This is a genomic window from Sphingobium sp. SJ10-10, assembly GCF_036038995.2.
In the GTDB taxonomy this organism is placed as follows: Bacteria; Pseudomonadota; Alphaproteobacteria; order Sphingomonadales; family Sphingomonadaceae; genus Sphingobium.
In genome coordinates, this window is record NZ_CP158133.1 from 287,501 (window position 1) to 345,171 (window position 57,671).

50 protein-coding genes and 1 pseudogene (2 of these 51 running past the window's edge) are annotated in these 57,671 nt (G+C 61.1%); 18 read left to right on the top strand and 33 right to left on the bottom strand.

Annotated features, from left to right (window positions below):
* Window positions 1-1,145, top strand: the 3' portion of a protein-coding gene (locus VVT58_RS16995; protein WP_327754926.1) for a TonB-dependent receptor domain-containing protein. The gene continues 844 nt to the left of window position 1, outside the view; only the last 1,145 of its 1,989 coding nucleotides appear in the window; its start codon lies off the left edge, out of view; it ends in the stop codon at window positions 1,143-1,145.
* A 192-nt stretch (window positions 1,146-1,337) separates the two neighbouring features.
* Here VVT58_RS16995 and VVT58_RS17000 read toward each other — a convergent pair whose 3' ends face one another.
* The 7 genes from VVT58_RS17000 to VVT58_RS17030 all read right to left on the bottom strand — a co-directional run bounded on the left by VVT58_RS17000 (window position 1,338) and on the right by VVT58_RS17030 (window position 9,953).
* Complete coding sequence (locus tag VVT58_RS17000) at window positions 1,338-3,647, bottom strand: ATP-binding protein (RefSeq protein ID WP_327754925.1); 2,310 nt, start codon at window positions 3,645-3,647, stop codon at window positions 1,338-1,340.
* Window positions 3,640-5,028: a hypothetical protein gene (locus tag VVT58_RS17005; protein WP_327754923.1), complete on the bottom strand. Its 1,389-nt coding sequence runs from the start codon at window positions 5,026-5,028 to the stop codon at window positions 3,640-3,642. Before VVT58_RS17005 ends, VVT58_RS17000 begins: the two co-directional genes overlap by 8 nt.
* A gap of 65 nt (window positions 5,029-5,093) precedes the next feature.
* Window positions 5,094-6,530, bottom strand: a complete 1,437-nt coding sequence (locus VVT58_RS17010; protein WP_327754922.1) for a glycosyltransferase — start codon at window positions 6,528-6,530, stop codon at window positions 5,094-5,096.
* On the bottom strand, window positions 6,527-7,516 hold the full coding sequence (locus VVT58_RS17015; protein WP_327754921.1) for a HEAT repeat domain-containing protein: 990 nt from the start codon (window positions 7,514-7,516) through the stop codon (window positions 6,527-6,529). Before VVT58_RS17015 ends, VVT58_RS17010 begins: the two co-directional genes overlap by 4 nt.
* Before the next feature lie 5 nt (window positions 7,517-7,521).
* On the bottom strand, window positions 7,522-8,649 hold the full coding sequence (locus VVT58_RS17020; protein ID WP_327754920.1) for a YaiO family outer membrane beta-barrel protein: 1,128 nt from the start codon (window positions 8,647-8,649) through the stop codon (window positions 7,522-7,524).
* Window positions 8,646-9,020 (bottom strand): response regulator transcription factor, encoded by a 375-nt coding sequence (locus VVT58_RS17025; RefSeq protein ID WP_066562602.1) that lies wholly within the window; start codon window positions 9,018-9,020, stop codon window positions 8,646-8,648. Before VVT58_RS17025 ends, VVT58_RS17020 begins: the two co-directional genes overlap by 4 nt.
* A 282-nt stretch (window positions 9,021-9,302) precedes the next feature.
* Window positions 9,303-9,953 (bottom strand): alpha/beta hydrolase, encoded by a 651-nt coding sequence (locus tag VVT58_RS17030; RefSeq protein ID WP_327754917.1) that lies wholly within the window; start codon window positions 9,951-9,953, stop codon window positions 9,303-9,305.
* Window positions 9,954-10,341: 388 nt separating this feature from the next.
* Between VVT58_RS17030 and VVT58_RS17035 the strand changes: the two genes are divergently transcribed.
* The gene (locus VVT58_RS17035) at window positions 10,342-10,764 is read left to right on the top strand and encodes a hypothetical protein (protein ID WP_140404547.1); all 423 of its coding nucleotides are present in this window, start codon (window positions 10,342-10,344) and stop codon (window positions 10,762-10,764) included.
* An 18-nt stretch (window positions 10,765-10,782) separates the two neighbouring features.
* On the opposite strand, the gene VVT58_RS17040 is transcribed toward VVT58_RS17035, so the two are convergent.
* The 5 genes from VVT58_RS17040 to VVT58_RS17060 all read right to left on the bottom strand — a co-directional run bounded on the left by VVT58_RS17040 (window position 10,783) and on the right by VVT58_RS17060 (window position 16,252).
* Window positions 10,783-11,661 carry a hypothetical protein gene (locus VVT58_RS17040; protein ID WP_327754916.1) on the bottom strand — a complete coding sequence of 293 codons (879 nt, stop codon included), beginning with the start codon at window positions 11,659-11,661 and terminating at the stop codon, window positions 10,783-10,785.
* A 2-nt stretch (window positions 11,662-11,663) separates the two neighbouring features.
* Window positions 11,664-14,144 (bottom strand): hypothetical protein, encoded by a 2,481-nt coding sequence (locus VVT58_RS17045; RefSeq protein WP_327754914.1) that lies wholly within the window; start codon window positions 14,142-14,144, stop codon window positions 11,664-11,666.
* A 28-nt stretch (window positions 14,145-14,172) separates the two neighbouring features.
* Complete coding sequence (locus tag VVT58_RS17050; protein WP_176598763.1) at window positions 14,173-14,964, bottom strand: molecular chaperone; 792 nt, start codon at window positions 14,962-14,964, stop codon at window positions 14,173-14,175.
* 84 nt (window positions 14,965-15,048) lie between these two features.
* A complete protein-coding gene (locus tag VVT58_RS17055; RefSeq protein ID WP_327754913.1) occupies window positions 15,049-15,621 on the bottom strand; it encodes a spore coat protein U domain-containing protein in 573 nt (190 codons plus the stop codon).
* Between the two features lie 85 nt (window positions 15,622-15,706).
* Window positions 15,707-16,252 carry a spore coat protein U domain-containing protein gene (locus tag VVT58_RS17060; RefSeq protein WP_327754912.1) on the bottom strand — a complete coding sequence of 182 codons (546 nt, stop codon included), beginning with the start codon at window positions 16,250-16,252 and terminating at the stop codon, window positions 15,707-15,709.
* A 537-nt stretch (window positions 16,253-16,789) separates the two neighbouring features.
* Here VVT58_RS17060 and VVT58_RS24430 point away from each other — a divergent pair.
* The 4 genes and pseudogenes from VVT58_RS24430 to VVT58_RS17080 all read left to right on the top strand — a co-directional run bounded on the left by VVT58_RS24430 (window position 16,790) and on the right by VVT58_RS17080 (window position 21,885).
* Window positions 16,790-17,263: a helix-turn-helix transcriptional regulator gene (locus VVT58_RS24430; protein WP_405053749.1), complete on the top strand. Its 474-nt coding sequence runs from the start codon at window positions 16,790-16,792 to the stop codon at window positions 17,261-17,263.
* Between the two features lie 5 nt (window positions 17,264-17,268).
* Window positions 17,269-17,826, top strand: a pseudogene (gene istB, locus VVT58_RS17070) (IS21-like element helper ATPase IstB); the annotation flags it as partial.
* Between the two features lie 320 nt (window positions 17,827-18,146).
* A complete protein-coding gene (locus VVT58_RS17075) occupies window positions 18,147-20,636 on the top strand; it encodes a TonB-dependent receptor (RefSeq protein ID WP_327754910.1) in 2,490 nt (829 codons plus the stop codon).
* A gap of 88 nt (window positions 20,637-20,724) precedes the next feature.
* Entirely contained in the window at window positions 20,725-21,885 is a 1,161-nt protein-coding gene (locus tag VVT58_RS17080) for a hypothetical protein (protein ID WP_327754909.1), read from the top strand.
* On the opposite strand, the gene VVT58_RS17085 is transcribed toward VVT58_RS17080, so the two are convergent.
* Window positions 21,848-22,942: an NADP-dependent oxidoreductase gene (locus VVT58_RS17085; protein ID WP_352000125.1), complete on the bottom strand. Its 1,095-nt coding sequence runs from the start codon at window positions 22,940-22,942 to the stop codon at window positions 21,848-21,850. The two genes, VVT58_RS17080 and VVT58_RS17085, sit on opposite strands and share 38 nt — an antisense overlap.
* A gap of 72 nt (window positions 22,943-23,014) precedes the next feature.
* Between VVT58_RS17085 and VVT58_RS17090 the strand changes: the two genes are divergently transcribed.
* From VVT58_RS17090 to VVT58_RS17100, 3 genes are read left to right on the top strand one after another with little or no spacing between them, the layout of a single operon-like run.
* Complete coding sequence (locus tag VVT58_RS17090; RefSeq protein ID WP_327754907.1) at window positions 23,015-23,815, top strand: SDR family oxidoreductase; 801 nt, start codon at window positions 23,015-23,017, stop codon at window positions 23,813-23,815.
* Window positions 23,816-23,829: 14 nt separating this feature from the next.
* Window positions 23,830-24,282 carry a nuclear transport factor 2 family protein gene (locus tag VVT58_RS17095; RefSeq protein WP_169576210.1) on the top strand — a complete coding sequence of 151 codons (453 nt, stop codon included), beginning with the start codon at window positions 23,830-23,832 and terminating at the stop codon, window positions 24,280-24,282.
* Between the two features lie 4 nt (window positions 24,283-24,286).
* Complete coding sequence (locus tag VVT58_RS17100) at window positions 24,287-25,252, top strand: nuclear transport factor 2 family protein (RefSeq protein WP_327754906.1); 966 nt, start codon at window positions 24,287-24,289, stop codon at window positions 25,250-25,252.
* Window positions 25,253-25,278: 26 nt separating this feature from the next.
* Here VVT58_RS17100 and VVT58_RS17105 read toward each other — a convergent pair whose 3' ends face one another.
* Both VVT58_RS17105 and VVT58_RS17110 read right to left on the bottom strand, forming a co-directional pair.
* Entirely contained in the window at window positions 25,279-26,436 is a 1,158-nt protein-coding gene (locus tag VVT58_RS17105; RefSeq protein WP_169576208.1) for an aromatic ring-hydroxylating dioxygenase subunit alpha, read from the bottom strand.
* A gap of 32 nt (window positions 26,437-26,468) precedes the next feature.
* Window positions 26,469-28,943 (bottom strand): TonB-dependent receptor domain-containing protein, encoded by a 2,475-nt coding sequence (locus VVT58_RS17110; protein ID WP_327754905.1) that lies wholly within the window; start codon window positions 28,941-28,943, stop codon window positions 26,469-26,471.
* Between the two features lie 385 nt (window positions 28,944-29,328).
* On the opposite strand from VVT58_RS17110, the gene VVT58_RS17115 reads away from it, so the two are divergent.
* The 3 genes from VVT58_RS17115 to VVT58_RS17125 all read left to right on the top strand — a co-directional run bounded on the left by VVT58_RS17115 (window position 29,329) and on the right by VVT58_RS17125 (window position 31,621).
* Window positions 29,329-29,517, top strand: a complete 189-nt coding sequence (locus VVT58_RS17115; protein ID WP_327754904.1) for a hypothetical protein — start codon at window positions 29,329-29,331, stop codon at window positions 29,515-29,517.
* Between the two features lie 116 nt (window positions 29,518-29,633).
* On the top strand, window positions 29,634-30,827 hold the full coding sequence (locus tag VVT58_RS17120) for an aromatic ring-hydroxylating dioxygenase subunit alpha (protein ID WP_327754903.1): 1,194 nt from the start codon (window positions 29,634-29,636) through the stop codon (window positions 30,825-30,827).
* On the top strand, window positions 30,824-31,621 hold the full coding sequence (locus VVT58_RS17125; RefSeq protein WP_327754902.1) for a glucose 1-dehydrogenase: 798 nt from the start codon (window positions 30,824-30,826) through the stop codon (window positions 31,619-31,621). Before VVT58_RS17120 ends, VVT58_RS17125 begins: the two co-directional genes overlap by 4 nt.
* Before the next feature lie 42 nt (window positions 31,622-31,663).
* Here VVT58_RS17125 and VVT58_RS17130 read toward each other — a convergent pair whose 3' ends face one another.
* The 5 genes from VVT58_RS17130 to VVT58_RS17150 all read right to left on the bottom strand — a co-directional run bounded on the left by VVT58_RS17130 (window position 31,664) and on the right by VVT58_RS17150 (window position 37,537).
* Window positions 31,664-32,542, bottom strand: a complete 879-nt coding sequence (locus VVT58_RS17130) for an SDR family NAD(P)-dependent oxidoreductase (protein WP_327754901.1) — start codon at window positions 32,540-32,542, stop codon at window positions 31,664-31,666.
* Window positions 32,542-33,066 carry a nuclear transport factor 2 family protein gene (locus tag VVT58_RS17135; RefSeq protein ID WP_327754900.1) on the bottom strand — a complete coding sequence of 175 codons (525 nt, stop codon included), beginning with the start codon at window positions 33,064-33,066 and terminating at the stop codon, window positions 32,542-32,544. Before VVT58_RS17135 ends, VVT58_RS17130 begins: the two co-directional genes overlap by 1 nt.
* 28 nt (window positions 33,067-33,094) lie before the next feature.
* The gene (npdG, locus tag VVT58_RS17140) at window positions 33,095-33,763 is read right to left on the bottom strand and encodes an NADPH-dependent F420 reductase (RefSeq protein ID WP_327754899.1); all 669 of its coding nucleotides are present in this window, start codon (window positions 33,761-33,763) and stop codon (window positions 33,095-33,097) included.
* On the bottom strand, window positions 33,760-36,114 hold the full coding sequence (cofH, locus tag VVT58_RS17145) for a 5-amino-6-(D-ribitylamino)uracil--L-tyrosine 4-hydroxyphenyl transferase CofH (protein ID WP_405053750.1): 2,355 nt from the start codon (window positions 36,112-36,114) through the stop codon (window positions 33,760-33,762). Before cofH ends, npdG begins: the two co-directional genes overlap by 4 nt.
* 118 nt (window positions 36,115-36,232) lie before the next feature.
* The gene (locus tag VVT58_RS17150; RefSeq protein ID WP_327754898.1) at window positions 36,233-37,537 is read right to left on the bottom strand and encodes an MFS transporter; all 1,305 of its coding nucleotides are present in this window, start codon (window positions 37,535-37,537) and stop codon (window positions 36,233-36,235) included.
* 189 nt (window positions 37,538-37,726) lie between these two features.
* Here VVT58_RS17150 and VVT58_RS17155 point away from each other — a divergent pair, with 189 nt between their 5' ends.
* Window positions 37,727-38,386 carry a TetR/AcrR family transcriptional regulator gene (locus VVT58_RS17155; RefSeq protein ID WP_087573581.1) on the top strand — a complete coding sequence of 220 codons (660 nt, stop codon included), beginning with the start codon at window positions 37,727-37,729 and terminating at the stop codon, window positions 38,384-38,386.
* A gap of 13 nt (window positions 38,387-38,399) precedes the next feature.
* Here the strand turns inward: VVT58_RS17155 and VVT58_RS17160 are convergent, their stop codons facing one another.
* Genes VVT58_RS17160 through VVT58_RS17170 form a run of 3 tightly spaced genes read right to left on the bottom strand, consistent with a single transcriptional unit; the run spans window position 38,400 to window position 41,622 of the window.
* Window positions 38,400-39,491, bottom strand: coding sequence for an acyl-CoA dehydrogenase family protein (locus VVT58_RS17160; RefSeq protein WP_327754897.1), 1,092 nt, complete (start codon window positions 39,489-39,491; stop codon window positions 38,400-38,402).
* Window positions 39,488-40,678 (bottom strand): acyl-CoA dehydrogenase family protein, encoded by a 1,191-nt coding sequence (locus tag VVT58_RS17165; protein WP_327754896.1) that lies wholly within the window; start codon window positions 40,676-40,678, stop codon window positions 39,488-39,490. The genes VVT58_RS17160 and VVT58_RS17165 overlap by 4 nt, the downstream gene beginning before the upstream one ends.
* A 53-nt stretch (window positions 40,679-40,731) precedes the next feature.
* Entirely contained in the window at window positions 40,732-41,622 is an 891-nt protein-coding gene (locus VVT58_RS17170; RefSeq protein ID WP_327754895.1) for an enoyl-CoA hydratase, read from the bottom strand.
* 317 nt (window positions 41,623-41,939) lie between these two features.
* Between VVT58_RS17170 and VVT58_RS17175 the strand changes: the two genes are divergently transcribed.
* Window positions 41,940-44,453: a TonB-dependent receptor gene (locus tag VVT58_RS17175; RefSeq protein WP_327754894.1), complete on the top strand. Its 2,514-nt coding sequence runs from the start codon at window positions 41,940-41,942 to the stop codon at window positions 44,451-44,453.
* A gap of 62 nt (window positions 44,454-44,515) precedes the next feature.
* The gene (locus VVT58_RS17180; protein WP_327754893.1) at window positions 44,516-45,544 is read left to right on the top strand and encodes an NADP-dependent oxidoreductase; all 1,029 of its coding nucleotides are present in this window, start codon (window positions 44,516-44,518) and stop codon (window positions 45,542-45,544) included.
* 7 nt (window positions 45,545-45,551) lie between these two features.
* Here the strand turns inward: VVT58_RS17180 and VVT58_RS17185 are convergent, their stop codons facing one another.
* The 10 genes from VVT58_RS17185 to VVT58_RS17230 are packed head-to-tail and all read right to left on the bottom strand — an operon-like array spanning window position 45,552 to window position 55,213.
* A complete protein-coding gene (locus tag VVT58_RS17185) occupies window positions 45,552-46,292 on the bottom strand; it encodes a hypothetical protein (RefSeq protein ID WP_327754892.1) in 741 nt (246 codons plus the stop codon).
* Window positions 46,285-47,295, bottom strand: a complete 1,011-nt coding sequence (locus VVT58_RS17190; RefSeq protein WP_327754890.1) for a Rieske 2Fe-2S domain-containing protein — start codon at window positions 47,293-47,295, stop codon at window positions 46,285-46,287. The genes VVT58_RS17185 and VVT58_RS17190 overlap by 8 nt, the downstream gene beginning before the upstream one ends.
* Before the next feature lie 17 nt (window positions 47,296-47,312).
* On the bottom strand, window positions 47,313-48,068 hold the full coding sequence (locus tag VVT58_RS17195) for an SDR family oxidoreductase (protein WP_352000137.1): 756 nt from the start codon (window positions 48,066-48,068) through the stop codon (window positions 47,313-47,315).
* Window positions 48,069-48,070: 2 nt separating this feature from the next.
* Window positions 48,071-49,378, bottom strand: a complete 1,308-nt coding sequence (locus VVT58_RS17200; RefSeq protein WP_169576197.1) for an acyl-CoA dehydrogenase family protein — start codon at window positions 49,376-49,378, stop codon at window positions 48,071-48,073.
* Window positions 49,379-49,428: 50 nt separating this feature from the next.
* The gene (locus tag VVT58_RS17205) at window positions 49,429-50,952 is read right to left on the bottom strand and encodes a class I adenylate-forming enzyme family protein (RefSeq protein ID WP_327754887.1); all 1,524 of its coding nucleotides are present in this window, start codon (window positions 50,950-50,952) and stop codon (window positions 49,429-49,431) included.
* An 11-nt stretch (window positions 50,953-50,963) separates the two neighbouring features.
* The gene (locus tag VVT58_RS17210) at window positions 50,964-51,743 is read right to left on the bottom strand and encodes an SDR family NAD(P)-dependent oxidoreductase (protein ID WP_087573591.1); all 780 of its coding nucleotides are present in this window, start codon (window positions 51,741-51,743) and stop codon (window positions 50,964-50,966) included.
* 5 nt (window positions 51,744-51,748) lie between these two features.
* Window positions 51,749-52,903: a thiolase family protein gene (locus tag VVT58_RS17215; RefSeq protein ID WP_327754886.1), complete on the bottom strand. Its 1,155-nt coding sequence runs from the start codon at window positions 52,901-52,903 to the stop codon at window positions 51,749-51,751.
* Between the two features lie 35 nt (window positions 52,904-52,938).
* Complete coding sequence (locus tag VVT58_RS17220) at window positions 52,939-53,790, bottom strand: TIGR03619 family F420-dependent LLM class oxidoreductase (protein ID WP_327754885.1); 852 nt, start codon at window positions 53,788-53,790, stop codon at window positions 52,939-52,941.
* On the bottom strand, window positions 53,787-54,203 hold the full coding sequence (locus VVT58_RS17225; protein WP_327754884.1) for a hypothetical protein: 417 nt from the start codon (window positions 54,201-54,203) through the stop codon (window positions 53,787-53,789). The genes VVT58_RS17220 and VVT58_RS17225 overlap by 4 nt, the downstream gene beginning before the upstream one ends.
* Window positions 54,200-55,213 carry a phosphotransferase family protein gene (locus VVT58_RS17230; RefSeq protein WP_327754882.1) on the bottom strand — a complete coding sequence of 338 codons (1,014 nt, stop codon included), beginning with the start codon at window positions 55,211-55,213 and terminating at the stop codon, window positions 54,200-54,202. Before VVT58_RS17230 ends, VVT58_RS17225 begins: the two co-directional genes overlap by 4 nt.
* Window positions 55,214-55,475: 262 nt before the next feature.
* On the opposite strand from VVT58_RS17230, the gene VVT58_RS17235 reads away from it, so the two are divergent.
* The 3 genes from VVT58_RS17235 to VVT58_RS17245 all read left to right on the top strand — a co-directional run.
* A complete protein-coding gene (locus tag VVT58_RS17235) occupies window positions 55,476-55,763 on the top strand; it encodes a LysR family transcriptional regulator (RefSeq protein ID WP_327754881.1) in 288 nt (95 codons plus the stop codon).
* Between the two features lie 130 nt (window positions 55,764-55,893).
* Complete coding sequence (locus tag VVT58_RS17240) at window positions 55,894-56,901, top strand: NADP-dependent oxidoreductase (RefSeq protein ID WP_217895212.1); 1,008 nt, start codon at window positions 55,894-55,896, stop codon at window positions 56,899-56,901.
* Between the two features lie 139 nt (window positions 56,902-57,040).
* A protein-coding gene (locus tag VVT58_RS17245) for an AMP-binding protein (RefSeq protein WP_327754880.1) crosses the window boundary here: on the top strand, window positions 57,041-57,671 show its 5' end (the start). 872 nt of this gene lie beyond the right edge of the window; the window shows 631 of its 1,503 coding nt (coding positions 1-631); the start codon lies at window positions 57,041-57,043; the stop codon falls past the right edge of the window.

The window sequence follows — 57,671 nt, forward strand, 5'->3', positions numbered from 1 at the left end:
ACTGGCGCGCCAATGCCTATGCGCAATATTATGACTGGTCGATGTATTCCAACCCGACCTATGCCGATCCAGACGGCAGCAGCGCGCAGATCCGGCAATATGACCGCCGTTGGATCATCGGCGCTACGGCGGAGAAGCGCTGGTCGCTTGGCTCGACGATCGATTTCGGTGTCGGAACTGAGGATCGCTACGATCATATCGGCAATGTCGGGGTGTCCCGCACCGCCGCCCGTGCATTCCTTGCTTCGCTCGGCCGCTATCATGTCGAGGAGCTGTCGCTGGCTCTCTATGGCGATGTGACTTGGCGTCCCCTGTCCGGCCTGCGTCTGACGGGCGGGCTGCGTGGCGACCATTATCGCTATGCGGTGCGGGCACTGGACGCCACCGCCGCCGCGCTGGGCGAGGGCAAGGGAACGGACAGCCTGCTCTCGCCCAAGGCCTCGCTCGCATATCGTGTCGCGCCCGCGCTGGAACTCTACGCCAATTGGGGCCGGGGTTTTCATAGCAACGATGTGCGCGGGGCGGTGAATGTCGATACGCCCGTTCCCGTGCTCGTGCGCGGCACGGGCAAGGAATTGGGTGGCCGTTTGCAGATCGGATCGGCCAGCCTGACGGCAACCTATTGGTGGCTGAATGTCGGCAGCGAGTTGCGCTTCGTCGGGGATTCCAACGCGGTCGAACCGACCGGCGCCAGCAGGCGGCATGGTTATGAGATCGTCGCCTTCTGGCGGCCGCTGTCCTGGCTGGCGCTGGACGGCAATTATACCGCCAGCCATTCGCGCTACGACAATGGAGACCGGATTCCCAATGCCTTCGAAAATGCGGCTTCGGCGGGCGCGGCGGTCGTGCTGGGACGTTGGGAGACCAGTTTGCGCGTGCGGCATCTGGGGCCTTATCCGCTGATCGAGGACAATAGCGCGCGGGATAAGGGGAGCACTGTCGTCAACGCCCGCGGCGCGTGGAAGGGCAAGCGGATCGAGCTTTATGGGGAGCTACTGAATGTCCTCGACAGCCGGGACAAGGACATCGCTTATTTTTACGAGTCCTATATTCCCGCCTTCGACACCGCCGGCCCGCAGGAAGGAAGGTTGAGCCGGGTTGTGGAGCCTCGCACTGTTCGGTTGGGGGTGAAGGTCAAGTTTTAATCGTTCCAGAGGCTGGGATTGGCCAGTTCCAGCCATTGAGAGGCACGTGTTCCTGCGAAGGCAGGAACCCAGTTCCTACGGTGCGACGATCCACGAACGGCGGGACTGGGCTCCTGCCTTCGCAGGAGCACGATGCACTGCAAGGAAGGCAGCGCGAAACAGACCATCCCCTATCCACCCCAAAGCCTCCGCTCAACCACCTCCACATAATCCGATCACGGTCCTTATCCTGCCAGCGACCGTCGCGTCCATCTGTCCCCTTTCTCTCAGCGCCTGTTCGGCCGCCTCCGCGGCGCTGCCCAGCGTCGCCTGGCCGAACATCGCCGCCGTGCCCGCAATCTTGTGCAATTCACCCTGTGCTTCTTCCAGCGCCTCGCCCGCCGGGGCCGGGTCATCCAGCAGGCGCGTGAGCAGGGCCGACCACAGCGCCGTCTTCTCACGGAAGCGCTCGCTCAGTTGCTGCGTCACCGGGTCGAAGGCTTCGGGCGCCTCCTCAATCGCCTTGGCGGGCAGCCATGTCGCGAGCGCCTGTTGCAGATCGGCCAAGCGGAGCGGCTTGACCAGATGCGCCTGCATCCCCGCGGCCAACGAGGCGTGCACATCCTCGCCAAAGGCATTGGCGGTCAGCGCCAGGATCGGCAGTTCATGGGCCGTGACGCCCTGACCGCGAATGGCCCGCGCCGCGTCCAGCCCATCCATCACCGGCATCTGCATATCCATGAGCAGGATGTCATAGGGCGCGCCCTCCTCCCTGGCGCGCAGCACGGCGGCGAGCGCCTGCGCGCCATTGGGCACGATCGTCGCGGTGCAACCGATCCGTTCCAGCATCGCCCGGACCAACTCCTGATTGACGTCATGATCCTCCGCCACCAGCACCCGCAGGTCGGCAAGATGAACCGCCTTCCCGGCGGGCGGCAAGGCGATGGAGGAAAGCGCCGCCGCATCGGCCTGTTCGAAGGGCAAATGCAGGGTGAAGCGGCTCCCCTGCCCCACTGTGCTGTCCAGCGAAAGCTCGCCATTCATCAGCGTCACGAGCTGGGCGCTGATCGACAGGCCAAGGCCGCTGCCGCCGAACCGGGCGGCGGTGCCGACATCCGCCTGCACGAATTTCTCGAAAATGGCGGCCTGCCGCTCGGGCGCGATGCCGGGTCCGCTGTCCTCGACCGCGATCACCAGCCGATCCGCTCCATCAAGATGCACGCGCAGCGCGACATGCCCCTCGGCAGTGAACTTGACCGCATTGCCCAGCAGGTTGAGCACCACCTGACGCAGCCGCAGCCCGTCGCCCAGCATCATTCGCGGCAGATCGTCGGCAATGTCGCGGATCAGTTCCACGCCCTTCTGCCCCGCGCTGGCCCGTACAAGATTGAGGCAGGCGTCCAGCGCATGGATCAGGTCGAAGGGTTCGCGGGCGATCTCCATCTGCCCAGCCTCGACCTTCGACAGGTCCAATATGTCGTTCAGCAGGCGCATCATCGCCCGGCCGGAATCTGCTATCATCTTGACCTGATGATGCTGTTCGGGCGGCAGGCCTGCGCCCAGCAGCAGATCGGCAAAGCCCAATATGCCGTTCATCGGGGTGCGGATCTCATGGCTCATATTGGCGAGGAAGCCGGTCTTGGCGGCGCTCGCCATTTCCGCCGAATGCCGGGCGGAAATATCCTCCACCACGGAGACGAAGAAATCCGGCGCGCCTACCGCATCGCGCACCAGCGAGACGGTAAGGTTGATCCACACCACCCCGCCATCCTTGCGGACATAGCGCTTTTCATAAGCGAAATCGCTGATCTCCCCCAGCAGGAGGCGGCCTGCCAGCCGGGCATCGATCTCATAATCGGCGGGATGGGTGATCTGCCGGTAGTCGAGGCCGGCCAATTCCTCCCGGCTATAGCCTGCAATCTCGCAGAAGCGGTCGTTGACCAGCAGGAAGCGCCCTTCCGGTGAGCAATGGGCGAGGCCGACGGCGGCCTGTTCGAAGGTCGCGGCGAAACGGCGGGCCGCGTCCGAATGCGCGGCATTGGCGAAGCCCGTGATGATCGGCCCCGCCATCAGGCGGACAACGTCCAGATCGGCGCGGGTGAAGGCCGCCATCCGATCGGAATAGACCTTGAGCACGCCCACGGTCTGGCCATGATAGGGCAAGGGAACCAGCATCATCGATCGGACGCCGACTTTGCGGCAGGCGTCGCGGTCAACGCGGGGATCGGTTTCGCTGTCGTGGCAGAACTGGGTTTCGCCCGTCGCGATGCAGGTGCCCGAGAGGCTGCCGCTCAGCGCCAGGCGCAGGCCGATCTGCTTGATCGATGTGCCGCTGACGGCGCGATAGACCACCTCCTCGCCATCGCGCATCTCGACAATCGCGCCCGTCGCCAGGGGAATGATGCGCAGGGCGCGCGCCACCACCTCATCGATGATCTGCTGGAAATCGGCATAGGCTTCGGTCACCGCCGACTGGAGCGCCAGCATCTCCTTCATCCAGCCGGGTGAGCTTGGGTCAGCCATGGGCCGACACCTCCCAGCCATGGACGCGAAAGCCTGCAAAACCGGGCCAGCCCGACAGCAACGGCATGAGCGCGCGTTCGGTTTCGGCGGCTCGGGACGGCGCGCCATGGAAGCTGATGCGCGTGGGGTCGGTTCTATTCTCGCGCACCAGGGCGAAAGTGGCGGCGGACGGGCCGGAGGCTTCGGACGTGGCGAGCAGTTCCGCCCCAACATCGCTGAGCTTCAATGTGCCGCTCGGCGCGCGGCGGTAGAGCCGAGTTGCTTCCTGCCCCACGGGGCCGGTTTCGAGGGCGATCCGCACGGGCGGCCCTGCTTCCCCAAGCCAGCTTTCGGCGGCATCCAGGATCAATTGAGGATCGGTGCGATAGGCCATGACGATGATTTCGTGGATCGAGGCGAGGGCGGTTTCGAGGGCGGCCGCCCCTTCGGGCGAGCGGCGCATCCACCAGGGCAGGTCGACGGCCACCGCCCCGCCCCAGGCCTGGGCGACCGCCTGCACGCTTTCCGCCCAACCTTGCCAGCCTGCCGGATCGCTCGCGAAGCCGGGCAGCGCATAGGGTTCGATGTCGAGTTCAAGCAGCGGCCGGGTCGCGAGATGATCGTCGCACCAGCGGCGCAGATGAGCGAAACGGCGGACGGCTTCCGCACGCCCTTCAGCCGTTGCCATGCCGGGATCGCCATCGAGCAGACGAAAGCCGATGCCGCGCTCCGTCAGCGCCGCCGCAAGCCGGGCCAGCGCGGAATCCGGCCTGGCGGGCGCCTGAATGGCGAGTTCGGTCCAGCCCGCCGCAGCAGCGCGGCGGGAGAAGCCGATCGGATCGGCACGCCAATCCTGTTCGCGCCAAATCCATGTCCCCCGCCCGTTCGGGCCCGCTCCGGTAGGCGTCAATGTCACCGCGTCAAGCTGGGCTGAGACGTCCCTGTCGGGACAGGTCAGGACAAGCATCTGCTCCTCCTGCCGATCCGTGAAGGGGATGATGGCGGGCCTATCTGTCCAGTGCGCAGCCGGAATGGCTGGCGCGTCCCGCCCGAGCGGCAGGGCGCTGACACCGATAGCGGCGTCGGCGCGCCCTTCCAGCCGCCAAAACCCCCGATAGGCGCGGGGCAGGCGCCGATCCGGCCAATGAAGCACGGCACCGGCAGGCGCGCGTCCAGCCTGGCAGCGGATGCGCAGGCCATTCCCGTCATGCTCCACCCTCACCCGATCCTCGGTTCCGAAAGGCCGGACATCCGCCAGCGGCAGGATATTCACGCCGATCGGCACCAGCAGCGGCAGAGGCAGCGCATCCGCGCGTTCCGGCGCCAGCGCAGCGGGACGAAACACGCCCGCCTCGATCGTGCCGGACAGGGTCAGTCGCTCCACCTCGCGCCAGTTCGTCATGGCAGGTCCTTTCCAGATCGGGGCGGGAGGGGCAGCGGCCGCCACCAGCAGGAACAGAGCCGCTTTCACTGGCGCACGAAGGCCGAACGACCGGCGGCGGCCCAACGATTGTCCTTGCGGAAGAACCGCCACATGCCATGGAGCCGGAACGCCAGATTGGCCTGACGATAGCCCAGATTCTCCACCACGGCGGCGATGCCGATCATGGCCAAATCCCGCGCTCGCGGCGTGCGGCGCAATTGCACCTCCTCCAGCGCCAGCGTGCCGAGGCTAAGGGCCGTGCCGAACAGCACCGTCAGCGAAAAAAAGGCGAACACCACCGTCCCGGATGTCACTCCCATCAGCCAGAGCAGCGGAATCAGGAGATAGCCGAACAGCTCGCAGGGTGGACCCAGCACATCCTCGATCACGATCAGCGGCATGCTGATGAGGCCGATTCGGCCATAGCGCGGATTGGCCAGCATCCGCCGATGTTCGACGATGGTTTCCAGCGCGCCCTGCTCCCACCGCGCGCGTTGGTTGCGCAGCCCCTTCCAGCTTTCCGGCGCGTCGGTCCAACAGACGATTTCCGGCACGAAATCGATGCGATAGGGCTTTTTCTCCTCCCGCATGCGGCGGTGGATGCGGGTCACGACCTCCAGATCCTCGCCCACCGTATCGTGGCGATAGCCGCCAATCTCGACCAGCGTGGCCCGGCGGAACATGCCGAAGGCGCCGGATATCAGCATCAGCATGTCCAGCCGCGCATTGGCGATGCGCGCCGTCAGGAAGGCGCGCAGATATTCCAATATCTGGTATCGGGGCAGCCATTTGCCCGGCAGGCGGATTTGGCGCACATGGCCGCCCGCGACCACCGATCCGTTGACGATGCGGATCGCCCCGCCCACCGCCATCAACGACCCGTCATCGGCCATGAAGGGTTCCGCCGCGCGCAGCAGGCCGTCCGGTTCTATGATCGAATCCGCATCGATCACGCACACCAGAGGCGCGGCGGCGAAGCCGAGGCCCGCATTGACGGCATCGGCCTTCCGCCCATTTTGCTTGTCGATCAGGATCAGGTTCGGATAGCGGGCCGAACCGTAGACGCCCAATATCTTCGTCTTCTGCAATTCGGCCAGTTGCTCCCGTTCGATAGGGCGCAGGGCGAATTCGCGGATCAGCACCTCCAGCGTGCGGTCGCTGGAACCGTCATTGACCAGGATCACCTCATGATCGGGATATTCCAGCGCCAGCAAGGCCCGGACGCTGTCGGCTATCGACAACTCCTCGTTGAAGCAGGGGGCGATCACCGAGACCGGCAGGGCAAGGTCGGCGTAGCGGGTCCAAAGGTCATAGGACCGGCTGGCCGGCTTGATCCGGGTGACGAAGACCCCCGCGGCGAGCAGCAACTGAACGGTCGACACCAGATTGCGGATGCTGACGACAAGGAAACAGAGCAGGCCGATGACGACCAGCGTGCCGACGCCGATATCGGCCGCCTTCGAGAGGATGCGCGCCATCATGCCGCCACCTGCAACATCTGCACCGCCTGTTGCGCGCGCAGGCGGACCCAGGGCGAAGGGTCGTTGCGCAGGGCCGACAGTAACGGCAGGGCGGCGGTCAGCCGCATGATCTGGCAGGCGCGAATGGCGCGGGAGCGCACCGGATGTTCGGGGTCTTCCAGCATCCTGATGATCCAACCGGCGCTGCCCGGATGGCCGAGCCGGGTCGCGGAATCGAGCGCGGCGAGGCGCACCGGAGGATGCGGGTCGCCCGCCGCCGCCGCCAACAGCGGCAGGGCGGCGAAGTCCTCCGTCCACCCCAACGCATCGATCACCAGCGCGCGGACGGCAGGCGGCAACTGGTTCGACCGGCCAAGCGCCATCAACTCGGCCGGATGGCTGACCGCGATCAGGCGGAACAGGCTGCGGTGCAAAGGCGTGATCCGCGTTTCATAGAGCGAAAGATCTTCGATTAGCCGTTCCGGCGCGGGCAGCGCATCAAGTTGCGCCAGCAAGGACGCCGCCTCCAGCCTGGTGTCGATATGCGGATCCTCATGCAGCACCGACAGCAGCGCGTCGACCGCATGTTCGCCGCCGATGCTGCCCAATATGCGCATCGCGTCAACCTGCGCCCGGCGGCGGGAACTTTGCGTCTTGCGCAGCGCATCCTTGAGCAGGCCGTGGCGGTCGACCAGCGCGATCAGCCGCTCCCGCTCCTCGCCGCGCAGAAGCTGGATCATGCGGCCGATCGCCGCCAGCTTGTCGGCGGTCCGCGCCTTGCGGAAGGCGGGGCCGGACAGCGCATCCTCGCCGTCCCCGCCCTCCATGCCACCGCCCATGATCTCACGGATCAGCGCCTTGATCATCGCCGCCGCCTGCGCATCCGCCCGCTCCGCCCGGTCGCGGCGGATCACCAGGAACAGCAGCAGCGCCGCCATGCCCAGCGCGCCGTAGAAAGAGATGAAAATGGCGATCTGCGCGACATGGTCGGGGATCGGCATCTGCATCACGGTCAGAAGCCGATCTGAAGGCCGAGCGACCCGCCCTTGCGCGTATAGGTCGCCCGGCGGCGGTCATAATCCAACCCGGCGCGCAGTGTGATCCGTTCAGCCAGCGGCACGGTGCCGCCCAGAAACAGCGAATGGACCTGCCGGGTGATGCCCGCTTCGGTATCCGGATAGGTCGCGGCCCCGGCATAAAGGGTCGCGCCATGGTTCAGCGTCGCGTCCAGCCGCCCGGACACCCCGGCGCGGTGCGTGCCCTGTTCATCCCACAGGTTGATCATCCGCACCGTGGCGCTGACGCCCAGCCGAACCGCAGTCAGGCGGACGCCCGGCAGGAAGGTCGTCACCGACACGTCCCGATATTCGGCATGGCGCAGGTCGCCAAGCAGGGTCGCATAGGATGTGACATCCGCCTCGATCCCGCCGCTGGCGCTCCATTTTTCGCGGAAATCGGCGTGGGGCGTCACGGCCAGCGCGGCATAGGCGCGGATATGCGGGCCGATGCGCTGGTCGATGCGCCCCTCGATACGGGTATCAGTGAAGCTCTGGCGATCCTCCCGCTCGGCGGCGAGCGCCAGCACCGTGCCCTGCGCCACGCGGCCATAAGCGGCCAGCGTCGTCGTCGACCAGGTCCGGCTCGGCCGGTTGTCGAAGGAAACATGGGAAAAGCCCTGCGCCACGGCCAGGCCGAAGCGCTGAGGCTGAGCGGCGGACGTTTCGGTCAGAAGCTGACGGCGGATCGCGGCAACCTCCGCATCGCCGGGCGAACGCCGCTCGATCGCCACGACTTCGCGCTCGGCGGCGGCGCGGTCGCCCGACCAGAGATAGGCGCGGGCCAGGGCGGCGGCGATGTCGTTATCTGCGGGCGCCAGTTCCTGCGCCCGGCGCAGCGTCACGATAGCCTGGAGATAGTGCCCGGCAAAGCCATGGGCGCTGCCCAGCAGGCGCAAAATCTCAGGATCGTCGGGGAAATCGGCATTGGCCCGGTCCAGCAGGGCAATGGCCTCCGCTTCATCCTTGCGTGCCAAAGCGGCGCGGGCGGCGGCGATCTGCGCGTCGCGGGAAGCGGTGGGCGCAGCCTGTGCCGGAACAGCCAGCGTCATGCAGGCCATGACACAAGCGGACAGCGTCCTCACCGCGCCATCCGGGCCGATTTGAGGATCGCATTGACTCGCACCACCAGCTCGTCGGGAATGAAGGGCTTGGTCAGATAATCGCGCGCGCCGGAGGTCAACGCCGCCATGACATCCGCCTGCGCCTTGCGGGAGGTCAGCATCACCACCGGAATCTCCGGCAGTTCCTGCGTCACGGCGCGCAACACATCCGCGCCGGACATGACCGGCATCATCGCGTCGAGCACCAGCAGATCGACATCGCCCTGGCGCGCCGCCTCCAGCGCGGAGGCTCCATCCTGCCGGATCGTCACATCATGGCCTGCCGCCTCCAATTTGAACCGAACCAGCTCGCCCAGCAGATCGTCATCATCGGCAACCAGGATGTGCGCCACTATTACCTACCTCTTGGATCGCTTCAGCCGTTACGTTCCAACTGCGGATATTTTCCTTTTTTAACAATCAATAATGCCATTTTAACCCTCATTTCGCCGTGACGCGGCCACGGCCCGTCCGGATGGCATGCTTGCCGAAAGCCGCGACGCCCATCATGTCGAATGGATTTTCGGCGCAGTCGAGCCAAGAGCCTCGACTGCGCCGAAATCAGTTCGATATGAAAGCTTTCTGGGCAGCACCATGCCCGCCACAGATGGAATGCGGGTTGGCCCTCGCTGGTTTCAGACCCCGTAGAGCAGGGTCGCCTCGGCGCTGCGTTCCCGTTCGCTGGCGTTCTGGCGGCCGTCGATCTCCTGCTCCACAGGCTGACCCAGCCGGGACAGCAGGAAACGGCCGAACGTCCAATCGCCAAGGCCGGAGTCGGCATTGATATGGCCCACTTCGCCGGCATCCGCGAACCGGCTGCCCCAAAATTGCGCCAACCGCTTTGCCCGACCGATCGAGATATAGGGATCGCTGCGGCTGGCCACGACGATCGAGGGGAAAGGCAGCAAAGCCTTGGGCGTGGGAGCGAAACCGCGCAGGCGGGGGTCGACGACCCCTGATTCGAGCTCGGGCGGCGCGACCAGCAGGGCGCCCGCGATCTTGTCGCTCCATTCGCTGCATTCGAACGCGGCCCACCAGGCGACGGCATGGCAGCCCAGGCTGTGCGCCGCGAGGATGACTGGTCCGTCGATCCGGCCGATCGCATGGCTGAGATTGCTGATCCAACTATTGCGGTGCGGCGCATCCCAACTGCCCAGTTCCGCGCGATGGCAGTTGGGAAGTTCCGATTCCCAGATGCTCTGCCAATGGCCGGGTCCGCTGTTCATCAGGCCGGGCACGGTCAGGATCGTCGCGGAATGAGCAAGTTCGGTAGCATATGGACGCATGGCGGGACCTCCTGCCGACTTCTTATTCTCTATCAATATGATTGACAATATGCCGCGGGCATTTTGCGAACTGTCGTTGCCCGCTTGGGACGAACCGAATTTTCCGCCGTCCCGCCGCTTGAATGCGCGCTAACGGATGGTTCATGTTTTTGGCGGATGAATCACGGGAAACGAAGTGATACATTGGACTCGCGGAATCCGGATACTTCCCCGCTTTTCGCTCGGCTGAACGCAGGAACGGGAACGTCTCCAAACTCTTCCCCTCCTTCGTTCAGCCGGTTCCTCTCCCATCCTTCATTCCGGCCCAATGCGTGGAATGTTAAGGATAATGCATCAAGCTTTCTTTAATTCAGCGGTGATAGACGAACGGCAACAGAAGGGGCCGAAGATGACATTCGTTCGACTATGTGCTGCATCCACCATCCTTTCATCGGCCGCGCTGCTGGTGAGCCCGGCCATGGCTTCCGAAACCGCCAAGGGCTCCTTTGCCGTCAGGGCCGTGGTTCCGGCCTATTGCGAAATCGACAGCGATCCCGTGCAACTGAGCGAAGGATCGGGTTTCCAATCCGGAAGCGTGATGGAGCTTTGCAACAGCGCGGACGGATTTCAGGTGGTCGCCTCCTATCGCGAGCTTGCGCCCAGCGAGCAGGTGCGGTTCAGCTATGCCGGCTATTCGCGTCAGCTCAATGCGTCGGGCTGGACGCCGGTGGCCAATCGCGTCGGCGCCAAATTCGGCATGCGGCCCATCGGCGTGCAATATAGCGCGCTTCAGGCGCCGCTGGCGATCAACCTCACCATCACTTATTTCTGACCCCATCCAAGGCCAGGATCAGATCGGCGTGACGGCCACCGTCACCCGGTCGGTATATTTGCCCGCATGCCAGGTCGGGTCCGGATCGACGGTGATGGAAATGCCGTGGACGTCGCCCAGCGATCCGGTGTGTTCACCGACGTTGATCTGATCGCCCGTCGCCATGTTGAAGGCGCGGCCATCCACGAACAGCCGGTAAGGAATGACGTCCGGGCCGTCGATGCGGCGGAGCATGCCGCCATATTGGGACGTAAAGCGTAGCTGATAGCCCGATGTGCTGAGCACGCGGACCGCGAAGGGCTGCGACACTGTCCGCATGGTGGTGGACAGCTCGCCCAGGTCGATCCGGGCCGCTCCCCCTTCCCCACCGACGCCAGCGAAGCGGATGCGGGCGGTCGCCGGAATTTCCAGCTTCAGGCGGAGTTGCACCTCGTCCAATGGGGCGTTGCTGCTGTCTTCGGATAGAGCGAAGACCAGTTGCTGGCGATAATCGCCGCTCCGCATCCCCCAGTTCACCGGCACGTTGACGGTATAGCCGACCGACGTCCGCCCATGCGGTTGCAGGATGACCACGCCGCCGCCGCTCGACACGTCCGCTGGCGAAGCGGAGGTCACGGAAATATTCCCGCCGGGGCCGTTCAGCATATAATTGGGAAAGGAGGCGTCGGACGCTCCCAAATCCCGCGTCACCCGCAGCCGCAGGCGGCATTCGCTGTCGCCGTCATTGCGCACCATGATCCGGAAGGGTTCGGTCAACTGCCGCTGGTCCATGCTGTCGCCAGCGGCGAGGCGGACCTCGCGCGGTCCTTCGACGAAGGAGGGCCGGCATTCCGCCAGTGCATGGCCCGGCACGATGAGCGACGCGAAACCCAGGTAGCGGCAAAATCGGCGCATCATAGTCACTCCTGTGTCCCGGTGGCCGGGCGGGCGGTCACATCGCCCAGTTGTAGCAAGGATTTCGTATCGGCGGGCACGTGAATCATGAACTGCATGTCCGGATTGCGCAGCTCCACCCGATAGCTCTTGCCGGGACGAAGCCCCTGCGTCGCGAAACGGCCCGCGGAGTTGGTGAAGAAGGGTTGCGACGCGAAGACCGGATCGTCCACCGCCGAAATGGTGCCGCCCAGCAGGCTGACCTTCTCCCCCTCATAATAGAGGAAGCCATAGGCGCTGATATTCGCATCGCTGCCGACGACGAGTTTGTAGCCGCTTTTATAGGGCGGATTGACGGTATGCACGCCCGTGCCGATGTCGTAGCCTTCCGTCCCGTTCTTCAGATCATATTGGATGCTCTGTCGGTTATAGCTATTGAGCCGCCCGTCCAGCGCCGGGCCCCAGATGCCGCTTTGCGCCTCCACCTTGCCGTCGTCCACCGACTGTCCCACCACGACCTGCTTGTCCTTGAGCGCCTCATGGGCTTTGGCGACAAGGAAGCTGTCGGAAATCGGCCGGCCGATGGCGACGCTGTTCCCCGCCACGGCGATCGACGTGCCGATTTGCAGACGACTGTCCTGCCGGTCGTCGATTCGCGAGAAGCCATTGCCCGAAGAGATGGTGGTGAAGCGCGAATAAAAGCGGTTGCCGATATAGGTTGCCGATCCGTCGATCGAGGCCATGCCGTCGGAATTGTGCGCGGCGATGTCGTAACCGAAGGAGCCGACCCTATCGTCATAGCTGCGCGTCAGGGAAAGGCGCGCATCGTCGCGGCGGCTGTTATAGCCTGCCTCCGCGCGGGTCTTCTGACCGAAGGGCACGACCAATGCGATGCGCGCGCCGAAGCTGCGCCCAAACACGTCCTTGCCATATTCCACCCCCCCGGTGAGGCGGAAGCGCGATGCCCGGTGCATGACATCGACGAAGGCGAGCTTGGTCCCCCTCAGCCCCTCCCGCTCGAACCAGTTGCCGCCTACGACCAGGCTGGTGCGATCGCTCAATTGCTGGCCGTAATTGGCGGTCAGGGTGAAGGTCCGGAAACGGCCGAAACCGATGGCGTCGGACAGGGTCGAGAAATTCCGGCTGCGATAGTCGGCGCTGACCGACAATTGCTTGCCTTGGATGCCATAGCCGAATTGCAGCGAATAGGCGCCGCGCAGCGAATAGCCGGTCCCTCGTCCGGTGCTGATCGCGCTCGAAAATTCGAACCGTCCGGGAATGGAGCGCGGCGTGGAAATGACCTCTATGGCGCCCAGTTGCACATCGTTGCCCGCCTGCACCGCGCCGCCGAGCAGCAGCCGGTTGCTGATGCCGCGGCGATAATAGGCCGACAATGCGGGAGAGTGGCCGTATATCGGCTGGGCGCGGAAGTCGGTCGGCACGAAGCCCACCGCCGCGCCATATTCGCTTTCCCCGGCGATCAGGTCGGACGGGTTGAAATAGGAATCGAAGGAGGTGATCTGCCGCCGCCCGCTGACATCCGTGACGTAGAGCTGAGCGTTGCGGCCGCCATATTGGGTCTGAAGCCGGGAAAGGTCGTACGTGCCCGAATTGAGCTGGAACCGCTCCACTTGCTGGCCGTCGACGATCACGTCGACCGTGGAATCGCGGTCGAGCAGAACCTGTTGACCGCCGAGTTGAAGGAGCGGCGTGCTGCCGGTGAAAGTCCGCCTGCCCTTTTCGACGGCAATGCCGCCAAGCAGCGTGCCGGAGGTGATCGACAGGCCATTGAGCTGAAGGTCGCCCGCGCTCCAGCGGCGCTGCTTTTCATATTCGTCATAGACCAGCCGCGCCTGACGCCGATAGAAGCCGCCACCGCCGGTCAGCGCCTGATCATAGCCGCCGTCGAATTCCAGCACGACGCCGCGATAGCGCATCGCCCCCTGCAGGATGAGGGCAGGCTTTTCGAAGTCGCGGAAATCGCTGACCCGCATGTCCCCGATCATGTTCAGATAGGCGCTGAATTTCTCCGGTTCGAGCGTGGTCGCGGGCAGGGAAAAGCGCACGGCTTCCCCCAATGCCTGGGCGGCGACCATGGTCCCGTCGATACGGTCGACGCGGACCTGCAATTCGGAAGAATCGTAGATGAGGGTGACGCCCGCCTTCTCCACATCGGCAACCGAAACCGAAGGCGTGGCGGGCAGGACCGCCGCGAATTTGGTCCGCCCACTCTCCGACAGCAGGGGCGCGACATGCTCCAGCAGAGACTGGCGATCGAAGAGGATCGTCCCGTCCACATAGACCGTCGCGGCGACATCGCCATAGACATTGCCCTGCCGCAAAAGGGGCAGGGTCATCTGCAGACCTTTGTCGCCGGGTCGAGCCGCGGGTCCGGGCGCGGCCGGAGGCTGCGCGCCGGCTGTCCCCTGCCCGGCCACCTGGGCCAGCGCGACCGTCGACGACGCGGCCAGTGCGCCTGTGGCGACGCTGAAGAGTAAATGTCTCACCCTGCCCCCCTCGGGCATGTTCAAAGGATCAGCGCTTCAGCGTCACCGTCGCTCCGGCCGCCATTTTTTCCGGAGTCGGGATGAAGAAGATGCGGGCCTGGCCCGGCGCGACGATTCCCATCCCGATCATTTCGCTCATCTGAGCGGCGTTATATTCCGCGCTATAGGGCTTGCCGGTGCTGTCCGTGCCGCTGACGGCCCAGCCGGACCGACCGGCCGGGAAATAGCGATTGCCCTTGTTCTCGATGCGCACTTCCAGACCATTTTCGGTCCGGGTCTTGCGGACATCCTTGTCCTGCGGCGCCTTTTCATCCGGGCCGAGCTCGACCTCGCGGGAAATAGGCGCGATCTGGGCGACCACCGGGTCGGGCGCCGTCCCGTCGGGCACGACGTTGACGAGGACGTTGAAGCGCATCACGACCTGAATGCGCGACTGTTCGGCCGGAAGCTGGACGGGAATCTGGCTGACCGCCGCATAATAGACTTCCGATTTCGTCAGCGGACCGTCCGGCAGATATTGGATGCGGAATACCTGCTTGCCATTGGGCGCGATCAGCGTCTGGGGCGGGAAGACCATGAAACGGTCGTCCGCGGGCTCCAGCGTCAGTTCGCCGCGTTCCCCGATGACGCCGCGATACATGCGCACTTCCATCGGCAACTGGCGGTCTTCATTGTTGGCGACCTCGATCCGCGCCGTGGAACGTGTACCCTGAGGCTCCAGATCCACCGACATCGGCGTGACCCGCGCAGCCTGCGCGCCGGTCGCCATGCCTGTCAGCAGAAGCAGCGGCAGAACGAATTTCACCCATTTGAGGAACATCGTCCTCTTCCCCCTCGATCATGAACGGCGGAAATCGGGGAAGCCATGAAAGGGCTCCCCCAAATTCCTGTGCAGATGCTGCGATTAGCTGGCGGTGACCGTCACGGTCACGGTGTCGCTGTAGGTGCCGGCCACCGGACGGGCATCCAGGTTGTTCAGCGGATCGACCAGCGCGTCGAACTTGACCTGGCGGTGCAGCGCGCCGCGCGAGGCGCCGTTGTTGAGCTGGATAAGACCCAGCAGAGCCGAACGGCGGAAACCGGGCTGCTGCAGCAGACCGCCATTGCGATAATTGTCGGCGGCGAGCGAGTAGTTGATCGTGTTCTTGAAGCCTGCATCCGCGCCCGTCAGCGGGGTGCTGGTGGTCAGACGGCCGGCATTGGCCGACGAGATGGTCATGCTGTTGGTGTCGTTGCACGACACGTAGAAGGGGCTGGTCGAGCTGGTGGCGACATCGTTGATGAACAGCGCGGTGCTGCCGGCATTGGTGTTGACGTTGACCGTGCCGAGCTGAATGTCGGTGATGTTTTCCATCGTGCAGGTCTTGGCGACCGACGCGTTGATGTCGAACGTGTCGCTGTCGGTGCTGGCTGCGAAAGCAGGGGTGCCAGCCATCAGGACTGCTGCGGCCGTGGCGGCCATAAGGAGCTTCTTCATAAGGATTTCCTTGAATCTTGAAATGGGTTGCGCGTCAGAGCGACGACCTGATCAGGGGCTTCAATGCCCTGATCCAAGCCGTGCCTTAGAGCGCGGTCTGGACGGTGACGGTCACGGTGCCCGTATAGTTGCCGGCCAGCGGACGCAGCGTGTTTTCGGACGACAGCACCTTCGCGGCCAGACGCACCTGGCGGTGGACGGGACCACGGCTGGTCTGGTTCTGGGCGCCATTCGCGCTGGAGAAGCTGGGCTGCGAGCCGCTCGTGAAATAGTTCAGAGCCTCGACGCGATAGTTCAGCTTGTCGGTGAAGCCGGCATCGTCGACGCCCGCCTGGAAAGCGCGCGAGCCCTGAAGGGTCGCGGGACCGGAAAGGGTCATCTGGTTCTGCTTGTTGCAGCTAACCCAGAACTGGTTGGTGTTCTGCGTCGCATCGCTGCTGAGCAGCAGGGCGCCATTGCCCGCCGTCGTGGAAATGTTCAGCGCGCCGAGGTTCACGTCGCTGACGTTCTGCATCGTGCAGGTTTCGGGGATCTGAGCATTGATCTGAAACTGGTCGGTGGCCGAGTTGGCCGCAAAGGCCGGACTCGCGACAAGCATTGCTGCCGCGGAGGCAAGGATCATCTTCTTCATGGAATACTTCCCCATCTGTTACAAAAAGCGGCCTGAACCACCCCCGTCTCCAATGGGGCTGCTTCCGGCCGTGACTTCAGGGAGGGCGCGCGACTCTCTTTCCCCACCCCTGGAGCTGAACGAAAGTATTAATATATATCTAACGAAAGTTAATACTCAATATTGGGTATCGCTCCGCTTTAATGGTTAACGCGGAACGGCAGCAGCGGGTAAAAATTCATGAAAGTCCCGGATTTCGGTGCGATCCTGACATATTTCCGGCCGCATCAATTAAAATCGACCTGGTTTGTACAAAATCGGGACATGGCTTCATCAATTTTGTTAAGGACAAATTTGTTAATCTATCTATATCGTAAGTTATAACTGTCGATTCGATAGATATGGATTAAAAATAGAGGCTGCTGCCGGGGGGTATGTGTGGCTGAAGGCTCCATGGCGAATGGAGAGTCGGTTTTTGCGAGCTGGGTCGATGCCGATCCGATTCCGCACGCGATAATCGATCGCTCTTTGCGCCTGCATTGGCAGAACAGGGCCGCCATGGCCCTGCTGCAACATTCGCCGGATTTACAGGAACAGAACGACCGCCTCTTCGCCCTCCAGCCGGATAATCAGTCGCGCCTTGAGCTGTTCGTTGTCCATGCGGGGTCCGGCGCGGCATCCTCGATGGTCATTCTGCCCGTCAGGGAAGATTATCTTATCATTCGCGGAAGGCTGATCGAAACCAGTCCGGGCAGCGAACAGATCGGCCTTATCTTCTTTTCCGCGCAGCATTTCATCGATCGATCGATCATATCCGATGACGTCAAGGACATATACCGGCTTACCAATGGCGAGCATAAAATATTGAACGCCATGATGAGCGGCATGAATGCGGAACAGATTTCCAGGAGTCTGGAAATTTCCCTGGAAACGGTCAGGACGCATATCCGCCGTATCTATTCAAAAATCGGCGTGAGAAGTCGTGAGGCGTTGTTCGCTCAACTACAACCGTTCAAGTTCCTTGCATATTGAGGTGATACCGGATGGCGGCCGCCAAGCTGCCGGTGGTGAAGGATATCGATGCGTTCCGCTTCGAAGGGACGCCGATCAACGAGGGGCTGGTCCGTTCGCTGCACGGTGGCGCGTTCCTGCCCGCACGGCGCAATGTCGTCCTGGTCGGCGGCACCGGCACAGGTAAGACCCACCTGGCTATCGCCGTCACCGCCAATGTGGTCCGCGCCAGGGAGCGGGGGGGTTACTTCAACACCATGGATCTGGTGACCCGCCTCAAAGAGGAATCCCGGATCGGCAAAAGCGGCGCGCTTGCCTCCCAGCTCTCCCAGCTCGATCTCGTGGTTCTGAACGAGCTTGGCTATCTGCCGTTCGCCCGTTCAGGCGGGCAGTTGCTGTTCCATCTGGTCAGCAAACTTTACGAGCAAACCAGCGTCACCATCACGACCGACCTGGCGTTCGGGGAATGGCCCACCATGTTCGGCGATCCCAAGATGACCACCGCTCTCCTCGATCGCGTGACCCATCATTGCGACATCATCGAGACCGGCAATGACAGCTGGCGCTTCAAGAACCGAAACTGATCCCCGCTGCACGCCGGGATTAAGATGCTTTGCGCTGCGCGCTCCTCCGATCGGGGATCCCGTTTGCACGCCGATTGACACGAGAGCGTCAAACGAAACCGCCAGATGCAGGTCGAACGGCAGAGCGCGCCGGGGCTTCGGGGACCATGGCACCGACGATCGGCAAGCCCAACGCGGTGCCATGGAGCGGTCCAGATTTTAAAAATGATTTATGATTCAATAATCAGTAGAATTCCTTCAGGAATCGCTATATCCACTGGCGCGGTCGAATGACCTGTAACAACCATCCGACAACGATCGGAATTCACGCGGAGGGGAAGATGTACCGTTTTGATGCTTATCTGGGGCGTTTCACGAAATTAGCGCTTTTGACCGGAACCTGTCTTGCCACTGCGGTGCCGCTCCCTGTCGTGGCGCAGGATAATTCCACCGCAGCCAACAGTCGAGGCGGCCTCGAAGACATCATCGTTACAGCGAGAAAGCGCGCTGAAAGTGTGCAGGATGTCCCTGTGGCCGTCACGGCCATGTCCGCGGAAATGATCCGCTCCGCTGATCTCACCAGCATCGAAAAAGTCGCTGCGCGCACGCCCAATCTGACGGTCGGCCGCGCATCCAACGGATCGGGCGCACAACTTACCATGCGCGGCATTGGGTCTTCCTCGACCTCGATTGGCATCGAGCAATCGGTTGCGACCGTTGTCGATGGAGCCTATTATGGCCAGGGTCGCGTCATCAACGAGGGCTTTTTCGATCTTGAGCGGATCGAAGTGCTCAAGGGGCCGCAGGCTCTGTTCTTCGGCAAGAACGCGACCGCCGGCGTGATTTCCATCACGACGGCCGATCCGGGAGACAAGGCCGAATTCTTTACCAGGGCCGGATATGAGTTCCGATCGCAACAGGTTCAACTGGAAGGTGTGGCATCGACCCCGCTTGGCGACACGCTGGGAATCCGGCTGGCGGTGCGCGGATCGAAAATGTTCGGCGGATATATCAGGAATCAGTCGACGGCGATGACCGTCAACACGCTGGATCCAACGACGGGCATCGTCACGCCGCACGCCAGCATTCCATCCGACACCGACCAGCCCCAGGAACGGGAACTGCTGGGCCGATTGACGCTCAAATGGACACCGACCGACGCGCTGACCAATACGCTCAAAGTGATGGGCGATTATAATAGGGTGAACAATGGCTCTTGGAACTATGTCGTCTATCGTTGCGCGACGGGATTCAGCACGCTCAATCCCGCCAATGCGTGCCAGGACAGATATATCACGCATCAAAACAAGATGCCGACGACCATCGCAGCGAACTTCCCCTATGCGAAGGATAGCGGCGAACTCTACAACACCTACAAATCCTGGGGCGCCAACAATACGCTAAACTACGCACTGGACAATGTGACCCTGACGTCGGTCACAAATTATCAGTGGAACAGCAACCAGTGGACGATCCCCGGCGAGCTTCAGGCCAATGTCGGTTCCATCTGGGCCACTGAGCGTTCGACCTGGCGCGCCTTTTCCGAAGAATTGCGCGCTCTGACCAGCTTTGACGGTCCGGTCAACCTCATGATTGGCGGTCTGTATCAGAGTACCAAGCGATTTCTGAACCAGGTCAGCGATCTTGGATTGGAAAATGCGGCGGCAAGCCCCGCTTTCCGCTATGTCTCGATCGACAAGATCTCCACCACCAAGGGTGAAACGCTGGCCGCCTTCGGCCAGGTGACATGGAAAGTGGTCCCTACGATCGAACTGGCCGGCGGCGTTCGCTACACGCATGAGAAAAAGGACAGCTTCTTCGTTCAACCCGACGTCAGCCCTGCCCTGACCGGGATTTTCGTACCTTCCACCGCGCCGGGCGGAACGCTGACCGCCAACCAGGTCTTCAAGGACTGGTCACCGGAAGCAACCATCACCTGGAAACCGACCAACGACATATTGATCTATGGAGCATATAAGACCGCATACAAGTCGGGCGGTTTTTCCAATGGCAGCTTCAATTCCGCGCTGTCATCCAACAATCTGGCTGATATCACCTTCGGGAAAGAAAAAGCCAGGGGCTTTGAAGCAGGCTTCAAATCGGAATTGTTCGACCGGCAGCTCAGGTTTAATCTGACCGCCTATAGCTACAAATATTCCGGTCTTCAGGTCGATTTCTTCAATTCGCCGATTTTCGCCTTCAACACCTTGTCAGCCGACGCGCGAACCAAGGGCGTGGAAATGGAATTCGAGTTGGCGCCCGCTGCTCTACCAGGACTGAATATCCATGGCGCCTGGAATTATAACCGTGCCCGCTATACCGATTTCCCGAATGCGCCCTGCTATTCCGGTCAAACCCCGAACCAGGGATGCAATCTGACCCTTGACGCCGTTACGGGCAATTATCGCCCGATCGCCGGTGCCGAAGTCGGCACGCGGCAGGACCTGGCAGGCGCTTCGCTTTCCATGGCGCCCAAATGGACCGGAACACTGGGCGCATCCTATGATACTGATCTGGGCGGCGATCTTTCCTTCGGTATCAGCGCCGACGCGCGCTATAGTTCCAGCTATCTGCCTTCCGGCTTTGGCCAGGCTCTTTCGCGCATCGATTCATACGTAACGCTCGACGGCGCCCTGCGTCTGCGGTCAACACAGGGATGGGAAGTCGCGCTGATGGGCAAGAATTTGACCAATCAATTCTACGTGACCGGCGTCGTCGATGGACCGTCCACCGGCAGCGGTACGGGGACACCGGGCGGGATCGCAGGCGACCAGATCGGTTTCGCCGGCATGCCGCGGACCGTGCAATTGCAGGTAAGCTGGCGGTTCTGACAGAAGCAACCAGCCCGGCGGGTTTTACCCCCGGGCTGGTCATACAGGCGGGCGCGGCACCCAGGCCAGTCCACCAAGGACGGCGGAAATGATTGAAATCCAAACCGATATGCATTTCGGCGCCAGCCAAAAGGCAGCCGTCATCGCTATTGCCGTCGGGGGCGGACTCATGCCCGCCCTCCAACCAGTGCTGCTTGGCACGTTGCTTGCCGAAGGGCGTATCGACGCAGTTGAACTCGGCCGGGCGGCAACCGCCGAAGGATTAGGCATGGCGATCAGCGTCACGCTTGCAAGCCGCTTCCTGTCGGCAGAGCATTTGCGGTGGCCCCTGACCGTCGCCCTTCTCGTCATGGCTCTTTGCAACATGAGTACGCCCTTTGCCGGAGCGGAAGGGCTGATAACGCTAAGAGCGCTGAGCGGCATTTCCTGCGGCATCCTGCTCTGGCTGATCCTTGGCATGTTCGCGCGTGTCCAAGATCCCGCGCGCCTTTTCGCGATCTATGTCACGGCGCAATCGACGAGCGCCTTTTTGCTCTCTGCGACAATATCCAATTTCATTGCCCCATATTTCGGCAGCATGGTAAGCTACGGAATGGTGGCGGCCTTTGGCCTGGTGCTGCTCGCCATTCCTCCCTTCATCCCGCCCTCTTATCCGCCTCTACACGGGTCCGGATCCGACGCAGGGCCAAGGCCCACCCTGTCCGGTCTTCCCGGTCTTGCGGCAATTTTCCTCTATATGGCAGCGATTATTGGTTTCTGGGCCTATCTGCTCCCTGTTGGCGAAGAAACTGGAATCGCAAGGCATCACATCGCCCAGGCGATGAGTCTGTCGCTGGCGGTCCAGATCGCAGGGGGTCTGGCGGCATGCGCCACGGCAGGAAGAATCAGCGCTGCGACGGCATTCTGCGCCAGCGCCGCTGCCAGTATTGCAGGGCTTCTGCTGGCGATCAGCGGCACCCTTGTGGGCTGGTATCTGGGCACCGCCATCTTCGCCTTCGCCTGGATATTCTGTCCGCCCTTCCACATTCCCTTTCTGCTCACAATCGACCCCAGTCGCCGTAGCGCGCTCTTTGCAGGCAGCGCACAGTTGTTCGGTGTATCCTTCGGCCCTTTCGCCGCGTCGCTGACGGTACAGCCGCAGCAAATGATCCACGTCGCCTGGCTCAGCCTTGCCTTTTTAATGGGCAGTGCGATGCTGGTGATCGGCCTGTTTATTCAAAGACTTTCTTCTCTGAAAATTGGTTGTTAAGCGCAAGAGAGGGATCGGTCACGGCAACCAACGTGCCCCTGTTACTGCCCGAAAACAGCGATCCGTAGATTTCCGGCAGCTGCTCGAAACCCTGACGCACATCCTCTCTATGTCGCAATTCGCCCTTCTCGACCCATTGACGCAAATGTTCCCGGATTTCTTCGTAGCGGTCGCGGTAGTCCGTCGATATGAAGCCCTGCATCCGCACGCTGCCATAAACGAGCTGCATCATATCGCGAGGGCCGGGTGCAGGATTTCCGGCGTCGTAACCGGCAATCTGTCCACATAGGATGATGCGGCCGTGCCGAGCGATATTGTCGACTGCCGCCTGCAACATCGCGCCGCCGACATTGTCGTAGAAAATATTGATGCCATCAGGGCAAAGTTCGCCGAGGCGGGCCGCGACATCCTCAGTCTTGTAATCGATCACCGTATCGGCCCCATATTCGTCGCGCAACATGGCACATTTGTCCGCTCCACCGGCAATACCAATCGTCCGCAGGCCAAGAATATGGCCGATCTGAAGCGCTGCGGAGCCCGTCGATCCGGCCGCGCCGGACACGACCAATGTTTCGCCCGCCATCGGTTGGCCAACGAAAACAAGGCCCGCATAAGCCGTGATCATATTAAGGGTATAGACGGCTACGCCCTCGAACAGGGAAAGGCCCGGTTCGATGAGTTCAACCTCGGTCACCGACGGATCGACGATCTGATAGTCCGACCAATGGCCGAAATAACGCACATCCGCACCTGCGGGAAAGGCAGGATGCGCCGATCGCATGATCGTGCCCCCAGCGAAGGCGATGATGGGGTCACCCGGCATGATGGCCGGACTATGCGCAGAGCGCTTCGCATTCATCCAGCCGCGCTGCGCCGGGGTGCACAGGAACAGCCTGTTCCTGATCAGCAGTTTCCCCGGCGCCGGTCCTTCGTCTGACAACTCCTCCGTCGACATGACGAAATTTTCGGGGGACAGACCCTGCGCGGGAGCCATTCGCAAACGCCATTGCCGATTCAACACATGTTTCTCCCGCCGACTCTTATTGCCCTTGCGCACCTAGAATAATATGATTTATGGATCAGTAGTCAATGAAGAGTATCCATGCGGATCGATTGAACGGAGACGCGGATGATTTGCGAAGGACGTTTCCTGGGCCGCATCGCGCTGGTGACGGGTGCCCTGCGAGGGATCGGACGCGCGGTTTGTGAACGGCTGGCAGCGGAAGGCGCCTATGTGCTCGCGACCGACCTGGACGCTGCCGACAGCGACCTGGCGCTGACCCTGCCCTCGGGCATCGCTTATAGCCGGCTGGATGTCGCGATGGAAGAGGATTGGCGAAGCACCCGTGATGCTATCCAACGGGATTTCGGCCGTCTCGACATTCTCGTCAATAATGCAGGCATCGACCTGGTGTCCGAGGTCCAGGATACCGCGCTGGAAGAATGGCGACGTCTGATGCGTATCAATGTCGAAGGCGTCTTTCTTGGCGTGAAGGCCTTTACCGATCTGTTGCGGCAGGGTGGCGCCAGCATCGAAGGCGGCGCCAGCGTCATCAACATATCGTCGATGTTCGGCCTGGTCGGTAATGGCGAAACCGCCTGTTACAACGCCAGCAAGGGCGCCGTGCGGCTGTTCACCAAGAGCGTCGCGCTGCAATTCGCAGAAAAGACCTGGCCCATCCGGGTCAATTCCGTACATCCCGGCTTCATCGACACCTCGCTGATGGAAAATGGCATGGAACGGGCCGTGGCGCAGGGCAAGGGCGCGGATGCAGCCCAGTTGAAGAAGCAACTGGCGCTTGCCGCGCCCATGGGGCGCCTTGGCCGCTCGGACGAGATCGCGGCAGCCATCCTGTTTCTCGCCTCGTCCGATGCGAGCTTCATCACAGGGGCCGAACTGGTGGCCGATGGCGGCTATACCGCGCGCTGACAGGAGAAACGATCGTGACCGAAGCACTGCTGCGCCGCCTCGACGAACTGCAAACAGCCGAAAAGGCGCGGAATGCCATCCATGATTACTGCCTTGCCCTCGACACTGGCGATTTCGCGCTTCTCGCCCGTATTTTCAGCGCGGACGTCGTCCTTGGCCTTCCCGGTGGCGACAGCATCGAGGGCATCGATGCGGTCCTGGACTTTTTCCGGACCGCGACAGCGCAACCGGCCACCCACAGGAAGCATTTCACCACCAATGTCACGATCCGACAGTGCGACGGCAACGACGTTTCGGGAGAATGTTATTTCCTGTCATTGCTGGGCGATCCGGGCAATCTGGTCCTGGCGTGGGGCCGCTTCGCCTTCACCGCGCGGCGGCAGGACGAGGGCGTCCGGATCACCCGCCTCGATCTGATTGTCGAGCAGGCTCCGGCGCCGGTTTCCTTCCTTGCATCAGGATCCTGATCATATGAATATGCTCGCCGAGTTGGTCGCCGTCGATGCAATCAAACAAGACATTCTGGCCAGGGCGCGGACGCAGGACAGGCAGGGCGACACTCCCCTTGCTGGACCTACCGATGGCTTCACCCGGATCAGCAATATCTGGACTGTGATCCGTGGACCGCTGGCTTTCTCGGAAAGCTACACGATGTCGGGCGGGAAGGACGTGCTGCGCGGCGGACGCTATCTCGACCGGCATGAGTGCGGCGCCGACGGCTGGCGCCTGAAGCAGCGACGCCATGTCGAAGACTGGTTCACAGGCCTGGACATCCCCACGCCCGACCTTGCCATTGCCGGCCCCGCCCTGTTCGCGCCGCGGGGCGGAACCGGCGGCCAGGATCCAGCCGCCCTGTTGCATGCTCTCGGTCATGCGAGAGCCGCCCTATCACCGGAGCAAGGAAAGACCATGTCCGAAACCATCTCTCCCAAGGATGTTGAAACGCTCATCGCCCGGGATGCGCTGCACAGGCTCGTAGTGACCTATTGCCGCGCGATCGACCGCGGCGACAGCGAAATGCTCGCGTCGATATTTCACGGCGACGCGGTTATCATCGCCGGAGTCTGCAATGGTCCCGCGCAGAATTTCGCCAGGGAAGTTCCTGCCATCGTCCAGACGGGCCTGGAAATGTGCTTTCACTCCGTCGCCAATGAATGGTTCGAGATCGACGGCGACCATGCCGTGGGCGAATGCTATGTGGTCGCCTTCAACCGGAGCCGGGATGCGACGGCGCCACAGGAATCGATGGTGGCGGGACGTTATGTCGATCGCTTCGAGCGGCGCGACGGCTTATGGAAGATCAGCGAACGCGTCTTTGTCGAGGACTGGCGGAGCGTTCGCCCCGCCAGTCCTCCCCCGCCCCGTCAAGACGGATGCGAATATGGCGCGTTCGGACGGATCGATCCGGTCTATCGTTTTTGGCCGGTGGACCAATAGTCTGGACGGCGCCATGTCTGCTGCGATTATTTTCGCGCCGGCGGGTCGACGAAGCGGGCGATGGACTGATGGAAATGCTGCAGGGCATATTCATTGCGCCCCAGCAGGAATGATTTTCCGCCATTATTCTCGGATGCATGCTGGATCGCATAATCCAGCACGAAATCCTCATTCTGCGTGATCTGCTTGTACGTCGCCTCGAAACCTTTGGCCTCGGCCAACACTTCCTCAGTCGGTTCGCGGCGCGTCAACAGAGTCTGGACGCATGTGGTCTGATCAGGCTGCAGACCGGGATACAGCCGCGTCACAAGAGGCCAGTCCCCCCAGCAACTGGCAATCATGGTGTTGGGGAACATATAATAGACAGTGGCGAAGGCGGCGGCAACGTCCCATTCTTCTTCCGGACGCTGACGTTCCTGATGGATCGCCTTGTCGGGCAGCAGCATGCGCGAATGGATGTCCCATATATCCGTGACGTTCGCATTGCCGATCAAGGTCGGCAGGCTTTTCCCATGCACCGAAGCAAAGTGATAATTCTCGATGAAGCCGTCTTTGCAGAACTTCCAGTTCGGCCCCGCGAAACTGTGACTCCACATGAAGCTCATGTCGGCAAGCCCGATCTGCTCCAGTTCCGCGCCATAATCGCCCAGGAAATCGTCCAGGTCGAAGGGCGCGTCCGGGTCCAGCACGCCAAAGATGAGGCCGTGCCGTTCCTGGACGCGGATTTCGGTCAGGCCCATATTTTCCTTGGAACAGGGACCGAACAGCTTTTCGGCGGTCAGCCCGACGAGATCGCCCTTCGCCGAATAGGTCCAGCCATGATAGGGACAGGAAAAGCGGGCGCCCTTACCTCGTCCCGACGCCACCGGCGCTCCCCGATGGCGGCAGGCGTTGAAAAAGGCATGGGCTACGCCATCCCCATCGCGCGTCGCAAGAATCCGGAAGCCCGGCACATTGTCGAGGCTGACATAGCTATTGGGCTGGGGCAATTCACAACTCAGCGCCAGGACGATCGGACGGCGATGGAACAGCTCCTTAACCTCCCTCTCCCAATATTCGGGATCGAGATAGAGCGAAGCCGGCAATTCCAGAGGAGCTTCCGCCATGGTGCAGGAACCGCGATCGACCATGTCGATCAGGCGCTTCATATGGTGGACCTTGGTGGATTGTTCCAATTTCATCATCGACTCCTGCCCAACACATTCATGCCGTTCGATCAATAACGGAAAGTCAACTGCAAGGTAACGGTGCGCGGCATGTTCACGAAACCAAGTTGGTCCGCGGGAACGCCCGCTGCCGTGCCCGTTCCGCTGCCCGTTGCGGGTGCGTCGAACGCACCCGTCACGTAGAAGCGGTTGGTCAGGTTCTTGCCGATCAGGGCGAGTTCCAGACGATCATCGGCGGTTCCGATCCGGGCGGACGCGTCCAGCGTCATGTATCTGGGCTGCCGCGACAACGCATTGGCGAAGGCCGACGCCAGGTAGCTGCTGGAATAGCGCCCCTCTGCCGACAATCCCAGCTTCATGCCATTGCCCAGCGACGTGTCGTAGGATGCGCCGATGACGCCGGTCCATTTCGGCGCGACCGAGGTTGGCTTGCCCGACAGATCCTGGAAGGGCGAGCCGCCATTGCCGATGAGCGTGCAGCCTTGCGCCGGCGTTTGTCCTGCATAGCAGGGCGCCAAGAAATTGCGGTAGCGCGCCTTGTCGTAATAGAGGCTACCGCGCAGATTGAGACCGGGCAACGCGCGGGGCGCATATTCCAGGTCCAGTTCGACACCCTTGGTGATCACGGAGCCCGCATTGAGCGTGATGAAGGCGAAGGTCGGCGAGTTGAAGAAATCGACCTGCAAATTCTTGTATGTGTACCGGAACAGCCCGACGTCGAAGCGCAATTGATTGTCAAACAGCTTCGTTTTGATGCCGCCTTCGAACCCTGCCGCCTTTTCGGGATTGAAAGCGAGATCGTTGACCGTCGTCTGCGCGCCAAGGATCGCGCTGTTGGAAAAGCCGCCGGATTTATATGCGGTCTTGTAGGCACCATAGATGGTGACATCGTCACTGGGTTTCCACCGCACGGTCGCTTCCGGCGACCAGTCGTTGAATGTCTGGTCGGCGTCGATCCGGACATTGGGCAGCCAGAGCCCGGCGAAGAACGGATTGACATAGGGATGCACGAAATAGCTCTTCTTCGTTTCATGCGAGTAACGCACGCCTGCGCTGGCTTCCACGCTCGGCAGGACAGACCAGATCACCTGCCCGAACAGCGCAACCGTCTCCCCCTTCGTATGGGAATTTTTCGACATGGCGACGAAACGGTTAGCCGTGCTGGCCGCCGAGTTTTCGGCGCCCGCAAAGGCAATGGTCTGATCGAAATTGCGGCGCGTGCTCTGGTAAAGGCCGCCGACCATCAGGTTGACCGGCGAATCGAAGCTGGTGAGGACGCGCAATTCCTGTGAAAATGCCTTCCAGTTGTTTTTTTCCGTGGTCCAGGTTCCAGTGAGATCCGCTGACTGAAAATCGCAATCGCAGCTATACCGGGTCCGGTTGTAATTATAGTTGGTGACCGATGTAAGCGTTACATCTTCCAACCGATATTCGATATTGCCGGTCAGAGAATAAGAGCGGTAGCGATTGTCCAGACCGCCATCCGATTCGGCAAAAGGAAATACCTTGGCGATGTCTGCGGGCAGATTATTGTGATAGTTCACAAAGTCGCGCTCACAGGCCGGTGGCGTCTGGCCGGGCGCGAAAAGCGAACTGACGCCGCCGGGACAGGCATAGGCAACATAATTATAGGATGAATTGCCGATCTTGCTGATCGTCGTGCTGCCGGTGAGCGTCGCGGTCAGACGATCCGATGGATCCCATTGCAACGTGGCGCGGCCGAGAATTTCGTTGCCGCCCGGCGCATCCCGAACAGCTGGTGCCGCAGGATGAACGGAAGTCGGAAAACCGGCAGCGCCCGCATCGGTCGTCACATAATTGATCGAGCCTGCGCGGTTTTCGAAATAGCCCCCGTACATTTTGGACGCCCGCAAAGCCACGCGATAACCCAGTGTGTCGGTAAGCGGACCGGACACATAGCCTTCACCCAACAGATTCTGACCCGCAAATTCGTAGGAAGCCCTTGCCATGGCCTCGAAACTGGAGGTGGGCTTCGCCGTGGTGATCGACACCACGCCAGCCGTGGCGTTCTTCCCGAAAAAGAGCGCTTGCGGCCCTTTCAGCACTTCTACTCTGGCCAGGTCGAAAAAGCCTTCATTGATGATGCGGCCCTGCCCGTAATAAACGCCGTCCACGACCACCGCGATGGACTGCTCGATACCAATCGAGGTCGAAGACGAACCGATGCCGCGCATGTTGAGCTGCGCGCCCGAACCGTTGGATGCGCGCCCCACGGAAAAGTTGGGCGTCGAAGCCGCCACCTTTTCCAGACTGGTCAGGTCAGCGCGATCGATCTGCTCTGCGCTGAACGCATTGATCGCGACCGGCGCATCCTGGGTCGTTTCAACGCGCTTGCGCGCGGTCACGACGATATCCTGGAGCCCCCCCTCGACCGCCGTTTGCTTCTCCGTCTGGGCCAAGGCCTGACCGGGCGCCAGCACCGCAACGGCCAGAACCGTCGCCAGCGCGGCTCCCCATTTCACCGACGATGCATGGACAGTCCGATTGTCTTCCAGAAATAACATGATCCTGCTCCCTCAAGCGGCCGTGCGAGCGATCCGCCGCCAACGCCCCTTCGTTATGTCGCAACCATAACCCCCGGATCGCAAAAGGACAACAAAAATGATTATTCAGTCATAAAAATTCAAAAATTCGCCTGGGCCATTCACCATCGGAAAATGAGGCCGAAATCCTATCTATTCATAAATATCTATATATATCAACATATTATGAAATTTTCTAAAGCCGTAACACAATATGAAAGCGAGGGTTGCAAGATGCATATCCGCAACATGGATAGAAAATTATGAATTGAACGTCATTATTGATATCCATTTTTCCGATGCACAAAATGAGCGGGCCGGGCTTACGACTCATGCTGAAGGGGGAGCATTTCGATCAGGCGGTGATATGATTATATCGCGGCGGCAACGACCGCTTCGCAGCCAGCATCCCAAAAGCATCGGCAAGCGCGGCGTCGACCATCTGCGCGTAGCGGACTGCCCGGCGACGCCAGGCCTCCCGTCAGGCAATATGAACGCGCCAGCCATGGCTCTGGGTTGGCTGGCGGCCGACATTATCGGAGCGGACGACGGCTAAGGCATTTCAAAAATATGACTGGATAATCATTTGTGTTGAAGTTTATGCGCCGTCGCGCATAATGGACATAACAGCAAGGCGCCCGATCAGCGCGCCCCACAGCCTGGGAGAATAGGATGTCACCCGACCGTTCCGTCATGATCGAGGCAATGAAGCGCCTGATCGGCAATGTCGAAGCCAAGACCTGCACCATGGCCGATTCGATCATGGAATTGCCCTCCGCTTATTATCTGGACGAGGAATATTGGAAGCGGGAGGTCGACCGGCTGTTCCACAAAAGTCCCATCGTCCTGGCTTTAAGCTGCGAGATAGCCGAACCCAACAGCTATGTCGCGCTGGACAATGTGCCCGGCTTCCGCATCGTCGTGACCCGCGACGGCAAGGGGCAACCCCACGCCTTCTACAACGCCTGCTCCCATCGCGGCGCGCCGGTCGTTTCCGGCCGGGGCAAGGCTCCGCGCTTTTCCTGTCCTTACCATAGCTGGACCTACACGACGGAAGGCAAGCTGGTCGGCGTGACGTCCGAACGGCTGTTTGGCGAATGCGCCAAAGGCGAAATGGGTCTGACCCCTATCCGGGTCGAGGAACGCCATGGCCTGATCTTCGGCGTGCTGGACCCGGACGCGCCCTTCGACCTGGACGATTTCCTGGGCGATTATGGCGCGGAACTGGAACAGGTCGGCCTTGCCCATATGCATCATATGTGGAGCCATGATTTCAAGGGGCCAAACTGGAAATTCTGCAAGGACGGCTTCATCGAAAACTACCATTTCGCGAGCGTTCACAACGAAAGCCTGCCCACTTTCATGGGCGACATCAACGTGACGGACATGTGGGGCATGCATTCGCGCATCCTGTTGCCCGATGTTGAAATCCATCGCCAGCGCACATTGCCTGAAGAGGAATGGAATCCGCCAGCGGCGTTCGCCACCGTCTATTACATGTTTCCCAACACCATGATTTCGACCTGCTGGGGCGACTGGCCGCTCATTACCCGGCTCTATCCCGGTCTGCGGCCCGACGAAAGCACGGCCGTCCAGACCTTGCTGTCCCGCAACGTCCCGACGCCCGAGACGATCGCGGAGGCGAAATCCTGGGAGGCGAGCTACAAGCGCATCACCCAGGAAGAGGATTATGTGCTGGATTACGGCATCCAGCATGCGGCAGAAAATGGGCACGGCAGAATCTACCGTCTGGGCCGCAACGAGGCCGCATTGCAGCATTTCCACCAGTCGGTCGCCCGGCTGGTGGATCCGCCCGTCGGCCTGACGAGCCGCGCCTCGCAAAAGCGGATGGAGGAAATGGCATGAGCGCCGATCTGGAAGGACGGGTCGCCATCGTCACCGGCGGCGCCAGGGGCCAGGGCGCCGCTACCGCCCGGCTGTTCGTGGAGAATGGCGCACGCGTCGTCATCGCGGATGTTCGCGATGAGGAAGGCCATGCGCTGGCATCCGAACTGGGCGATGCCGCACAGTTCGTCCATCTGGACGTGACGGACGAATCCAACTGGCAAAATCTGGTGACGGCCACGACCGAGCGGTGGGGCCACATCGACATATTGGTGAACAATGCGGCGATCCTGCTGGTATCTGCCCTCAACGATGTAAAGAAAGCAGAGTTTTCTCGTCTGCTGGAAGTCAATGTGCTGGGCGCCTGGCTGGGCATGAAGACCGTTTCGCCCGTCATGATCGATCGGAAACGCGGCTCCATCATCAATGTCTGTTCCACCGCCGCGCTGTGGGGGATGCACGGAACGGGCGCCTATCTGACCAGCAAATGGGCATTACGGGGCATGAGCAAAACCGCCGCCATGGAACTGGGCTGGCAGGGCGTGCGCGTCAACGCGATCTTCCCCGGCGGGGTGAACACGCCCTTCGCCAATCCCGACGGCGCCGGCGAAGACGACATGAACCAATATTTCAAGGGACAGCCGATCCAGCGCATCGGCCGCCCCGACGAAATCGCACAGACGACACTGTTCCTTGCTTCCGACAAGGCATCTTATGTGTGTGGCGCGGAAATAGCCGTCGATGGCGGCATGACGCTGGGCGTTTACGGTGACTTGTATCCCGGCGGCCCCAATTCGCCACAGACGGCAGGTTGACCGATGAAGGGGGGCTCCAGCCGGGGAGCCCCCCTTCATCGGTCAATATCGGCTCACCGGATTTTCGGCATCTCTGCGACTCATCGCGGTGAAGCCGTCGAATTGCGGATTGCTTCGCGACAAAATGGCTTGCGTCCGCGCTTCGATCGATTCATCGAAATTGTCTGACGTGAAGATATAGAAGCGTTTCGCTTCAACCCCTTCAAATGCCTGACGCGCAACGGTTTCGGGGTCAGCACCGCCAGCGGCAATCGACCGGAGCGCTTCGGGTTCTTCTATATCGGCGGCGGCGCTGCGCAGATGCGCGGGACGCACACGCTCTGTCTCGAATATCCGGGTATTGACCAATCCCGGACACAACATGCTGACACCGATCGGCGCATCCCTCTCGAGCAGGGAGGCATAAAGCGCCTCTGTCACCCGTACGGCGGCATGCTTGCTGGCGCCATAGACTGGAGAGCCTGCGCCGCTGATGAAGCCCGAGACCGATGTGGTGTTCAGGATATGCGCCGGTCTGTCCGCCTCCAGCATAAGAGGGACAAAGCTGCGCAGACCGTTGACGATACCCAGCACATTGACATCGAACGCCCAATGCCAGTCCTGAACTTCATATTCCCAAACCGCCCGGTGGCGCCCTCCCGGAACGATGCCGGCATTGTTGCACAGAAGATCGACCACTCCGAACCGGGCATAGGCTTGGTCGGCCATGCGTTCCACATCGGCAGCATCAGAGACATCGACCCGCATCATATGGACCTCCACCGAGGGGCAGCTTTCGGCGGTGGCACGCAATCCAGCCTCATCCACATCGGCGATTAGCATGTTCATGCCCCGGCTGGCAGCCGCACGCGCCAGCGCCGCGCCAATACCGCTGGCGCCGCCGGTGATGACGGCTGTCTGTCCTGAGAAACTATGCGCCATCACCCCCTCGTTTCCGTCAGCCAGCTTCGCAGCGAATAGCTGGCGTCATCGGGGTGCCGTTGCTCATCGCCCTTCGGCATGAGGGCATGCACGCCCGCCGGGAAAGACCCCGCCACCTCCAGATCGATAATGATGGTGCGACAGGCTATCTTCCATTCGCCGTTCCGCCGTTCGAACCGGTCGAGATAACGGCCGACATGGATTGCCGGTTTGCTTGCGTCTCCGTCCTTCATCACGGAGATTGAGAGCAGATAGGATTCGCCCGTCGCGCGATCGCCTGCGATCTCGAACAGGCAGTTGGAGGTCAGATGCGACGTCGTAACCGCATGGACGCGCAGGGCCGCCGGAGTCGTTTCGGCGAAGGCGTGCGCACTGCCCGAAAAGGAAATCATGTTCACCGTTGCGTCGTCGAAGAACACCGCCTTGAGCTGATCGACATCACAGCGGTCCAGCCCCCGCGCATAACGGTTCACCAGTTCGAGAAGATCGCTCCTGTCGAGCATTTCCTGAATGCGATCGGTCATGCCGTTTCCTTTCCCATAGTGCCTCGGTTCAACCGGCCTCGCCCATTTGCAGATCACCGGTGATCCTGATGCCTGCGCCATCGACGCGATAATGCTTGTTCATGAAGATCAGCAGCGACGTCATCGCCTCGGCCGCAGCGGAATTGGCGAGGGCACCCGCATGCAGACCCCGCAGCCCGATCGCATGGGCCATTGCGACGACAACCGCGCGCGATTCCTTGTCGTCGCCGAACACCAGTACATCGCATCCCACATCGACATCTTGTGCGAGCTTGTGTGCCGCGACGTTGTGAAATGCCGAAACCAGCCTGACGCCTTCGCCCAGTATCGCCTGCGCCCGCAATGCCGCGCTGCCTTCTTCGGGCAACTGCACGCGCATGACGCGGGGCGGAACCAGCGGAACGGTCGTGTCCACGACGATCTTTCCATCCACGAAGGGCGCGATGTCCCGCATCGTCGCATCCTGCGCCGCGAAAGGCACGGTCACCAATATGACGTCCGCTCTCGCGGCGGCATCCGCATTGCCAAGGCCTTCGGCGCCATGTCCGATCCGTTCGGCTTCCGCGGCGGCACTCGCGGCCGAACGCGAACCGATCAGGATGCGATACCCCGCTTTGGCCAGCCGGCTGCCGATCGCGCTCCCCAGGCTGCCGGTGCCGCCCACGATCGCAATGCATTGATCCTTGTTCAAAATCATGTCCTCTCCAATTGATGTTCACGGGAAGCGGAAGGATCAGCTTCTTCCGGCAATAGATCATAAAGAGTGGTGCGCTGACGTAGCGGACGGCCGATGGAGCGGGCAAGACGTGCCATGGCAGGCTGATCGAACAATTGCCCATGCACTCCGCCCGCCGCACGCGTAATGGATTCGTCCATCAGCACGCCGCCCAGGTCGTTCGCTCCTGCATCCAATATGGCAGCCGCGCCGTCCGGACCCATTTTAACCCAACTGACCTGAATATTGGGAATAAGCGGGTGCAGGACGATACGGGCAACGGCATGCATCAGCACGGCTTCGCGATAGGTCGGACCGGACCGGCTTGCTCCCCTTCGCCAGAAGGGTGCCTCCATATGCACGAAAGGCAACGGAACGAACTCGGTAAAACCGCCGGTTTCCCGCTGCAACGCCCGGACCTGCAACAAGTGGCTCGCCCAATGCGTGTAATTATCGACATGACCGAACATGATGGTCGCCGTGCTGCGTAGCCCCACGCCATGCGCCGCACGCATGATCTGTATCCATTGATCGGCCGTGACCTTGTCCGGCGCGATGATCGCCCGCACATCCGGATCGAGAATTTCGGCCGCCGTACCCGGCAGGGTCGAAAGTCCCGCCGCCCTGAGCCGAGCCAGATAATCTTCGATCGGCAGACCCAGCGTCGTCGCGCCGTGATGAACCTCCAGCGCTGAAAAGGCATGAATATGAAGCGACGGCGCGGCGGTCCTGACGGCATCGACGATCGCCAGATAGGTTTCGCCGTCATAGTCGGGATGAATTCCGCCCTGTAGGCAGACCTCCGTCGCGCCGCGCTCGACGGCCTCGACCGCGCGGCGGCTGATTTCAGGCAGGTCCAGCCGGTAAGCCGGTCCGCGCAGCGCCTTGGTGCTGCCCTTGGAAAAGGCGCAGAAACCGCATTTGTAGAGGCATATATTGGTATAGTTGATGTTGCGATTGACGACATGAGTGACCGTGCTGCCGACAGCCTCCTGCCGTATCCTGTCCGCCATTTGCACGACCGCGGAAAAATCGCCGCCATCGGCCGTGAACAACGTGGCGATAGCCTCCCGCGTCGGTTCCTGCCCATCGGCCAGTCCCGCCAATATGCGGGAGATTCGCGGCGAAGTCTGCTGCCCCAGGATCAGATCGGGCGCAGCGAGACCGGATCCGGCATGCCAGTCATCCGCGCGAACCAGCCCTTGCCCGTCCACCTGGCGGCGAACCGAAGGGGCAAGGCGCGGATCGAGCCATTTGCCTGGTTCTGATGCATGGCGCGGCCCGATAGCAAGGCGCTGCCGCAATATCCGACCCGCTCGGGCGGATGCCTCGTCAAGTGTCGCCAGATGCGGCCATGGCGCTTCAGGATTGACATGGTCGGCGGTCACGGGCGACACGCCGCCCCAATCATTCATGCCTGCCGCGATCAGGGATTCCAGCGCATCGGGTTGCAGATTGGGGGGCACCTGTATGCTGACATCCCGTGGCAGAATGAGGCGGGCGACCGCAATGCTCCAAAGCAGTTCTTCGAGTGGCGCATCGGCATGGCCAGCCATCAGCGTTCCCGGCTTGGCCCGGAAATTCTGGACGATAACCTCCTGGATATGGTCATGGCGCAGATGAAGGTCGCGCAACGCGCACAGCGCCTCAACCCGCTCGAACCGCGTTTCGCCGATGCCTATCAATATGCCGCTGGTAAAAGGCACTTTTGCTTCGCCGGCAGCCGCGATCGATGCCAGTCGCACAGCAGGCCTCTTGTCGGGAGACCCGAAATGCGGGCCGCCCTTCTCACACAGCCGCTCCGAACTGCTTTCCAGCATCAATCCCATGGATGCCGCGTGCGGGCGCAGCATCGCATAATCGTCCGGCGACAATATGCCCGGATTGAGGTGCGGCAGCAGCCCCGTCTCCTCGAACACCGCCCTGGCCGCCGCAGCCACATAGGCCAGCGTACTGTCATAGCCATGGTCCGTCAGCCATAAGCGCGCCGCGCCATAGCGATCCTCCGGGCGATCCCCCAATGTGAAAAGGGCTTCGCGGCATCCCTGCCGGGCACCCGCCCGCGCGATCGACAAGACCTCGTCCATTTCGAGATAGGGGCTGTCCATACGCCTCGGCGTCGTGGCGAAGGTGCAATAATGGCAGACATCCCGGCACAGGCGGGTCAGCGGAATGAAGACCTTGGGAGAATAGGTGACGATCGGCCCGAACGCATCAAGCGCAACGGCGCCCGCAGCCTCCATGAGGGCGGCAGTTTCAACCTCACCCATGAGGGCCATGATCTGAGTAGGTGACATCACGGCATCCAGCGGCATTACGGGATGGTCAGACATATGCGCGTGCGTTCCTCAACGAAGTGCATCCGGTGAAATTCGCCAGGATCGGCCATGGCGGCAAGTCCGGCAAAACCCCGCCTGTACAGCAGAGGATAGCGTAGAAAAAAATGACTGTCTAATCATTTACTGGCCCGACGGCGCGTTCCTGACCGCTCTGAAAGGCCGCCATGTCGGCCTTGAGCCGAGATCCGGCAAGCAGGAACAGGACGGCCGCAGGCAGGCTGGTCAGGGACATGATCGCCAGCGACCAGGCCAACGCATCGCCCGGTCCACTGAAATGCCCGACAAGGGCGTCGCTAAGTACTCCGGTCGCAAAAGGCCCGGCAGCCCCCCCCAATCCTGCTGTCACCACGATGCAGCCGGCGGCCAAAGCCCGATTCGAAGATCGCACCAGCGATTGTGCGATAGCTGCCTGAGGGGGAATCCAGCAATTGAGGAGGATGGCGCCGACAATCCCCGCGGGCAGGGAAAGCATCGGCGTCACGGCGATACGATATTGATAAACCGCCATCAGGGGGACGACGAGCATGGCCGCCGCAGGCATCCAGCAATACCAGCGGACATCTCTTCGGCTCAAGAAATCGCTCAGAAATCCGCCACCGAACATGCCAAGGGCACCGCCCACGCCCGATATCAGAGCCACGATGATGGTGATCTGTTCGATGGACAGCAAAAAGACGCGGCCGTAAAATGGCGCATTCCAATTCAGCGCCGCATTCAATGGAATAGCGCCCAGAAAGCCCGCAGCCAGCAACCGGCGATAAGCGCCGGACCCCAATATTTCCTGGAGCGCCTCTGTCATGCTGCCCGATGCTACGGCTATTGCGCGTCCGCTGTCCGCTTTTCCATGCGGTTCGTCCCGCAGGAAGAAAAGGATCAGCGGGACCACCGCCAGACCTATGCCACCCAGCAGGACGAAGGTCGTCCGCCATCCCAAAGCGGCGCTCAACATTCCGCTGGAAAATATTCCCAGCAAAGTGCCCAGAGGGAAGACCATCTGCCAGATCGCGATCGCACGGCCGCGCTGGCGAGCGGGAAATTGATGCGAAAGCAAGGCCTGCGCAGCGGGAGAACAACCTGCTTCACCGATCGCGACGCCCATGCGCAACACAGCCAGCGCCAGGAAACCGTTGGCGAGACCGCACAGCATCGTCAGCCCGTTCCACGCGGCCAGACAGACCAGAATGACCCGTTTGGGCGAAAGACGATCGGCCAGACGGGCAATCGGTATCGCTGCCAATGTGTAGACCAGCGAAAAGGACAGGCCCGTGATCGCACCCAATTGGGTATCGCTCAATCCCAGCTCCGCCTTGATGGGAACTTGCAGGATCGAGATGCTGAGACGATCCATGTAATTGGTCAGCCCGACCAGCATTAGCAGCAGGAGCGTGAGCCATTTGTTGAAGGGGGCGACGCGCATTCCGCCCCGAGGCCTCGGTATGACTCCCGAATCATCCATCATCCTTCTCCTTTATCCTGCCGTGCGCACAAAGGATGAAGCTTGAGCGGTCACCTCAACGCAGTGGGCGGATGAATTATCCGATAGCCATTCGCACGCTTGCTCAGGAAAGCGCCGCCCGGTAGAGATCAGCCAAGCGAAAGGATCAAGATGGCGCGTAAGGCTACGGAAACGGCGGCGGAAAGCACGGCTGCCGGAACAAAAACGAAAACGGTCGCGGGAAGGCGTGCGGAACGTCAGATCGCCACGCGGCGCAAGATTCTGGATGCCGCTGCGCGCGTCATCGGCCGCTATGGCTATGTGGGCTGCTCCGTCGCCCGAGTGACAGCCAAGGCGCGAATGGCTCATGGCACCTTTTACCTGTATTTCAAATCGCAGCAGCAATTGTTCGATACGATATTGCCGACGTTGGGAGCCGAAATACTGACGAGCATCGCCGCGGCGATTGGAGACGAAACCGACCCCATCGAAATCGAGCGGCTCGGTTTCACCGCCAATATCGCTTATACGGCCAGCCATCCTTATATGAACCGCGTGCTCTACGAGGCGCAATTGTTTGCGCCCAAAGCATATCGCCGCTGGCTGGACGGCATAGCCGAAAGCTATGTCCGCTCGTTCAAGCGTACGCTGACGAGCGGACCTTTCGCCTCCGCGAGCGATGAGCAATTGCATATGCTGGCAATCATGATCGTGAACGCGCGAACCGCGTTGCTGTTCAGGATCGACAATAAAACCGCCGCTCAACCCGATTTCGTCAAGGAAACGATCGAAACCTACCTGACATTCGTCACCAACGGATTGGGCATCTGACACACCGGATCCGTCAGAGCGCGTGCCGGGCAATGCGCGTGACATGCCATCCCGCCGTTCCGAATTGCGAACCATTGGCGAGAATGCGCTTAAGATAATGCCCGGCCGAACATTCGTCGGTCATGCCCATGCCGCCATGAATCTGGATCGCGCTTTCGCCAACCTGGCGTCCGGACCGGTCGGCCTGCGCCTTGGCCGCAGAGATGCGCACCGACATATCGGACACGGAATCATCGAAAGCCTTCAAAGCGTCGGCGACCATGGCCGCCGCCATCTGTTCGGCAATATACATATCGACCAGCCGGTGCTGAAGCACTTGGAAACTGCCGATCGGTTGCCCGAACTGCTTGCGGACCTTGGCATAATCCAACGTGTCGCGGTTCAACCCGGCAATCGCCCCAACCGTCTCCGCAGCCGCGCAAATCGCAGCCAGATCGTGAAGCACGGCAAGAGCGGGCGTCGCTTCGCCCCCGATCGCCTCGCCTTGCGCATCAGCCAGGACGACACGACTGGCCATGCGATTGTCGATAAGCCGGTAGTGCTGAAACGCCACGCCCGGCTGGTCCCGGTCGAGCAGATAGAAACCCAGAACACCCTGTTCATCGCGCGCAGACACAATGAGCTTTGCAGCCATCCCGCCATCCATCACGTGAATCTTCTGCCCGCTCAACCGTCCACCACGGACGCTCGTCTCGACATGATCGAAAATATCGCCCGAATTTGCCTCACGATGGGCAAAACCGAGGCGCAATTCGCCCGCAACGATTGCTGGCAGCAACGTACGCTTCAGGTCTTCAGAACCTAACGTGGCGACAAGCGTAGCTCCCAGGACGATGCTGTCCATATAGGGCATTGGCAGAAGATTATAACCTATCTGCCGCATGACCATCGCAAGGTCGGCCGCGCCGCCGCCAATGCCGCCATATTCAGGGCTGATACCGATAGCGAACAAACCCTGTTCGCCAAAAGCGGCCCATTCCTCGCGACCGCAGACGAGATTGCCCGACCGGCATCGGTCGATGCTGAAATATTGCTCGGCTAACCGCTCGACTGTCGCCCCGACCAACCGCCGGTCTTCCTCATCCAGATTTGTCATATAGGTCATAGCCCCAGCACCGCCTTCGCGATGATATTTTTCTGCACTTCGCTTGACCCACCCCAAATGGAATAAACCCGGCCGAACAGATATTCGCCTACGGCCCCCGCAGCTCCTCTGGGCGCAACGAGCGGCGCGGTATCCCCCGGAACGAGCGCTTCAGCCTGGAAAGAAAGCCCGGCCTGGGACAGGGCATCGACATGTGCACCGGAAATCGCCTGAAGCAATTCGGCGCTGACGATCTTGAGCATGGATGCGGAAAGGCCTGGATCGTTGCCCGCTTCAAGTTCCGAGAACATCTGGCTGCACAGGCTGACCAGGCACATGAGTTTGAGCTCCAGCTCTCCCAGGCGCTGGCGCCAGGCCTGCGTTTCCACCAACGCCACCGGACCTTGTCGGATTTCGGAGAGAAAGAAACGCAACTGCGCCATCAGCCGCTGCGCCTTGCCCACCTCTGCCGAGATCAGGCGTTCATTGTCGAGGAGGAATTTGGCATAGGTCCAGCCGCCGCCTTCCTGTCCCACCAGATTTTCAACCGGAACCCGGACTTCGTCCAGGAAGACTTCGTTCAGATCCTCAACCAGATTGATGCTCTTGATCGGCCGGACCGAAACGCCCGGGCTTTTGAGATCGATCAGAAGGAAAGATATGCCCCGCTGCGGTTTCGCATCGGGATCGGTCCGCACCAGCGTGAACATCATGTCCGCCCACTGCGCCATGGATGTCCAGATCTTGTGGCCGGACACGACGTAATGATCTCCGTCCCGTACCGCTCGCGTCTGCAAATTCGCCAGATCCGATCCGGCCCCACGCTCCGAATAGCCCTGCGCCCACCAGATGTCATGGCTGACCGTCGGCGCCAGCCACCGCTGCTTCTGCGCCTCGTTGCCGAAGCTGTAGATAACGGGACCGACATAGGTGATCCCGAACGGCGCCAGCCAGGGCGACCCTGCCCGATAAAGTTCGTTTTCGAACACCCAGCGCTTGAGGCGCGACCAGCCCAGACCACCATATTCCTGCGGCCAGTGCCCAATCAGCCAATCTTTTTCTTGCAGAATGCGCATCCACCGGACGAAATCCGTCTTATCCAGATGCTGGTTCAGAAGCACCTTCGACCGGATGTCCGCCGGAAGTCCGGTCTTGCAGAACTCCGCAACCTCCTCCCGGAATTCAGCAAGATCCTTCGCCATTTCCATTTAACCTGTTCCCCGATCACATTTCCAACGCGGCAACCCCGGCTCCAAAAGCGCTAGGCACTCTCCGCCCGACCGTCACCGATCACCAATTCGCTAAGTCCGCCCTTGCGCAGAACAGTTTCGGGAATGCCGTTGGGGTTCAGAAGCCCACCGAACCGCAAGCGATTGTCAGCGTGATTGAGCTGATGATAGGCGAAGGCCAGATCGATGGATTTTTGCAGACCCTGCATGTCGAGTGCAGCGTTGACCGCTTCCTTGGCAAGTTTGATGGCCAAAGTCGGCTTCGCCGCGATCTTGCGCGCCATATCGTGGACGAACATCTCAAGATCGGCTGTCGGGACGACATGGTTGACCATCCCCATTTCGCGGGCCTGGCGGGCGTCCCAGCTGTCGCTCGTAAACAGCAGCTCCTTGGCCTTGCGACCGCCCAATTCCCAGACATGCGCAAAATATTCGACGCCAAGAACGCCTATATTGACAACCGGGTCCTGAAACAGGGCATCCTCGGCAGCCACGATGATATCGCAAATCCAGGCAAGCATCAGCCCACCGGCAATGCAGGCGCCCTGAACCTGCGCGATGACTGGCTTGGGGATCGAACGCCAACGGCGGCACATGTCCAGATAGGTTTCATGTTCCCAACCCAACCATCCTTCGACGTCGCCCGTTTGCACGTCGCCCCAGGTCGAAGTCAGATCATAGTCTCTGCCGACCGCGTCATGGGCGAGATCCTTGAGGTCGTGTCCCGTCGAAAAATGCCGCCCTGCTCCGCACAATATGATGCAACGAACCGCCTTGTCGCGCGCCGCGCGCATGAACGCCTCGTTCAAGGCATAGATCATCGCGACATTCTGGGCATTGCCGGCAGATGGACGGTTGAGCGTGATCCGGGCGATCTCGTCCTCCAGGTTCTCATATAGAACCAGCCCTGTTTCATTTGGCACTACCACCCTCCAAACTCCCGAATCACCATGACGGGTCATTCATATTTTTCTCTGAAATCGTTTTTTCCAAATGCCCTCAAAGGCCGAGGAAACTGAAATAATTCCAGCCTGAATATATAATATATTGTTATATATCATATATATAGATCAATTTCCACAACCCGCCGCCATTCACCGGAGGGCCAGGAAAGCCATATGCATGCCCTTTGATACATCACGAATATATGATTGACCAGTCATTTTTTTTGGTTAGGGTTGGGCCGTAGAGACAAAGGCACGACACAAGCAGCCTTGCAAATGAACAGGGAGAGAGGCGAATGCCGACAGATATGACCCGTTTTCGTACCGCGCGGATGAACGTCCTGACCGCCAGCCTCATAGCCATAGCCGCGTCGGCGGCCGCGCCGGCTCAGGCACAAGAGCCGATGACGCAGGATGCCTCTGCCCCGGAAAATCAGGGCGGGCTGCGGGAAATCATCGTCACCGCCCGCAAACGACAGGAAAATGCCCAGAATATTCCAGTGGCCGTGACCGCCCTGTCGTCCGAAGACCTCGTCAACCGCAACATCCGATCCATTGAGCAGGTCGCGGCGTCCGTCCCGCAATTCACCGTCGCTCGTGGCAGTTCCGGCAGCGGTGCGAATCTCAGCCTGCGCGGCATCGGATCAAACTTCACGAGCATCGGCATAGAACAGTCGGTCTCGGTCAATGTTGATGGCGTCTATTATGGCCAAGGCAGAATCCTGAATGAAGGGCTGTTCGACATGGCGCAGGTCGAAATCCTGAAAGGACCGCAGGCGCTGTTCTTCGGAAAGAATTCGACCGCCGGCGCCCTGTCATTCACCACGGCCGATCCAGGGTCAAAGACCGAAATCATCGGCCGCGCAGGCTATGAATTCCGGACTCGCGAAAAATATCTGGAAGGCGTGGTGTCAGGTCCGTTGTCCGAGACGCTGGGCGCGCGCCTGGCGGTGCGCTGGAGCGACATGAGCCGTGGCTATATGCAAAACCAGGCGGCCGGTGGACCTTTCAAGGTCAACGATATCGCAAATGGCGGCGCGCAGACGGTCTACACTGTGCCTCGATCGACCCGATACGGTCCGATGGAGGAAAATCTCAACATTCGAGGGACGCTCAAATATCAGCCAACCGATCGGTTCACGATCACATTGAAAGGCGGCATGAGTGATCGCAACGCGACATCAGCCGGTTTCTTGAACGAATTATTTCGTTGTCCGGTCGGAGGCAGCTCACAACTGCAACCTGGGAACGAGTGCGATAAGGATTGGAAAGGATATTGGGACGACCTTCCTGGCGATCTGGTCAGCGCCAATCCGCTTCTCGGAAAGAAGAACGGTCAGCTTTACGACAACTACCGTTCCTACACCGCGACTGCCACCGTCAAATATGATACCGACATCGTTAATTTCAATTGGGTGAACGGGTATCAGAGTTTCAAGAACCAGTTCAGCCTCAAATCGGATGCGACAACCAATGCCAATCGTGGCACTTATGCGGGCACTGGAACGGAATATGAGGCTTATTCGACGGAATTCCGTGCGCAGACCGACCTCAAAATACCGGTAAACTTCCTCCTTGGTCTTTATTATCAAGCGTCGAAGCTGAAGTTCCAGCAGGACATCATTTTCCCCGGCACGGCGGCGGCAGGCCATGCGATCGACACCAGCGTCGTCGACCCGGCGCTGGTGCCGCTGACCGTCCGCAAGGTCGGGCAGACCGATGGCGCAACCTTCGCACTGTTCGGCCAGTTGCTGTGGGACATCGTGCCGACCCTCCAGATGACGGCCGGCGGCCGGTTGACGAGCGAAACGAAGGATTCGACGTTCCGGATGCCTTATGTAAACCGCAATTTGCGTGCGGTTTACCGGATGTACGACCCTGCCAATCCGCTTTCGCAATTCGTGCATCATCAAAAGTTCGACGATTTTTCGCCGGAAGTTACGCTGACCTGGAAGCCCACACCGCGCCTGACCGTTTATGGCGCTTACAAGACCGGGTACAAATCGGGCGGCTTTTCGATCAGCGGCCTCAATACCGTCACGACCACCATCGGCGACCTCGCCTTCGGTCCCGAAACCGTCGATGGATTCGAAGCCGGCATCCGCAGCAAGCTGTTCGATAACAGCGTGCGGCTGAACCTGACTGCATTCCGTTATGATTATAAGGATTTGCAGGTCGACTTCTTCAACTCCGCCATCACCACCTTCGTGACTTTCAACGCGGGAACCGCCCGCACCCAAGGTCTGGAGCTGGACGGGGAATGGGCGCCGCGATCCGTGCCTGGCCTGACGCTCCGGGGCGCGCTGGCCTATACCGATGCCAAATATACCGACTTTCCCGGCGCTCCCTGCTATGCGGGTCAGACACCCGCCATGGGTTGCCTGGCCCCCACGGCAGCCACTCCCTACATTCATCAGAATCTGGACGGCGTGCATACGCAGCTAGCGCCCAAATGGAGCGGAACTCTGGGCGTCGATTATGAAACCGATATCGGGTCGGCACTGAAAGGGGGTCTGCTGCTCAACCTTCGCTACAGCGACAGTTATCTGGTCAGCCCCTTCGGCAATCCGGTCGATGTGCAAAAATCTTTTGCAACGCTGGACGCCACCTTGCGGCTGGGGGCGCAGAATGATCGCTGGCAGGTCGCGCTGATCGGCAAGAACCTGACGAACCGCTATATCCTCAATGCTGCGCAGGACGCGCCAAGCACCGGTTCCGGCACGGGAACGGCAGCCGGGGTGCCAGCCGACCAATATGGTTTCCCAGCGCCGCCGCGCACCGTGGCGCTCCAACTCACTGTCCGTTACTGACGGGCATAAGGGGACGAATTTGATCCCCTCCTTCCTTGAACGCCATTCAAAAGGGGCGCCGCATGGACACGATGCGCATGACTCTGAAGGACTATCCTGACGCAGCCATCGACGCGAACACCTTTGCAGCGGTGTCGGAACCGCTGCGTCCGCTCGAGGAAGGAGAGGCGCTTTTCGAAAATATCTATGCCACGGTGGATCCGGCTCAAAGCCGACGGCTCAGGCGATATGAAAATTATGTCCCGTCTTTCCGGCCTGGCGATCTGATCGCGGGTCTTTCGCTCGGCCGGGTGATCCAGTCACGCTCGCCCCTATTTGTCGAGGGCGACTATTGGACACATTGGAGCGGTTGGGAAACGCACAGCATCGTTCGGGCGCCTGCAGAACAGGGGCCGTTGGCCCAGCGCGCCGATCCGGCTGTCGCGGCCCTGACGGACTATCTTGGTCCACTGGGCGGGAAGGGCATCACGGCGTGGATCGGCATGAAATTGCTGGGCGCCGTGAAACCGGGCGATACCGTGCTGATATCGGCGGCGGCGGGCGCAGTCGGCGGCATCGCCGGGCAGCTTGCCCGCGCCTATGGAGCGTCCCGGATCGTCGGCATCGCAGGCGGACCGGACAAGTGCCGGCATCTGATCGATACGCTCGGCTATGACGCCGCCATAGACCGGCACGCAGGCGATATCGATGTGGCGATCGACCGGAAACTGCCGGATGGAATCGACATGTATCTCGACAATGTCGGCGGGCCCCTTCAAGCTGTCGTCATGGAACGGATGCGCCGCTTCGGGCGCTTCGTGATCACCGGTACGGTGGCCGAATATGGCCTGGACGTGCCTCCACCCGGCCCGAATCTCTTCGTCACGGTGCGGCGCGGTTTCAGCATCCATGGCTATCTGGCGACGCAATATTATGATCGGTTCGCGGAATTCCGTGCCGAGATGCATGATTATCTGGCCAGCGGTCAAATCAAGGCCGGGGTCGACATAGTCGAAGGACTGGATCAGGCCGGGGAGGCGATGGCCGGTATGTTGGCAGGCGACAATATCGGTCAGCGGTTGATCCGGATCGCCACCGATCCGACGCTCTGAAATGCCGTCACAAAAATCCCGGCAACCGTGAAAGCAACCGGACATTCGGATCGGTCACGTCGATGATCGAGTCTGACACGGCAAAGGCATGATCGCGCTGTTCCGGCTGATAGCTGTAGCACACCGCTCCCATATCCGTTGCGGCAGCGACGGGCTGCGGCTTGAAAAGGCTCATCCCGTTGGCCAGCCAGAGCGATCTTCGCATGAGCCACAGCGTCATCGCCTCTTCATCCGAACATTCCGCCAGCCATTTGCGGAAGCCCTTGTAAAGATCACGGCCCGCATAGCCGGCTGGCGCAAGGATCATGCTGCCATCGACCTTAATGCTCGATATCTCCTGGCCATCGCGCATCAATGTACCGCGATTCTGCCCCGGCAAAATCCCATCCTTGCGCACGACCATGTCATATCGTCGGTCACTGGCCGAATGCGCGGCATGCACCATGGCAAGCGCTGCAAGCTCGAACAGATGGGTGCATTGAAGCTGCATCGGCAGCAAAGCCACAAGCATTTCGGGCCGCCCAATCAGCGCCTGCCCGGCCAACATCTTTAGCGGGCTTCCCGCATGGCCGCAGGTCGTCCAGGGAAAGCGGATTGTCGCGGCTGCGACATCTAGTACGCGACCGGCATCATGTTTCAACAGGACACCGAAATGGTGGAAATTATCCTCCAGCCATGCCGTCACAGTGCCCGCTTCCGGAGAGGCGAGCGCTATGGAACGACGAACGATAACATGGGCATCACGCATCTTCTGGATAAAAGCGTTCAGCCCAATGGCGCACAATAGTCATCGCCTTTTCCTCTTGGGGAGAAAGAGAGGCATTGGCAATATATTTCATATTCTCCCAGATGGGAATATCCCGCTCGATCTGAACGAACTGTTCCCTCACCCTGGCTGCAGCCATGCCTTCTGGCGGCTCAACGGGATTGAAATCATCCTCCCCCATTACCAGAACGGTTTGGAACATGTCGCAATGCTCGTCATCCACCGGGGTTTGCGCCTGGATGCTGACGGCTGAATCGGGCTGAGGGAAGAAGGTATACTGGAAACCCATACCCCAAAGCTCGGCCCCGACCTCCACCACGATGGGACCATCCGGGGTCAAGCGGGTCGATTTCTTGCCGAAGCCATAGGTGATGTTGTTCGCGATCTGCATCTTATACCCGTCAATCTCGATGCGGGTGGTCTCGATCGGTCCCTTGGCCTTGTGGATCCAGCGCAGATGTTCGACATCGACATTGTTTTCCGGAATATATTGGGGACGGGTTTTCACCTTGCGCCAACTTTTCGTGCAATGCGGATAGACGTTATAACGTTCGCCTTCCGCGACGCCCGGCAGGTCGACTGGACCTTCGAAAAGCGGAGGACGCCCCTGCGCATCATACCAGACCCAGACGATCTGGTTTGCAACCACGGTTTCCCAGGCTCCCATCCGGCAGCGATCCGTCGCCTTCTTTTCCAGCGGCACCAGCTCATTGCGGCCATCAGCGCCCCAGCGCCATCCATGATAGGGGCAAACAATGCTGTCGCCCACGACTGTCCCGCCGTGGCCCAGATGCGCGCCCATATGCCGGCAATGGGCATCGAGCACATGATATCCGTTACGGCCGCGATAAAGAACGAGATCACGGTTGAAATAATGCAACGGCCGGACATCGCCGACCGCAAGTTCGTCCGCCCAGGCGATCTGGAACCAGCCGCTGGGAAACCCCTTATGGGGAAAGGCATCTTCGGTCTCAGGAGATGACATGTTGACGGTTGCTCCGGTTATCTGGTGTACAGCGCGCCGCCGTCGACGCGAATAAGGGCTCCGGTAGTGAAACTCGATCCCGCGCTGGCGAGGTAGAATGCGGTGGTGAGCATTTCCTCCGGCTGCGCGAACCGGCCAAGCGGCACGCTGTTCAACGCCTGCGGGTCATCGGCCCAGTCACCCGCGACATCGGTCAGGAAACCGCCGGGGCAGATCACATTGACCCGCACCTTGGGCGCATATTCCCGCGCCAGCGCGATCGAGAGCGCGTTCACCGCCGCCTTGGCCCCGGCATAGGCGCCGAAATAGGGCGACGGCATCAACGAACCCAAAGAGGAGACGTTGATGATGGAACCGCCCTCCCCCGCCGCCATGCGCGATCCGATCAAAGTCGCAAGGCGATAGACGCCCTTGAAATTGACGTCCACGATCTTGTCGAACAGGGTCTCCGACACTTCGACCATCGACGGCGCGAGCGGCGACATGCCGGCATTGTTGATCAGAATATCGACCTTGCCGAACTCCGCATAGGCGGCGTCGGCCAGCCGTTCCAATTCGTCCCATTTGCCGACATGCACACCGACCGCCAGCGCGCGCACGCCCAGCTTGCGCACTTCGACGGCCACCTCTTCGCAGGCATCCTGCTTGCGGCTGGCGATGACCACATCCGCACCACGCCGGGCAAAGCCCAGCGCCATCTCGCGTCCCAGCCCGCGGCTTCCACCCGTGACCAGCAGCACCTTGCCCGAAAAATCGAAGGCGTCCCTCTCCATCGTCATACCCGCCTGTTCAATGTTTCCGGGGTCAATCCAAACTGTGCCAGCGCGGCGGCGCGGGCAGCAGGAAGATGCTGCGGCGGGAAAAATCCTTCATGCGGCGTCGCCCGCCTCAGGATACGCCGCGCGACCGACACCTTGTGAACCTCGGTCGGGCCGTCCGCCAAACCGAGCATCCCGGTCATGAACAACATATGAGCGAAAGGCATTTCGTTCGACACGCCCAGCGAACCATGCATATGCATGGCCCGCCAGATGATCTTTTCCGCGATATCGGCGCTCGCGACCTTGACCATGGAAATCGCCTCGCGCAATTCCCGTTCCCGGCCCTTCTGGTCGGCCAGCCAGGCGCAATGCAGCACCAGCAGGCGAAACTGCCGCAGGGCGATCTGCGATTCCGCAATGTCGAACTGGACCGACTGCTTTTCGCTGATCAGGACGCCGCTGGTCTTTCGGCTCACGGCCCGGTCCGCCATCATGTCGATCGCCTTCTGGCAAAGACCGATGGTGCGCATGGCATGGTGTATGCGCCCGCCGCCCAGACGGGACTGCGCGACCTCATAACCGCCACCGCGCGGCCCCAGCATGGCCGAGGCCGGAACGCGCAAATTGGTATAGCGCATATAGGGGTGGCCGCCGCGCTCCGGATAGGGTTCGGTGAACACGCCCGTCTCGCGCACGAACTCGACGCCCGGCGTGTCGGTGGGAACCAGGAACATGGACGCCCGGCGATAAGGTTCCGCATCCGGATCGGTCACGGCCATGATAATCAGGAAATCGGAATAGTTGGCATGGCTGGAAAACCATTTTTCGCCATTGATGACATAGTCATCGCCATCCCGATCGGCCCGGCAGGAAAAATAGATCGGGTCCGACCCGCCTTCGGGTTCCGTCATCGAAAAGGCGCTGTAGACTTCGCCGTCCAGCAAGGGTTGCAGATAGCGTTCCTTCTGCTCTGGCGTGCCGTAACGAGCCAGAATTTCCGAATTCCCGGAATCCGGCGCCTGGCATCCGAACACGACCGATCCCCAGTTGGTCCGGCCCAATATTTCCGCGATGTGCAGATATTTGACCTGCCCGAAGCCTGGACCACCCAGATCATGGTCGAGATGCGCCGCCCAAAGTCCTTTTTCCTTTACCTCCTTTTGAAGCGGCGCCAAAATCATGCGCGCTTCCACCAGTGACTTGTCATGCGGCGATGCGGGACTGGGCCACAACACATCCAGCTTTTCGACCTTTTCATCGACAAAGGCACGAACCCAATCGAGCTTTGCCTTGAAGTCATCATCCAGTTCGAAATCAATCATGGAAACCTCTTGTGCATGGAGCGCCTGAAAGGAGGCGTCTGGATGGGAAATCAACCAAGGCTCGACGTGGGGTCGGTGCCGATCTCGGCCTTGACGGCGGCCTTCAATATCTTGCCGTCGGGTGAAAGCGGCAGTGCGTCCCGGCTTTCGAACCGTTCAGGCAGCTTCTCCTTCGACAGTCCCTCGTGAAGCAGGAAAGCCGTCAATTCGTCGAAGGCCAGCATGTGCGAGGGCCGCAATTCCACGACCGCGCACGACCGTTCACCGTACAGCGCGTCGGGATAGCCCACCACCGCCACCTTGGCGACGGCGGGATGGCGGCAGATCAGTTCCTCGACCTCGGAAGGGTCGATCTTGTATCCGCCCCGGTTGATCATGTCCTTCTTGCGGCCGACGATCCTGACATAGCCCTGCTCGTCCATCTCCCCGATGTCGCCGGAAAGGAAGAAGCCGTCGGGCGTCATCAGGTCCGGCTTGCCCCGCGGCTCGGCCAGATAGCCCTGCAACAGCGAAGGTCCCTTCAGACCGATCTCCCCTTTGGCGCCAACCGGCAGAGGCTTGCGATCATCGTCGAAAACGGCCAGCGCGGCGCCCGGTCCAGCCCGGCCGTCCAGCATGTTGCGGACATCGACGCTGTCGTCAATTTCCGTGCTGGCATTGCTCATGCATTCCGCCATGGCGTACATGCGCAACACCTCTACGCCCAGTTCGCGGCGCGCCCGTTCGATCAGTTCGACGCTCATGAAACCGCCGCCCATGCTGATCGCGCGCATGGCGTCCAGCCTGCCCTCGCCCAGCGCCTCCGCCCTCGCGTCGAGCAACATCCGCAGCATCGTCGGCACCATGCACGACCAGACGCAGCCATGCTCCTGTGCGAGACGCAACACCTCCACCGGATCCCATTTGGTGGCGCGCACGATGGCCGCGCCAGTGACGAGCGGCATGTAGGTGAAGAAGGTGAAGCCCGGCGCGCCAGCCCCCGCGCCTGTCATCATCACGGCCTCGTCGGCCTGCACCCGGCCCAGGGCGCGCATCCGCTCTCCCGCCCAGGCTACGCCGCGCCAGCCGTGCATGACGCCCTTGGGCTGGCCGGTGGAGCCAGACGTCACGCCGATGAGCGCGCAATGATCGTCCGGCATCGGGACGATATCCGTTGCCGTGCGGTCATGACTGCGAATGGCATTGCTGCTGGCAACCGATGCGCCGGCGGGAAGCGTCAGCCCATCCGCCGGATTTGCCCCGACATGGCAAAAAAGCGCCGCTTCGGAACGGCCAAGCAGGAAGTTGATTTCACGCATGCCCAGCCGCTTGGGAACGGGGATCAGCGTGCCCCCCACCCGCGCTGTCGCCAGGGCGATTGCGACGTCTTCCGGCGATGTATCATATTGGACCACCACCCGGTTGCCCGGACGGACGCCCTTTTCCTGCAACATGCCAACGGCGCGTTCGGCCAGTTCGCCGATCTCCGCGCGACTATAGACCCGGTCCCCGACAATCAGGGCAGCCGCATCGGGCGCGCGCGATAAATGGATATCGAAAGCTTCGGCAAGATTGGTGGGTCGAACATCAGTCATCGTCATCTCTTTCAATAGGAGCAGGTGCCGCCGTCCACATTGAGGATCGCGCCGGTAATGCCGGCGCCCGCCTCCGAAGCGAGTAGACGCGCCATGGCGGCCACTTCCCCGACGCTGTTCAACCGGCCCGTCATCGCCGCGTCGGCGTAACGCTGCTTATAGGCTTCATAGCTGATTCCGGCTGCGGCGGCGGCCTTCCGGCCCGCATCCTGCATCAGATCGGTTTCCACCGCGCCCACGCAGATCGCGTTGCTGGTGATGCCCTGCCTGCCATATTCCAGCGCAACCGCCTTGGTGAAACCGTTGAGCGCATGCTTGGCGGTCACATAATGGCTGGCATTGGGGCGGTTCGCCTGTTTGCCCTGCACCGAACTGATGTTGATGATGCGCCCGAAGCCTTGTTCCAGCATCGCCGGAACCGCCCGCCGCACCGCCCAGAAGGCGGAACTGACGTTCCACTGAAAGGCCTGCGCCCATGCGTCGTCGGACAATTGATGCACGGGCGCGAAGCCACTCGATCCCCCGGCATTGTTGATCAGCACGTCGATACGGCCGTGACGTTCGATGACCGTGTCGACCATTGCTTCGGTCTGCCCCTGGTCGAGCGCATCACATGCGACGAAACTCACGCGGCCGGACGGGTCCATTTCGGCGGCAGCCTGCAATCCCTTGGCTTCCGACCGGCCGCTCACCACGACCAGAAATCCGTCCGCCAACAGGGCTTCGGCCATGCCGCGTCCCAGGCTGCTCGTCGCGGCCGTCACCAGGGCCACACGCTGTATTCCCGTCATCTCTCTTACATCCGTTCCAAAATCATTGTGCTGTGATGCGGCACGCCAAGGGCGGTCACCAGGCCGACGCGCGCATCGGGCACCTGTCCGGCCCCCCGCTCATGGCGCAACTGGCGAACCGCCTCGACCACATGTCCTCCGCCCAGCAGGAAGGAATGGGACAACAGGCCGCCATGGGTGTTGGTCGGCAGGCGATCAGCTAATCCCCGCCCCTTGCTCATCGCGAAAGCGGCGCCCTCACCCTTCTTCACGAAGCCCAGATCCTCATATTGAAGGATCGTGTTGATGCTGAAGCAGTCGTAAAGCTCGACGAAATCGACATCGTCCGGGGTCAGTCCGGCGACGGCGAAGGCGGCCGGTCCCGATATGGCGGCGGGCGTCGTCAGATAATCGCTATTTTGCGTGAACCAGGTGTCGCCCGGCACATTGGTCGATCCGACGCCGATACCGGCGACGCGCACCACCGGATGGGCGCAGTCGCGGGCACGCTCCGTCGTGGTCATGACGAAGGCGATGGCGCCGTCATTGACCAGGGCGCAGTCGGGTCCGCGCAAGGGCGTGGCAATGCTGGGCGAGGCCAGATAGCCCGCCAGATCAAGCGGCGCCGTCTTCATCGCGCCGGGGGTGCGCGCCGCATGTTCCCGCGCCTCCATGGCGACGGCGGCAAGCGCTTCGGCGGGAAGACCGAATTCATGGGCATAACGCTGCGCGATCCCGGCGAAATAGACCGGCTGGCCGAACCAACCGCTGGGCATTTCCAGATCGGCCTTCAACGGGTCGTCGGCATAGAGCGCACGCGGCCCCTGCGCCTGACGGCTCAGTTGATGGCCATACCAGCAAAGGACATGCGTCGCGCGCCCGGACGCCAGTGCCCACCCCGCCAGTTCAGCCGCAGCCACCAGCCCCGCCCCATAATGCAGCCCATAGGCAATAAAGGGCGATCGCGGCATGGGCACGCCCAATGCCGCGACGACGTCCTCGGCAGGCATGACGCCGGGCATCGTCGCCGATTCGGTCACAAAACCGTCGATCTGGTTCGCGCCGATGCCGGCGTCGGCCAGAGCGCGATGGATCGCGTCGGCGATCATCACGCTCATCGGGCGCGAATCCGCCCGGACGGGAACCGTTTCCCCCACACCGACGATTGCGACATCAACCATTCAGCACGCTCCCTGCTCGCCGGACATCTTCATCGTCACAATATGCGCCCGGCGAGCGTCGTCAGATTGGCGACGGCGTCCCGCCCTCGCATCCACGGACGCACCACCAGCCGGTCGACCCCCACCGCTTCATATTGCGCGATCAGCTCGTCCGAAGGATCGCCCATCACCGCACAGCTTATTTCAAAGGGAACGTCCACGCGCCCGGCTTCCTCGCGCATCCGCTTGATGATGCCGATCAGCGGCGCGATCTCTTCGGGACTGAGTTCGGACGCCAGCCAGCCATTGCCGCGGTGCGCGGCCCGGCGCAGCGCAGGTTTCGCATGACCGCCGAAGACAAAGGGCGGATGCGGGCGGGTATCAGGCTTGGGACTCATGCCGATTGCCGGAACCTTCAATGCCACGCCGTCATATTCGGTCACGTCATTGTTGAACAGGCTGACCATCACATCGAGCGTTTCGTCGAACCGCTTGCCGCGCGTTTCGAAATCCCGGCCGAGAATCTCGAATTCTTCCTTCAGCCATCCACCGCCCGCACCCAACATGAACCGACCCTTGGAAAACAGGTCGAGAGTCGTCACCGACCGGGCCAGGTGGAACGGATCGTGCAACGGCACGATCGACACCGAAACCGCCAGTTTTACCGATTTCGTGATCGCCGCGAGATAGGCCAGCACCGCATAAGGATCGTAAAAGGGCAGATTGGCATGGAACGCCTCATGCGAGTCATCATCTTCGCCTGCATAGGGAAAGCGGGAATCGCTTTTGACCGGAGTGACGACATGTTCGCCCAGCCAAAGCGAGTCGAACCCCAGTTCCTCCGCGCATAGCGCTACGTCGATGATCTGCTGCGGCCGCAGGGGGAAAAGCGAGACTCCGTATTTCAAGACATGCTCTCCAATGTAAAATAGGGAAAGGCGCTTTCTCCCGCGCCTGAAATGGAAAGGCGCACCCGCGCGCCGATGGAAACCGGACCGGCGGATTCATTGAACAGCGCTGCGATCCGGCAATCGGGTGCCTGATCGGTGACGATGAGACCTGTCATATAGGATTGGGTGATGCCTGGCAGCAGCGGCCTGTCCACCCGCGTGCAGGTAAAGACGGTGGCAAGCGGCCCGACTGCTTCCCAGACATAATGACCATCCGGACAGGCCGGGCCGCTTTCGACCGGATACCATTCCCACCGCCCGCAGACGGAACAACGCGGCAGACGCAGCTCTCCCACACCCAACCCTTCCCAATAAGGAGCGAGCCACGGCGCCTGGCGCGGCGCTTCGAACAGCGGGCCGGGCATCGTCATGCCACGCGCCCCAACAGCGCATCGGCGCGCGCGAAGAAGAATGGCATGGAAGAAGAGGCCCGTTCCCAAGCCTCATCGATCTTGCGCCCGGTGCGGTGAAGGCGGATCTTGTATCCCGCAATCGCCGCGATGCGATAGCAGGCCAGCGCACGGAACCAGGACAGATCGCCCATGGAGCGTCCGGCAACGGATTCATAGCGATTCGTGACGGCCTCCAGATCGACATTGCCCCGCATCTCGACCGGCGCCCACGCCTGATCGTCATTCATCATCAGGAACCATGCCAAATCATGTTCGATCGCCCCGAAATGCGCGATTTCCCAGTCCACGACTCCTCCGACCGCAGGACCATCCGCGTCCAATGAAAAGAGCAGGTTGTTCGTCTGGAAATCTCCATGGCACAGCCCCGGCGTCCACCTTTCAGGCATGCTTTCCAGGAGCGCGGAACCGAGCTTGCTCCCGGCCCGTGTCCACTCCGGGTCCGCCGCCCGCTCGAAGGCACGGGTCCATAGCGCGATTTCATCGGCCGGCGAGCGAAGACGATCCCAATCGGCAAGGCTGGACAAATCCAGCCGGTGGATTACCGCCAATTCCCCTGCCGCCGCCTCATGAGCCTTTTGCCGATCGGTCGGCGACATCCATGAAGAGCCATCCGGACCCATGATGAGCGGCCGCCCCGGCAGCCGGTCGACAATCAGATAAGCAGCTCCGAAAAGCGCGGGATCATCCGAAACATCGCGAACCGGGGCGACTTTCGTACCCGATTTCAGAAGCGCATCGAGCAGGGGCGCTTGCCTTATCAATTCCCCATTCGCCCGCTCGCCGCCGCCCGCCGCGGCAAGGCGAATGACCAGTTCCTCGCGAACGGCGCCAGCACAGTAGGCGAAACCCCAAGTCTCCCCGGAATGCCCGCCCAAATCACGCAGATCTTCGACTTGGGCAAGGGCGCCGCCACGGCGTTGCGCCCATTGCCGCAGTCCATCCGCCACCTTGCCGGCCGCCTCTCCCATCAACCCCACTCTCAATCACATAATGATTTATGGATCATTTTATAGCGCAGCAAACGCGCCCTGTCGATCCGAAATTTATTGCAGGAAATATCGATTATACCCTTTAAAAAGCCATCCGAGAATATTTAATTTATGACTATATAATCATATTTTATCCGTTCAGCAATTGCCGACGGCCATCGGAACCGCACCATATGCGCAAGGCTGCTACCGGCCAAATCATATGCAAGTTATAAACCTCTGCATCACCATTGATCATAGCATGGGCGGCTTGGAACATCTCAATCTGTTGAGAATGTTCGACATCATTTATTCGGAACGCAGTCTGACCCATGCGGGACTCGCGCTCAACATCAGCGAGTCTGTGGTCGACAACGCACTTCATCGGCTCCGGACAAACCTAGACATCTCCTTGTTCGTTCACAAACGGCGTGGCGGCATGATGCCGACATCTTGCGCGGATGGCACCGCGCTATCGGCGCAACAGCGCTACCGACGCAGGTCGATCGCAGAGGCGAAATGGATCGCGACGGCCGCCGGTTGGAAGTGACTCAGATCGCGCTTGCAGAAGATCACGGACCGCATGAAGCGCGCCTGTAGCGGGATCTCCTTTCTGCCATTGCCAAGCCGCCCATCTTCAATATATGACTTATCGATCATTTTTTTGAGAGGCGCGATTGATGATGCGGCGTTCAAGAGAGATAAGGCTCGCCGCCCGTCCGATGGGCCTGCCGGACAGACAGGCATTCGCCACCGCCTGTGTCGACCTGCCGTGCCCAGCGCCCGGAGAAGTCCAGATTCGCAATCGCTGGCTGTCGATCGATCCGGCTATCAGAGGACGCATGTTCGCCGCAAAAAGCTATATTCCTCCCTTCGAAGTCGGGGATGTCATCACTGGCCCGGCGATCGGCGAAATCGTCGAATCGAATGATCCATCGTTCATTATCGGTGACATGGTCCTGAGCGACGCGGGCTGGCGCGAATATGCCAATCTACCCGCATCCGACGTGGAAATGCTCCCTTCGATGGACCTGCCGCCCCAGGCATTTCTGGGTATCGCCGGGATCACGGGCCTGACCTCCTATGCCGGACTGATGCGCGTGGCGGAATTGAAACATGGCGATGTCGTCTTCGTTTCGGCAGCGTCGGGCGCGGTCGGCTCGACCGCCTGCCTGATAGCCAAAATGCTGGGTCACAAGGTGATCGCGTCGGCGGGTGGCCCGGAAAAGACAGCGTTTCTGCGCGATGAACTGGGCGTCGATGTCGCCATCGACTATCATGCGGAATCCAATATGCGTAAGGCGCTGGCGATCGCCGCGCCCGAAGGCATCGACGTCTATTTCGACAATGTCGGCGGTCCCTTTCTGGAAGCGGCGATCGGCTGCGCCAATGACCATGCGCGCTTTGCAATCTGCGGCATGATCGCGGGCTATAATCTGACCGAGCCCATGGCGGCCCCGCGCAACATGACGTTGATTCCGGTAAAGCGAATCGGAATGAAGGGCTTCATCCTGTTCGATCACCTCGATCTCATGCCCGCCTATCGCGAAAAACTGGCGGAATGGCATGGCGAAGGCCGGCTGACCTGGCGCGAGACCGTCATTGAGGGGCTGGACAATGCCCCCCAAGCCTTTGTGGACCTGTTTTCCGGCGGCAATATCGGCAAAATGCTGGTGCACCTGCCATGACCAGAACGGCTCCGCGCGACCCGGACAATCAGAGACAGGATATATGATGAACGGCCGTCCTCAGGAAAACGGACAATTCCGCCCGGAACCGCATTTCGGCGACCGCATCATCCCGTGCCTGATTCCAAGACCACATTCCATGTCCGCCATGCTGGCCCGCACCGTTGCTGCCTATCCTGATCGCGAAGCCCTCATATGTGGCGATTTCCGGTGCAGTTGGCGAGAATTGAGCGATCTGGCCGACGCCTTCGCATCGGGGCTGGTGGCGCATGGTATCGGCGCGGGAGACCGTCTGATCCTGTTCCTGGACAATCGGGCCGAATTCGTCATTGCCCTGTTCGCAATCACCCGCATAGGCGCCGTCGCCGTCCCGGTCGGCGTTCGTGAACAGGCGCCCGGTCTCGCCTACATCGCTGAACAGAGCGGTGCCTGCGCCATCCTGCACGAGGCGACACTGGCCGACCGCATTCCAGCGTTGCCGCTGACGGTTCCGATAGGCGACAGCGACGTGCGCGCCTTCGTTCATGGCTTCGCAAAGCCGTCGCCACTGCCGACGGACGAGCCTGACGAAGAAAGCCCGGCGCTCATCATGTATACGTCAGGTACGACGGGCAGGCCGAAGGGTGCCATAGTGACCCATCTTGCGCTGGTGCATGTCGGTGCAGCCTACACATATTGCATGGCACTGGATGCCAACGACCGTTCGGCGTGCGTGGTGCCGCTGTCTCACATCACCGGCATTTCGGCCACCTTGTGCAGCATGGCATTTT

Excerpts from the sequence above, each read along its gene's own strand:
- VVT58_RS17050 (WP_176598763.1), bottom strand. The coding sequence starts at position 14,964 with ATGTTCCTCAAATGGGTGAAATTCGTTCTGCCGCTGCTTCTGCTGACA.
- VVT58_RS17055 (WP_327754913.1), bottom strand. The coding sequence starts at position 15,621 with ATGAAGAAGCTCCTTATGGCCGCCACGGCCGCAGCAGTCCTGATGGCT.
- VVT58_RS17235 (WP_327754881.1), top strand. The coding sequence starts at position 55,476 with ATGGGCGGCTTGGAACATCTCAATCTGTTGAGAATGTTCGACATCATT.
- VVT58_RS17105 (WP_169576208.1), bottom strand. The coding sequence starts at position 26,436 with ATGATGAAATTGGAACAATCCACCAAGGTCCACCATATGAAGCGCCTG.
- VVT58_RS17005 (WP_327754923.1), bottom strand. The coding sequence starts at position 5,028 with ATGACGAACTGGCGCGAGGTGGAGCGACTGACCCTGTCCGGCACGATC.
- VVT58_RS17110 (WP_327754905.1), bottom strand. The coding sequence starts at position 28,943 with ATGTTATTTCTGGAAGACAATCGGACTGTCCATGCATCGTCGGTGAAA.
- VVT58_RS17120 (WP_327754903.1), top strand. The coding sequence starts at position 29,634 with ATGTCACCCGACCGTTCCGTCATGATCGAGGCAATGAAGCGCCTGATC.
- VVT58_RS24430 (WP_405053749.1), top strand. The coding sequence starts at position 16,790 with ATGGCCCTGCTGCAACATTCGCCGGATTTACAGGAACAGAACGACCGC.
- VVT58_RS17230 (WP_327754882.1), bottom strand. The coding sequence starts at position 55,213 with ATGGGAGAGGCGGCCGGCAAGGTGGCGGATGGACTGCGGCAATGGGCG.
- VVT58_RS17090 (WP_327754907.1), top strand. The coding sequence starts at position 23,015 with ATGATTTGCGAAGGACGTTTCCTGGGCCGCATCGCGCTGGTGACGGGT.
- VVT58_RS17190 (WP_327754890.1), bottom strand. The coding sequence starts at position 47,295 with ATGTCATCTCCTGAGACCGAAGATGCCTTTCCCCATAAGGGGTTTCCC.
- VVT58_RS17210 (WP_087573591.1), bottom strand. The coding sequence starts at position 51,743 with ATGACGGGAATACAGCGTGTGGCCCTGGTGACGGCCGCGACGAGCAGC.
- VVT58_RS17165 (WP_327754896.1), bottom strand. The coding sequence starts at position 40,678 with ATGGAAATGGCGAAGGATCTTGCTGAATTCCGGGAGGAGGTTGCGGAG.
- VVT58_RS17080 (WP_327754909.1), top strand. The coding sequence starts at position 20,725 with ATGATTGAAATCCAAACCGATATGCATTTCGGCGCCAGCCAAAAGGCA.
- VVT58_RS17155 (WP_087573581.1), top strand. The coding sequence starts at position 37,727 with ATGGCGCGTAAGGCTACGGAAACGGCGGCGGAAAGCACGGCTGCCGGA.
- VVT58_RS17030 (WP_327754917.1), bottom strand. The coding sequence starts at position 9,953 with ATGCGTCCATATGCTACCGAACTTGCTCATTCCGCGACGATCCTGACC.
- VVT58_RS17215 (WP_327754886.1), bottom strand. The coding sequence starts at position 52,903 with ATGGTTGATGTCGCAATCGTCGGTGTGGGGGAAACGGTTCCCGTCCGG.
- cofH (WP_405053750.1), bottom strand. The coding sequence starts at position 36,114 with ATGTCTGACCATCCCGTAATGCCGCTGGATGCCGTGATGTCACCTACT.
- VVT58_RS17010 (WP_327754922.1), bottom strand. The coding sequence starts at position 6,530 with ATGATGGCGCGCATCCTCTCGAAGGCGGCCGATATCGGCGTCGGCACG.
- VVT58_RS17150 (WP_327754898.1), bottom strand. The coding sequence starts at position 37,537 with ATGCGCGTCGCCCCCTTCAACAAATGGCTCACGCTCCTGCTGCTAATG.
- VVT58_RS17035 (WP_140404547.1), top strand. The coding sequence starts at position 10,342 with ATGACATTCGTTCGACTATGTGCTGCATCCACCATCCTTTCATCGGCC.
- VVT58_RS17130 (WP_327754901.1), bottom strand. The coding sequence starts at position 32,542 with ATGGCGCATAGTTTCTCAGGACAGACAGCCGTCATCACCGGCGGCGCC.
- VVT58_RS17195 (WP_352000137.1), bottom strand. The coding sequence starts at position 48,068 with ATGGAGAGGGACGCCTTCGATTTTTCGGGCAAGGTGCTGCTGGTCACG.
- VVT58_RS17240 (WP_217895212.1), top strand. The coding sequence starts at position 55,894 with ATGATGCGGCGTTCAAGAGAGATAAGGCTCGCCGCCCGTCCGATGGGC.
- VVT58_RS17180 (WP_327754893.1), top strand. The coding sequence starts at position 44,516 with ATGGACACGATGCGCATGACTCTGAAGGACTATCCTGACGCAGCCATC.
- VVT58_RS17075 (WP_327754910.1), top strand. The coding sequence starts at position 18,147 with ATGTACCGTTTTGATGCTTATCTGGGGCGTTTCACGAAATTAGCGCTT.
- VVT58_RS17000 (WP_327754925.1), bottom strand. The coding sequence starts at position 3,647 with ATGGCTGACCCAAGCTCACCCGGCTGGATGAAGGAGATGCTGGCGCTC.
- VVT58_RS17200 (WP_169576197.1), bottom strand. The coding sequence starts at position 49,378 with ATGATTGATTTCGAACTGGATGATGACTTCAAGGCAAAGCTCGATTGG.
- VVT58_RS17115 (WP_327754904.1), top strand. The coding sequence starts at position 29,329 with ATGATTATATCGCGGCGGCAACGACCGCTTCGCAGCCAGCATCCCAAA.
- VVT58_RS17015 (WP_327754921.1), bottom strand. The coding sequence starts at position 7,516 with ATGCAGATGCCGATCCCCGACCATGTCGCGCAGATCGCCATTTTCATC.
- VVT58_RS17160 (WP_327754897.1), bottom strand. The coding sequence starts at position 39,491 with ATGACCTATATGACAAATCTGGATGAGGAAGACCGGCGGTTGGTCGGG.
- VVT58_RS17135 (WP_327754900.1), bottom strand. The coding sequence starts at position 33,066 with ATGACCGATCGCATTCAGGAAATGCTCGACAGGAGCGATCTTCTCGAA.
- VVT58_RS17040 (WP_327754916.1), bottom strand. The coding sequence starts at position 11,661 with ATGATGCGCCGATTTTGCCGCTACCTGGGTTTCGCGTCGCTCATCGTG.
- VVT58_RS17225 (WP_327754884.1), bottom strand. The coding sequence starts at position 54,203 with ATGACGATGCCCGGCCCGCTGTTCGAAGCGCCGCGCCAGGCGCCGTGG.
- VVT58_RS17100 (WP_327754906.1), top strand. The coding sequence starts at position 24,287 with ATGAATATGCTCGCCGAGTTGGTCGCCGTCGATGCAATCAAACAAGAC.
- VVT58_RS17185 (WP_327754892.1), bottom strand. The coding sequence starts at position 46,292 with ATGCGTGATGCCCATGTTATCGTTCGTCGTTCCATAGCGCTCGCCTCT.
- npdG (WP_327754899.1), bottom strand. The coding sequence starts at position 33,763 with ATGATTTTGAACAAGGATCAATGCATTGCGATCGTGGGCGGCACCGGC.
- VVT58_RS17125 (WP_327754902.1), top strand. The coding sequence starts at position 30,824 with ATGAGCGCCGATCTGGAAGGACGGGTCGCCATCGTCACCGGCGGCGCC.
- VVT58_RS17175 (WP_327754894.1), top strand. The coding sequence starts at position 41,940 with ATGCCGACAGATATGACCCGTTTTCGTACCGCGCGGATGAACGTCCTG.
- VVT58_RS17205 (WP_327754887.1), bottom strand. The coding sequence starts at position 50,952 with ATGACTGATGTTCGACCCACCAATCTTGCCGAAGCTTTCGATATCCAT.
- VVT58_RS17060 (WP_327754912.1), bottom strand. The coding sequence starts at position 16,252 with ATGAAGAAGATGATCCTTGCCTCCGCGGCAGCAATGCTTGTCGCGAGT.